Annotated in this window: 35 protein-coding genes and 1 pseudogene; 13 read left to right on the top strand and 23 right to left on the bottom strand. The window is 44.4% G+C overall.

The window, feature by feature from the left end; translation table 11 throughout:
• Positions 1-313: 313 nt before the first annotated feature.
• From WCK19_RS13410 to kaiC, 4 genes are read right to left on the bottom strand one after another with little or no spacing between them, the layout of a single operon-like run.
• Positions 314-1993, bottom strand: a complete 1680-nt coding sequence (locus WCK19_RS13410; RefSeq protein ID WP_342397894.1) for an ATP-binding protein — start codon at positions 1991-1993, stop codon at positions 314-316.
• A 7-nt stretch (positions 1994-2000) separates the two neighbouring features.
• Complete coding sequence (locus WCK19_RS13405; protein WP_342397893.1) at positions 2001-2378, bottom strand: circadian clock KaiB family protein; 378 nt, start codon at positions 2376-2378, stop codon at positions 2001-2003.
• Positions 2379-2415: 37 nt separating this feature from the next.
• A complete protein-coding gene (locus WCK19_RS13400; RefSeq protein WP_342397892.1) occupies positions 2416-2727 on the bottom strand; it encodes a circadian clock KaiB family protein in 312 nt (103 codons plus the stop codon).
• A gap of 22 nt (positions 2728-2749) precedes the next feature.
• Positions 2750-4462 (bottom strand): circadian clock protein KaiC, encoded by a 1713-nt coding sequence (gene kaiC / locus WCK19_RS13395; protein ID WP_342397891.1) that lies wholly within the window; start codon positions 4460-4462, stop codon positions 2750-2752.
• A gap of 219 nt (positions 4463-4681) precedes the next feature.
• Between kaiC and WCK19_RS13390 the strand changes: the two genes are divergently transcribed.
• Positions 4682-4816 carry a hypothetical protein gene (locus tag WCK19_RS13390; RefSeq protein ID WP_342397890.1) on the top strand — a complete coding sequence of 45 codons (135 nt, stop codon included), beginning with the start codon at positions 4682-4684 and terminating at the stop codon, positions 4814-4816.
• Between the two features lie 71 nt (positions 4817-4887).
• Here the strand turns inward: WCK19_RS13390 and WCK19_RS13385 are convergent, their stop codons facing one another.
• The gene (locus tag WCK19_RS13385) at positions 4888-5523 is read right to left on the bottom strand and encodes a sigma-70 family RNA polymerase sigma factor (RefSeq protein WP_342397889.1); all 636 of its coding nucleotides are present in this window, start codon (positions 5521-5523) and stop codon (positions 4888-4890) included.
• A gap of 268 nt (positions 5524-5791) precedes the next feature.
• On the opposite strand from WCK19_RS13385, the gene WCK19_RS13380 reads away from it, so the two are divergent.
• The 5 genes from WCK19_RS13380 to WCK19_RS13360 all read left to right on the top strand — a co-directional run bounded on the left by WCK19_RS13380 (position 5792) and on the right by WCK19_RS13360 (position 15198).
• Positions 5792-6415 carry a TetR/AcrR family transcriptional regulator gene (locus WCK19_RS13380; protein ID WP_342397888.1) on the top strand — a complete coding sequence of 208 codons (624 nt, stop codon included), beginning with the start codon at positions 5792-5794 and terminating at the stop codon, positions 6413-6415.
• 86 nt (positions 6416-6501) lie between these two features.
• Positions 6502-8103: a DHA2 family efflux MFS transporter permease subunit gene (locus WCK19_RS13375; protein WP_342397887.1), complete on the top strand. Its 1602-nt coding sequence runs from the start codon at positions 6502-6504 to the stop codon at positions 8101-8103.
• 110 nt (positions 8104-8213) lie between these two features.
• Positions 8214-8822, top strand: a complete 609-nt coding sequence (locus WCK19_RS13370) for a nitroreductase family protein (RefSeq protein ID WP_342397886.1) — start codon at positions 8214-8216, stop codon at positions 8820-8822.
• Positions 8823-9314: 492 nt separating this feature from the next.
• On the top strand, positions 9315-13337 hold the full coding sequence (locus tag WCK19_RS13365) for a flippase activity-associated protein Agl23 (protein ID WP_342397885.1): 4023 nt from the start codon (positions 9315-9317) through the stop codon (positions 13335-13337).
• Positions 13338-13425: 88 nt separating this feature from the next.
• Positions 13426-15198: a hypothetical protein gene (locus WCK19_RS13360; protein ID WP_342397884.1), complete on the top strand. Its 1773-nt coding sequence runs from the start codon at positions 13426-13428 to the stop codon at positions 15196-15198.
• Positions 15199-15291: 93 nt separating this feature from the next.
• Here WCK19_RS13360 and WCK19_RS13355 read toward each other — a convergent pair whose 3' ends face one another.
• Genes WCK19_RS13355 through WCK19_RS13325 form a run of 7 tightly spaced genes read right to left on the bottom strand, consistent with a single transcriptional unit; the run spans position 15292 to position 23810 of the window.
• Positions 15292-18432, bottom strand: coding sequence for a hypothetical protein (locus tag WCK19_RS13355; RefSeq protein WP_342397883.1), 3141 nt, complete (start codon positions 18430-18432; stop codon positions 15292-15294).
• Positions 18433-18459: 27 nt separating this feature from the next.
• A complete protein-coding gene (locus tag WCK19_RS13350; RefSeq protein ID WP_342397882.1) occupies positions 18460-19182 on the bottom strand; it encodes a class I SAM-dependent methyltransferase in 723 nt (240 codons plus the stop codon).
• Between the two features lie 27 nt (positions 19183-19209).
• Positions 19210-20124: a class I SAM-dependent methyltransferase gene (locus tag WCK19_RS13345; protein WP_342397881.1), complete on the bottom strand. Its 915-nt coding sequence runs from the start codon at positions 20122-20124 to the stop codon at positions 19210-19212.
• 5 nt (positions 20125-20129) lie between these two features.
• Positions 20130-21092 (bottom strand): glycosyltransferase family 2 protein, encoded by a 963-nt coding sequence (locus tag WCK19_RS13340; RefSeq protein ID WP_342397880.1) that lies wholly within the window; start codon positions 21090-21092, stop codon positions 20130-20132.
• The gene (locus tag WCK19_RS13335; RefSeq protein WP_342397879.1) at positions 21085-22023 is read right to left on the bottom strand and encodes a transketolase C-terminal domain-containing protein; all 939 of its coding nucleotides are present in this window, start codon (positions 22021-22023) and stop codon (positions 21085-21087) included. Before WCK19_RS13335 ends, WCK19_RS13340 begins: the two co-directional genes overlap by 8 nt.
• Complete coding sequence (locus tag WCK19_RS13330; RefSeq protein ID WP_342397878.1) at positions 22023-22811, bottom strand: transketolase; 789 nt, start codon at positions 22809-22811, stop codon at positions 22023-22025. Before WCK19_RS13330 ends, WCK19_RS13335 begins: the two co-directional genes overlap by 1 nt.
• A gap of 30 nt (positions 22812-22841) precedes the next feature.
• Positions 22842-23810 carry an NAD-dependent epimerase/dehydratase family protein gene (locus tag WCK19_RS13325; RefSeq protein ID WP_342397877.1) on the bottom strand — a complete coding sequence of 323 codons (969 nt, stop codon included), beginning with the start codon at positions 23808-23810 and terminating at the stop codon, positions 22842-22844.
• 495 nt (positions 23811-24305) lie between these two features.
• Between WCK19_RS13325 and WCK19_RS13320 the strand changes: the two genes are divergently transcribed.
• A complete protein-coding gene (locus WCK19_RS13320; protein WP_342397876.1) occupies positions 24306-24995 on the top strand; it encodes a PadR family transcriptional regulator in 690 nt (229 codons plus the stop codon).
• Positions 24996-25298: 303 nt separating this feature from the next.
• Positions 25299-26393: an RDD family protein gene (locus tag WCK19_RS13315; RefSeq protein WP_342397875.1), complete on the top strand. Its 1095-nt coding sequence runs from the start codon at positions 25299-25301 to the stop codon at positions 26391-26393.
• Positions 26394-26410: 17 nt separating this feature from the next.
• On the opposite strand, the gene folK is transcribed toward WCK19_RS13315, so the two are convergent.
• Both folK and WCK19_RS13305 read right to left on the bottom strand, forming a co-directional pair.
• The gene (gene folK / locus WCK19_RS13310; RefSeq protein WP_342397874.1) at positions 26411-27541 is read right to left on the bottom strand and encodes a 2-amino-4-hydroxy-6-hydroxymethyldihydropteridine diphosphokinase; all 1131 of its coding nucleotides are present in this window, start codon (positions 27539-27541) and stop codon (positions 26411-26413) included.
• Positions 27542-27547: 6 nt separating this feature from the next.
• Positions 27548-28753, bottom strand: a complete 1206-nt coding sequence (locus tag WCK19_RS13305; protein WP_342397873.1) for an acyl-CoA dehydrogenase — start codon at positions 28751-28753, stop codon at positions 27548-27550.
• A 309-nt stretch (positions 28754-29062) separates the two neighbouring features.
• On the opposite strand from WCK19_RS13305, the gene WCK19_RS13300 reads away from it, so the two are divergent.
• From WCK19_RS13300 to WCK19_RS13290, 3 genes are all read left to right on the top strand, one after another.
• Positions 29063-30397, top strand: coding sequence for a hypothetical protein (locus WCK19_RS13300; protein ID WP_342397872.1), 1335 nt, complete (start codon positions 29063-29065; stop codon positions 30395-30397).
• 288 nt (positions 30398-30685) lie between these two features.
• A complete protein-coding gene (locus WCK19_RS13295; protein WP_342397871.1) occupies positions 30686-31399 on the top strand; it encodes a response regulator transcription factor in 714 nt (237 codons plus the stop codon).
• A 5-nt stretch (positions 31400-31404) separates the two neighbouring features.
• Positions 31405-32658 carry a GAF domain-containing sensor histidine kinase gene (locus WCK19_RS13290; protein ID WP_342397870.1) on the top strand — a complete coding sequence of 418 codons (1254 nt, stop codon included), beginning with the start codon at positions 31405-31407 and terminating at the stop codon, positions 32656-32658.
• A 421-nt stretch (positions 32659-33079) separates the two neighbouring features.
• Here WCK19_RS13290 and WCK19_RS13285 read toward each other — a convergent pair whose 3' ends face one another.
• The 4 genes from WCK19_RS13285 to WCK19_RS13270 form a co-directional block, all read right to left on the bottom strand.
• Entirely contained in the window at positions 33080-34738 is a 1659-nt protein-coding gene (locus WCK19_RS13285; RefSeq protein ID WP_342397869.1) for a HAMP domain-containing sensor histidine kinase, read from the bottom strand.
• Positions 34716-35465, bottom strand: a complete 750-nt coding sequence (locus WCK19_RS13280; protein ID WP_342397868.1) for a response regulator transcription factor — start codon at positions 35463-35465, stop codon at positions 34716-34718. The genes WCK19_RS13285 and WCK19_RS13280 overlap by 23 nt, the downstream gene beginning before the upstream one ends.
• Positions 35466-35625: 160 nt before the next feature.
• The gene (locus WCK19_RS13275) at positions 35626-37230 is read right to left on the bottom strand and encodes a hypothetical protein (protein WP_342397867.1); all 1605 of its coding nucleotides are present in this window, start codon (positions 37228-37230) and stop codon (positions 35626-35628) included.
• A 297-nt stretch (positions 37231-37527) separates the two neighbouring features.
• The gene (locus WCK19_RS13270) at positions 37528-38385 is read right to left on the bottom strand and encodes a hypothetical protein (protein ID WP_342397866.1); all 858 of its coding nucleotides are present in this window, start codon (positions 38383-38385) and stop codon (positions 37528-37530) included.
• Between the two features lie 797 nt (positions 38386-39182).
• Here WCK19_RS13270 and WCK19_RS13265 point away from each other — a divergent pair.
• Positions 39183-40841: an Nramp family divalent metal transporter gene (locus WCK19_RS13265; protein WP_342397865.1), complete on the top strand. Its 1659-nt coding sequence runs from the start codon at positions 39183-39185 to the stop codon at positions 40839-40841.
• Between the two features lie 110 nt (positions 40842-40951).
• Here WCK19_RS13265 and WCK19_RS13260 read toward each other — a convergent pair whose 3' ends face one another.
• The 5 genes and pseudogenes from WCK19_RS13260 to WCK19_RS13240 form a co-directional block, all read right to left on the bottom strand.
• On the bottom strand, positions 40952-42907 hold the full coding sequence (locus tag WCK19_RS13260; RefSeq protein WP_342397864.1) for a nitrogenase component 1: 1956 nt from the start codon (positions 42905-42907) through the stop codon (positions 40952-40954).
• 69 nt (positions 42908-42976) lie between these two features.
• Complete coding sequence (locus tag WCK19_RS13255) at positions 42977-44344, bottom strand: nitrogenase component 1 (RefSeq protein ID WP_342397863.1); 1368 nt, start codon at positions 44342-44344, stop codon at positions 42977-42979.
• Positions 44334-45218: an ArsA-related P-loop ATPase gene (locus tag WCK19_RS13250; RefSeq protein ID WP_342397862.1), complete on the bottom strand. Its 885-nt coding sequence runs from the start codon at positions 45216-45218 to the stop codon at positions 44334-44336. The genes WCK19_RS13255 and WCK19_RS13250 overlap by 11 nt, the downstream gene beginning before the upstream one ends.
• Before the next feature lie 231 nt (positions 45219-45449).
• On the bottom strand, positions 45450-46193 hold the full coding sequence (locus WCK19_RS13245) for a hypothetical protein (RefSeq protein ID WP_342397861.1): 744 nt from the start codon (positions 46191-46193) through the stop codon (positions 45450-45452).
• Between the two features lie 228 nt (positions 46194-46421).
• Positions 46422-46630, bottom strand: a pseudogene (locus tag WCK19_RS13240) (transposase); the annotation flags it as partial.
• Between the two features lie 95 nt (positions 46631-46725).
• Here WCK19_RS13240 and WCK19_RS13235 point away from each other — a divergent pair.
• Entirely contained in the window at positions 46726-46941 is a 216-nt protein-coding gene (locus WCK19_RS13235) for an integrase core domain-containing protein (protein WP_342397860.1), read from the top strand.
• Positions 46942-47092 lie beyond the last annotated feature (151 nt).

The following is a 47092-nucleotide window of genomic DNA, read 5'->3' as shown; positions in this document are numbered from 1 at the left end:
ATTTTTCGCTAACTGCTTTGTTTCCCTCTCTTTTCCCTTAGCTTGATGCTTATGGCTTCTATTTTTTTTACTCCCTACCACGCTGTTGTGCTGGTCTAGCGGGGGTTGTACACCCCACGAAGGACGGTTTGTAATCGCACTAGAGAATTGAAAAAAGGGATAGCCCGTTAAGCACCCATCTAGCAATGGGTTGCTGGTCATTTAATGTGGAGTAGGCTCACCATCATTTTGATTATGCCTTTAGCAGGCAGTTGTTTCTTTTGGTCTTTCTTGCAACTGCTATGCTGTATATATTATGGTTCTTGCCTTTTCATTAAGAGGATATGCTGAGTCGTCTCATCGTTCTGGCAAGTTCTTCCATCCGAAAGGGTTTTACCAACACATCCCAAAAGCCATGCTCCCGGTAATTAGACATTACAGGGTCATTGGAATAGCCGCTACAAACTATCGCTTTTACTTGCGGGTCAAGTTCTAATAGCTTGCTCATTGCCTCCATGCCACCCATCCCGCCCGGTATGGTTAAGTCGAGAAATACTACATCGAAGGGCTGACCCGCTTTTAGCGCTGCTTCGTAATGCTGTAACGCTTCTGCCCCATCTTTGGCAAGTTTTGCCTTGTGTCCCATTCTAGGTAAGGTAAGATTAAACATATCCCGTATCTGTGGCTCATCCTCCATTATCAGCACTTGGTATTGATGAGCGGAAGGCATAGAAACAGGATTAGCCATAAACATGGTTTCCTGCATAGCCCTCTCGTTATCGGATAGCGGCAAGTATATACTGAAGGTAGAACCTTTTGTCGGTTCGCTTTCCACCGTGATATATCCATCGTGTTTTTTGATGATGGAATAGCATACTGCTAGTCCCAACCCGTGACCCTCCGTTTTAGTGGTGAAATAAGGGTCAAAGATTTTAGCTATATTCTCCGAAGATATGCCTAACCCGGTGTCTTTGATGGAAATCTTGACATATTTTCCCTTTGCCAAAATAGGTATTGCGCCTTCTGCTAAGTTAAGATTCTCCGCGCTAATGCTAACGTAGCCACCGCCCGGCATTGCCTGCGCCGCATTGAGCGTCAAATTCTGGATAACCTGAGACAGTTGCCCGGCATCTACCTCCACTGGACCTATTTCTTCTGGTAGGTTGAATACAGTTTCCACATTCCGTCCGTGCATCACAAAACTTGCTGCTTCTCGGATAAGTTGTATCAGTTTTACTGTTTTCCGAATAGGGTTGCCGCCTTTGGCAAAGGTTAAAAGTTGCATAGTCAAGTCTTTGGAACGTAAAGCGGCTTTCTCTGCTTCCCTAGTAAACTCGGCAATTTCGGCAATATCTATAGACTCTTTGTGGGCGAGATTAAGATTAGTAAGACCTAGATAGCCGATAATGCCAGTCAACAGGTTATTGAAATCGTGGGCGATACCGCCTGCCAACACCCCCAGCGACTCCAACCGCGAGGTTTTTTGCAATGCCTCCTCGACTCTTTTTTTCTCGGTCAAGTCCGTAGCTACTAGGCAAATTACCTTAAGCGCGTCAATTTGCATAGGGCTAAAAGCTAGATCGAAAGGTGTTTGCTTGCCAATGCTCGTACTGAGATTCATTTCATATCGGAAGTTTGCTTTATCGCCCTTTACCAGTGCATCTTCAAGAAGTGGTTTGTCTTCAACAGCAACGAACCGGTATAGATAAGAACCGATTATTTGCTCTATTGGCAATTCCATAAGCTCGGCGAAGCGTTGGTTGCAATAAAGTATGCTACCGGATAAATTCAGAGTAACAGCGCCCTGTGACATTTTTTCCACAAAAAGGCGATATGGCAGATCCGCCCCATTAATAGTGAATATCTGATCAGTACCATTCGGATTTTCCATAACCAGCGCGTCAATTTCGTTCCGTCGAATAGCGTCAAGGGTTTCCCTTGCTTCCGCTAGTTGTTCCTTTAACGACTCTATTTCCGCCATTAGGGCTTTTTCCGATTTAGCCTGACTGCTCATATTTTACTTAAACTCCTTTAGAAATGGCATCGTCCGATTTTTCCACATGCAAACCCAAGCTCGTTATTACGCGCTCCACATCAGATAAATTGCCTACTATTTTTCTCAAGGGAAATGGCAATTGCTTTATAAGAGTTGGAACTGCCACAATTTGGGCTTCTATGGCTTTCTCCGGCTGCTGGTATATATCAATTACTTCCAATCTATAACGTCCTTCAAGGAGTTCTTCGCAGATTTTCTGGATGTTTTGGATAGCTTGAGCAGATTTAGGAGTAGTTCCGGTTACGAACAGGCGCAGAACGTATTTCTCAAACTCTGCTGGATTCTGAGACTTTTCAAAAGTTTCACTGGCAATATCGGTATCCTCATTCTCTGAATCTTTCATACATCCCCCGCTTTGACTATTCTTGCTACTATCTTACCTAGATTTGGATCAAGTTCAGCCCTACCAGAACCCGCTCTGTATTGGAAAGGTCACCAATTATTTTACGTACCGGATCCGGCAATTTGCGTACAAGTGTAGGGGTTGCTACAATCTGATCCCCACTGGCAAGTTGGGGATTCTCCAGCAGGTCGATTATTTCCAGTTGGTACTTCCCCTCCAAATATTCTTCGCAAATCTTTTTCAGGTTGATACAGGCGCTTAATGACTTAGTAGTTTGCCCAGCTACATATAGCCGCAACTCCCATTTAGGACGATTTTCCCCTTCCGATTCGTTAGCTGCATCCACCATCCTACTCCTTTACATGCGCCTCTCAAGCTTTAACTTTACGGCTTATTTTCATGTTATTTCGTTCGATATTCATTTGCTCATCTATTGCCTTTGCCTGTTTCAGCAGGTTTAGGCTTTCGGCTTCTTCAACCTCAAATTCAGCTCGCATAATCGCAATTTGGTTTTCCAGCATCTGGCGTTTGCGTTCAAGGTTGAATTCGATTTGTATTGCTTCCTGCTCCCTTAGTTGTTCCTCCGCTCTCTCTTTAGCTTCTTGCACCAAGCGTGCCGAGCCTGTAAGCACTCCCGCTTGACCTAGATAAGCCTCTTTAAGCTCAATCCCTTTGCTGGACAGGAGGAACTCTCGAATTTGGTTGGAACTTGCCATACCACGTGATTTAAGCACGAACATTCCCCGATTGCGCTCCCCGTCAAGTTCGATATCGCGCAACAATAGCCAAGTGTCAATCAAGGAGGAAATATTGGTTAGTGTATGTTCCTCAAAATTCCCCGCAGAAGTCAAGCTAGTGAAAAAGGCGGTTATTTGTTGCGTTTTCAGAAAATCCAGCAGCCTAGTAATCATCGAACGTACTTCAAGATTGCTACCATTATTAAGGAAATTTGTTACCGGGTCAATAATCACCACCGAAGGTTGGAAACTTTTAACCAATTGATGTATCACCACCAAGTGCATTTCCAGACCGTACATAGTAGCGCGGGTGGTATGGAATTTCAGGAGATTAGCGTCTATCCACGGGGCTAGATTCAAACCGATGGAGCGCATATTGCGGACTATCTGTCCGGTAGATTCCTCGAAAGCTAGGTAAAGGCAGCGTTCCCCTCTTTGACAAACACTGCTGGCAAAACTGGATGCTATACTGGTTTTGCCGGTGCCTGCGGTACCTGAAATCAGCACCGAACTGCCGCGATAAAAGCCTTTCCCCTCTAGCATATCGTCTAGGCTTGGTATCCCGGTAGAGATTCGCTCGTTTGAAATCGTATAATCGAGACCGCTGGAGGTTATGGGCAGCACCGAAATGCCGGTTTCGTCAATCAGGAAGGGATATTCGTTAGTACCGTGTGCGGAACCGCGATATTTGATGACTTGCAAATGCCGGGTAGAGATAGAATCAACGGTGCGATGTGCCAGCACAATAACGCAGTCCGAAACATATTCTTCCAGCCCTTGCCGGGTTAGCATGCCATTTGAGCCACGCTCACCGGTGATAATAACCGTTACTCCTTTATCTTTCAGCCAGCGAAATAACCTGCGAAGCTCTGCCCGAAGGATTGCTTCATTGTCAAAACTGGAGAAAAGCGCTTCAAGCGTATCTAACGCCACCCGTTTAGCCCCGATGGAATCAATGGCATACGCTAGGCGAATGAATAACCCGTCTAGGTCAAAATCGCCGATTTCCTCGATTTCGGAGCGTTCAATATATATATGGTCTAACACCAATTTTTTCTGGGCAACCAATTCATTCAGGTTAAAGCCCAACGAAGTCACATTCTTGGTTATTTCTTCTGGGCTTTCCTCGAAAGTTACCAATACCCCCGGCTCATCAAATTTGAGCGCACCTTGTACCAAGAACTCCACCCCGAACAAAGTTTTTCCGCATCCAGCGCTACCGCACAGCAGTGTAGGGCGGCCTTTTGGCAACCCGCCCCCTGTCACAGCGTCCAACCCATCAATGCCGGTGGGACATTTGAGCAAAGTTTCCGGCGCAGTATGGTTTTCTATATGGTTTTTATTCATCCAATTTGCTCCTCCCAGTATCACTCTACTACTAAAATGGCATGAAATTGATTATAAGTAATAAATATTTGCGCCAATTTTATTACAAAAATTGCAAGGTACCCTAAGTTAGGGTTTTGCTCTATATGCAATTATAAGATACCAAACTAAATACTTTCTAAATTAACCATCTAATATTATAAATTTTAGCTAAATGTTTTGGGGATAAGAGGAACTGAAATGACCCAAAATTTTAAGACAAGCTATAGTGGAGCCAGAAATGCTACGTGGGTTATTTTGTTAAGACAAATTAATGCTGGTAACCTTGAAATAGAGTTGGGCTGGAATACAGGGATTGATGCTGCACAAGATTGATGAATCTGGGTGAGGGGGCGAGGATGCCAAAGCTACCCCGCTATCGGCAGTTGCCAAATTTGCCTCGCTAGTTAATAGCCAAAGGCAAGTTTCCCGGAGGATTTCAGGGCAGGTTGTGAGCCTGCCATTTGTTTTGCCAGAATTTCGCGCGCCCGGAACAACCTGATTTTTACGTTTGAGATTGATAAGCTGGTAGCTTTGGAAATTTCCTCATACGAGAAATCGTACCAATAGCGTAAAACTAATACCATGCGGTACTTGCCGGGCAATTTTTTCAATTGTTCGCGCACTTCCTCTCTTTCTTCGCCCGATACCGCCATATCTTCTGGGTCAGGGTCTTGGCTTGCCTTCCATGAAATTATTTCTTCAAGGTCGGAAACCGGACGCTTTCGCCGGATTAAGTCTATGGAATAGTGCGCTGCAATCGAAAGAATCCAAGTTGAGAATTTACGGTCAATATTATAGGTGTGAATTTGCTGGTACACTCGCAGGAAAACTTCCTGAGTAGCATCTTCTGCTTCTTGCTGATTATGCAACATTCGTCGGCACAAATTATATACACTCACCTGATAACGGGTTATTAATTGTGCCATAGCGTTATTATCGCTCTGCAAAATTAGCCTTACCAAATCATTATCATCTAAATCTATATTCTTTTCGTTTTCATCTGGAAATTCTATGGTAATATTTTTATCTAGTGGATTCATAATTGCCTCAATTTTAGCGAGTTATATAATTCTTTCGATTTTATATCTGAATTTATACTATTATTATATACTGCAAAGATTAGGTTTTTATTGGAAAGAGGTTAATTCTTTCTTAAATGTTATAAAATCATAACCGTTCACGAGTGGATTTGTAGATTTAAGCTAGGGCTAACTTGCTGAGATTTCAAGTTGGGACTTGACAGCATATCAAATAAGTGCTATTAACTTACGTGTTAGTTAGCTAAATTATTGGAGTTAGTCAGAACCTATGAAACCTGATTTGAGAACTACAGATACCAAAGAGCGGGTAATTGCTGAAGCATGGCGACTCTATCAGCTTGGCGGCTATAGTTATCTGAATATGGATCATATTGCCAAAACTCTTAAGATTACCCGCCCTGCCTTATATTTTCATTTTCCGGGTGGTAAAGATCAGCTTATAGTTGAGGTTATAAAATTTTGGAGCGCTGAAGTAATCAAGCAGTTGGAAAGCGCCGCCAGAGAAAACCAAGATGCCCGAACTCGGCTGAAACACATCATGTATGGGGTTACGCGACAACCACTGCCCGATGATAAAGAAATTGTTCTGTCGCAATTATGCCAACTTAGTAAGCAAGCGCAAAATGAGATGCACCAGCTAATTATAGCAATAAACCAAATTATCATTGGGGTAATCGAGGAAGGCATCCGTAACGGAGAGTTAAGGCAGGTTGACCCGAACATAGTGTTCATCAGTTTTACAGGTTTATGCCGTCAAGTTGAAAAATACCCGGTATTGCGCCAATTATTACCGCAGGATTTCGTCAATAAATTTCCTGATACCGTGGAAGAGATAGCCGATAAACTGCTGGAGCTTTGGTTCGAAGGCATTATTGCGACTTCCACTAACTGATTCTTTTTGGTCCTGTTACTGACTTAACTGTAAGTCAGTTAATATAGATAACCAGCTTCTCATTAATGTAGAAAGGAACATTTTAGATGACAAAAGGGAGAAAGTATGCCATAGCCCTAACTGCTGCTTTAGGCTTGATAATGGGCATACTCGATAATACCATTGTGAATATCGCGCTGGTGCCGATTTCTAAGGAGCTAAAGATTGACCTTAGCACTGTACAGTGGCTGGTGACAGGCTATTTTCTGTCGCAGGCGGCAGTGATACCGGTAGCTGGCTATTTGGGAAATCGCTTCGGCAGCAGACGTATATTCATGGGGTCTGTGGCGATATTCACAGTTGGTTCGCTGTTGTGTGGCGTTACGCAAGACCCTACCATGCTGATTACCTTCCGGGTGCTGCAAGGCATCGGCGCGGGGGCGCTCTTCCCGCTCGGTCAGGCTCTTGCGCTTGACCCTTTCGAGCCACACGAAAGACCTGCAGCAATGTCCTTGCTGGTAATTCCTATCTTGCTTGGACCAATTCTGGGACCAATTCTGGGGGGCTGGTTGAACGACAGCTTTGGCTGGCAATACCTGTTCCTGATTAATGTGCCAATCGGCTTTATAACCGTTTTCCTGACTTGGCGCATTATGCCCCATGACCATCATCGCACTCCTGAAGAATTGGCTACTAGCAGACAGTTCGACTATATAGGGCTGGTTCTTTCAACAATGGGTGTGTTGGGCATAGTATATGGCTTTTCGCTGGTAAATGAAGTTGACCCGGCTACTCGTACCCAACTCAATCCTAGCGGTATAGCTTATGGTTGGGGTTACTGGCTAGTGTGGACGCTGGTGGGTAGTGGAGTTGCGTTGGTTGCCGCTTTCTGTCTTTACGAGTTGCACCGTTCAGACCCCATGCTGGATTTAAGAATGTTTAAGAAATACAGTTTCACCATCGCTACAGTTGTTTCTTGCGTTATCAGCGGAACGGTGTTTGGGGCATTGCTGCTACTGCCTGTATTCCTGCAACAAATCCGCACGCCCCATCTTACAGCTTTAGATACCGGGTTGGCATTGATTCCGCAAGGGGTAGGCTCATTAATCGGCGCGGGGTTGGGTGGTCCCTTATTCAACAAACTAGGCGGTCGCTTAATAACCGGAACAGGCGCAATTTTTGTAATAATTGCGTTGTGGCAGTTCGGTAATCTAACACCTACCACCGATGGTTGGGCGATGTCTCCTTGGAACTTCTTACTTGGGATGGGTCTTGGTCTTACCTTTATTCCTTCGCAAACTTTGGCTTTCCTTTCGTTGCGAGGCACGGCTCTGACCAAAGCTAGTTCGCTGCTTAATGTCACCCGCCAAATAGCCGGTTCGGTGGCGACAGCGATTACAATTACTTTGTTGGGACAACAAACCACCTATCACTTTAATTTGTTGCAGGCTGACGCTATACGAAATCTACCGGCAGGCGCATCCGCTCCGAATCCGGCAGACCCACAGTATATTCAGGCGATGCAACAATTAGGCGCACAAGCGGGAACGGGCGGCATAAACGATGTCTTTATCTATCTGGCAATCGGTACGGTGCTGGTCCTGTTGCTTTCCTTTGCGCTTCCAAGCCGCAAAAATGTAATTGCGATGGAGGAAGAAGCCGAGCGATTACACGGTAGTCTGGAAGCTGTGCCGATTCATATGGGGTAATAACTCAAATTTGGGTTCAGTTCTAAGCTTGTTATTCTATGGAACAGCGCAGTTGGAAGAATGCAAGTTACGTGCTATAAATTTAGTTATCAACTAGAAAAGAGAAAAAAATGACCAAGCTTGCAGAAACAAGTTATGCAATTCACGAAATTCTGGCAAATCGCTGGAGTCCCCGCGCCTTTTCCAGTCAGCCTGTTGAGGAGGAAAAACTTCTGAGTCTCTTTGAAGCGGCGCGTTGGTCGCCCTCCGGCGGGAATAGCCAACCGTGGTCTTTCATTGTTGGTACTCAGAGCGACCCGGAAACTCATCAAAAGATTTTTGATGTTTTAGTTCCCGGAAATCAGGCTTGGAACAAAGACGTGCCAGTGTTAGTGTTATCAGTGGCAAAAGTAAGTCTTCAACCCGGAAAGCCCTATCGCTGGGCTTTGTACGATGTGGGGCAAGCGGTAGCACATCTGACAGTACAAGCAGGGGCTTTTGGTTTGTATGTTCACCAAATGGCTGGATTCGATTCTGAAAAAGCTCAGCAAGTATTCCAGATACCGGAAGGGTATGAGGTAGTAACGGCAATTGCTATCGGCTATCCCGGCGATGCCGACCAGTTGCCTGAACCTTTACGAGAGCGGGAACTTGCGCCTCGTACCCGCAAACCTCTTTCGGAGTTTGTATTTAAAGGAAGCTGGAATCAACCATTGAAGCTCCCAGCCTCTGAAATTTAGAGGGATTCTTTCAAGCTTTTCTATAATTAAAGGACTTTCGCTTGGAATAGGATTAATAAACCTAGATTAGAGACAATGGGCTTAAGCTTTTTGCCTGAAATCACCTCTAAAGCGAAAGTCCTTATCTCGTTTTATTTCAAAATCTCTGTACTAGAGTGGTGAAAAAGCTCAAAAAACGGGCTTAATCGCGCATATTATCCAGACCAGTGGCTACCTAATTATCCCTATGTTGAAATCAGGTGGGTTGTTACGGCACTTTCTTTAAATCCAACCTAACTTGTCGAAATAATAACACAGTAGCAAGTATGCTAGAATCCTCCCTCTGTGTGATCGGCAAATAAGCTAAACCTATCGAATTTATCCAAAACAGTGGTAAAAAATTGCTTTTTCCAACCAGTTTAGCTTAAAATAGCGCAACAACAAAACGTTTAGGGTTAGTGTGGTGTTTTAATTTTGAAATAACAAATTAGCAAAATATTAATATAACTTTCTGTGGAAACTCTGCAAGCCCAAAAAATTAAACAGGCAACCGCGAAACGCTTCCAAACCCGTAGTTGGATAGAAGCGGCATGGTTGAATCGGGAAGCTATCGCTTGGATTGTTCTCATTATTCTGGCAGTCCTTACCCGTCTTACTGACCTTGGACCTCGTGCATTGCATCAGGATGAGGCTACTCATGCCGGTTCTTTCACACGTGGCATGTATCTGAACGGTCAGTTCTATTCCTATGACCCAACCTTTCATGGACCGTTCCTGTATTACATGGTCAGCCTCAGCTTTTTCCTGTTCGGTGATTCTAACGATACCACTGCTCGAGTTGCGCCCGCTGTGTTCGGGATTGGCATTGTCGCTCTTTGCTGGTATCTGAGAACTCTAATCGGTAAAGCGGGCGCACTTTTTGCGGGTATTTTCATCCTAATTTCGCCTTCTATCCTCTACTATTCTCGTAACCTTCGCCATGATGCTTTCGCCGTTTTTGGCGAATTATTATTTGCTATTGGTGTTTTCCGTTTCTTCAGTTCCAGAAAAGCAAGTTGGCTATCCGCTGCTGGCATTGGCTTGGTAATAACCTATGCCAGCCACGAACTGGTATTCATGAATACCGCCATTTTGGTAGGGTGGTTGGTACTTATGTTTGCGGTTGAATTGGTGGGGTTGCCCGCTAAAATTGCCCGTCAGAAAAAGCCGAACGCTATAGTCGAAACGGAATTTTTGAGTAAGGAAGAAACTAACGAACCGGTAAGCGTAGATGATATAAGCTCGGAAAATCCCGATGAGGTAACAGAGGATGCAAAACCTGCATCCCGAATTTTTTCACCGCGCCTGTTGAGTAGCATAGGTTTGTTTCTGGTTTTTGCCGGCGCGTTGGCTTTTAATAGTAGTGATTTACTTAGTTCAACTGCTCCAAAGCTTTTTAGCTCTGATGCTAGTGGTGGAATTCCGGCAGGGATTATCATTATCCCCTTGCTGTTGGCTATTTCAGCTATAGCGGCTATCTTGCTGTCTCAGGCTTATGTCGGTATGTGGAGAAGGCTCGAACGTACGCCGCGCATAATCGCGCTGGTGGTTAGTTTATTAGCGTTTGGCGGGCTTGGGGCTTTCCAAGCTTACCGAACATTCTCTCCAGCTAAAGCAAAGGCGGACGCAACCACCGGATTGGCAACTGCTACCGCCACCACATCTGTATCTACAGCAGACAAAATAAGTAGCATAGCTCTTTCGTTGGTAATAATTTTGCTACTGGCGTTGTTTATCGGGTCATTAGTGGGTTGGATATGGCAACGCCGTTTTCTGGTGGCGAACCGAACCGGCATTATTGGATTTGCCATTGCTTTTGTTGGAACATGGTTAGTTGCGGCATTGGTAAGCCTGCGTTTTCTGGCGGTAGATCCCCTGAAAGGCGGAGTACGTCCGAAAGGGGGTCTTTTCCTAGTAGGTCCCGAAGTGGATAAGTGGGTAGCTTATATTTTCAACGGCTTTTTTGCTGCACTAGCCATTGGTATAGTAGCGGGTTGGCTGGTTTCGTTGGCTACCGATTTACCGGATGAAAAACTAAGAGGAAGTGCAGCATTGCGCGGTATTCTTGGTATCTTCCGCAATCCGCTGGCTTTAGCAGGATTTTTTGGCAGTTTCGCAATTATATACATCCTTCTATTTGGGAATTTTTTCTTCTATCCACAAGGACTGGCAGATGGTATATACAAGGGCGTAGAATACTGGGCTGGGGTGCATGATACCAGACGTATAGATCAGCCGTGGTTCTATTATCCCATGCTGATGTTGCTATACGAAATCTTGCCCTTAATTCTCTCTACCGTTGCCTTATTCGCCTTCCCAATTGGCTGGATTAGGCGCTCGTTGCGTAAAGGTCGCCCTATTTTTACAATGCGCGGTCTCTTTGCAGGTTATTGCGCTTGGTGGAGCGTACTGGCAATGATTACCTACTCCATAGCCGGAGAAAAAGTGCCTTGGTTGAATATGCAGGTAGCCTTGCCCGCCATCCTTACCTCTGCCGTGTTCTTCGATAATCAGGTGCGGCGCATTAGCTGGCAAAAATTGCTAAAGCCTAGTCAGGGGTTGCTTTTTGGCGGCATTGCATTTTTAATGTTTGTCGCCATCGCAATTTCAATCGGTTTCCTTTCTAACCTGACCGGGAATTTACCAGATACTACCAGCAATTTACCCGTATATGTGGCAACTACACCGGATAACTCAATCGTTGGAAGTCGTCTTGGAATTGCCGTAATAGCGATTTTGGTAGTATTAAGCTTTTTCGTCATAAGCCTTTGGTTATGGCGCAGTAAACGCATCTCCGGTAAAATTATGCGTGCTACGTTGGCGTTGCTTTTTAGCCTTGCATTGGGTATCTACGGTATCAAAGCCACTCTCATGCTCAATTACAACAACCCCGTCACCAATGTTGAGCCGATGATACAGGTGCAAACCACGCCGGAATTGATTAATTTTGTGGAACGGGTTGATAAGCTATCCAACGATCACAAAGAAAGCTGGAAAAGCGCGGCTACGGATAGCGCATCTCGTACCAAAGCGGTTGCAGACCCTGCCGGTAGCAAGGAAATGCCAATCTTGTTGGCGCAATCTGTCGCACCGCCTTTATCTTGGTATTTCCGTAAATATACTTATGTAAGCTACTTTACTCCTAACAACGATTCAAGCCAAAATTCGGATGCTGCCCCTCCTAAAGATAGCCGAGGCATTGCTTACGCCATTATCGCGCTTGACCGGAGCGAAGACCAATTCAAGCTACAAGAGCAAATGCGTGATAATTATACTCGCATGCTGTTTCGGCGCTATTGGTGGCTACCTGAAGATGATAACGGTTACTTGGGTATTGGCAAAGCACCTGCCGATAGCGCAAACTCGAATCTTGATAAAAAGAATATAAAATACACCGATTGGGGCAAGCTCTGGGATACTTTTACTAGACAGCCCAGCGCAAACTTGATGTGGCGCTATACCCTGTATCGAGAGTTGCAACAAGCCCTACCTTCCTACGACATGGTTGTTTATGTCCGCAATGACCTCGCGCCCGATTTTATGCTATTGGGCGGCTTAAATTATACCGGAGCAACTAAAACCAACGGCACAACTACCGATGAGTTTGCCTACAAACTTGGGGAAGCTACCCAACCGGGCTTGAAAAATGGTCAGTTTAAAGTGCCACGCGCTCTAACAATTGCGCCAAATGGTGATTTACTGGTACTGGATAGCGCCAATGGACGAGTGCAACGCTTCGATTCTGGGGGCAATTTCCTGTCCAAATTCGGCAAAATTGGCAACGGCGATGGTTTGTTCGGCATTATCCAGAATGACGGCGGCGCGGGCGGTATTGCGGTAGATGAACAAGGCAATATATATGTCTCGGATAGTTGGAATTATCGCATCGAAAAGTTCGATTCCAGCGGTAAATTCCTGATGAAATGGGGCGAAGGCTACGATAATAAAGGTGATTTAGAGCAAGCAAAAATACAGCCTATAGGCTTTTACGGACCGCGTGGTATTTTCTACGATACAACTCGTAAAGAGCTATATGTAGCCGATACCGGAAATCGGCGGGTGGCGGTTTTTGATGCCAATGGCATTTTCTTGCGACAATTCGGAGGGCGCGGAAGCGGGCAGGGGCAATTTGATGAGCCGGTGAGCGTAGCAGTATCACCGGACGGCAAAGTATATGTAACCGATATGCGGAATAAACGTCTTGAAATTTTAGATCGTGATGGCAAATTCTTAAGCGAGATAAAATTCCCCAATTGGCGCGACCAATACCTTAATGAGCCTTATGTTACGCTCGATAAAGTCGGAAATCTGTTTATTTCTGACCCAACGAACGCGCGTGTTTATAAATATTCCCCAGAGGGTAACTTGCTCCAGACTATCGAAAGCAGCGCAAGCCTGATATTGGAAAATCCGGTTGGGGTAGCGGTAGGGGCGGATGGCTCACTTTATATTGCTGATGCCAAGCGACACAATGTCTATAAAGTTAAACCCTCATAAATACAGCCTGTAAAGGTATTCTGAGTTGTTATAATAATTTTAACTATAGTTTTTTCTAAGGTAACAATTTATCTTTGGAGAATTATTAATGCAAGATTTGGAAAATAGCAAAACCTCAAGTAATTTTGAAAAACGCACTTACAAATATTACCTCTCATTTATTACAAAAACTATATATCCGTATATATATACAAAGCTCAGAAATTATAATTGGTTAATTACTTCCATACTTTGCCTAATTTTAGGCTATATGCTTGTCTGGCAAAGAGGGTTTTATTCAGACGATTATTTATTTAAGTTTATGCCGAGTGAAGTGAAATATAATCAGCCTCGTGCAGGCGCTTGGGCAATGGGTTATGCGTTTTACTTTTTCATTCCAGATTTCGAGATTATCCCAAGACTAATAGTCTGTTTGGCGATAGGAGTTACAGCTTTCTTACTTGGCTGGTTAATATACCAGATACTAGGCTCCAAGTTAGCTGCGGTTATTAGCGGGTGGATTTTATTGATGCCGTTTTATGCGTCTGAAGCTACCCTCTGGGCTTTTGTTTACATTATAATTTCAATGTTAGCCCTTATATTTCTGATTGCTTGCTGGAAAGCACTTGCCGAACCAAATCACCGCATTGTAAAAATAATAATTGGCACTTTAGCTTATGCCTTGATGCTTTATGTTGAGGAGCCACTTGCGCTAGTTATTCTCCTTGTTCCATTATTGGGACTTACGCAATTGGAATCTTTTACCCGTTTGTCAGCTTATTGGTCGTTTTTCAAGCGAATCACAATCATTTTAATCTGTCCAAGCCTTGTTGCCGTAGGGTTTTATTTAGTTTTTTACCGTAACTCCACGTTTATTGAAGGACGAGGAGGACTAGATACAAACATTGAAGCTATACTCCAACGTCCAGCCCAATACATGCAAAGGCTAGAAGGTATGACCATTAGTTCTGATTGGGGTCTGCCTTTGACCAAAGAAGTTTTCAATTTGGGTCTTTCAGTAATAGTTGGTAGTTGGAAGGGAATCACTCTTTTTCTTCTGTTAATAGTTGCTCTTATATGGACTGTTTTTAGCTGGAAACCTTCTACAAATGAATATAAGATGACTTACAAAACTGGAGTTATTGTTTTCCTGAGCGGTATTATATGGATTGCTTTGCTATTATTTATTCCCGGAATTCTGATAAAGGGACAGATTTTAGAGTATAGAATGCTCTATTTTCCTTATGCGGGTCTTGGTATAGCTTTAGGGTCATTATTCTGGATAATTAATAAAAAGTTTCAATATATATTTGTTAGCAAGATTTGGATTGTACTCGTCGGTGCTTTACTGCTGTTCAGCTCTATTTGTACCACAGGCTTTGCTGAATCCTTTGCAATTCGTTATGACCTTGACCAAAAAGAAGTGAATGCTATAACTAAAGCATTGCCATCTCAAGCATTGCCTGAAAAAACTATTTTAGTTCCGGTGGCTACAGTTGAAACCTATCCTGCTAAATATGTGCATGCTGTGTCTCTGTTATTCGGAGTTCTTGAAACAAACTGGTCTTTATCAGCATCTATACAAAATTCTTACCAACGTAAAGATTTGTATGCGGTTACAGGTAATAAATGGGCGCCGATTCAACTAAGTAGTACAGCAACACCAAATCTTCTTAGGGTGGGGAATTCTGAGCTTCAAATTGACCATCTTTTATTATTCTCATATCGTTGGGGTACTGTTTATGTAATAAAAGATTTGCGTATTATTGATGAAAATAATGCGCTGCTGCAAACGATCGAGTTTCCAATTGCAGCAAATCTTTCACAGAATGGAGTGCCAATTATAAATCTTCAAATTCACGATGGCGCACTCATTTTCTGAGCTCAGTTTTTAGCGGCTAATTGTCAATCAAATAGTTTCTCGCTGTGGTTATTTTACCTCTATCTAATCTTTTTGCTCTTACCCTGCCCAGTTCTACGGGTTTATAATATCATACCAGCTAAGTTCCCAATTCTCATTTTTAAACACCTTAGTTGGTTTGTGGGTATATTGAATCTCGTCTATTATCCATTTCAAAGTTGGGTCATTCTCTATCGGTCTAAGGAGCCAACCGCTTAATTTAAGATGAGCTATATATCTTTGAATATATATTTCACCGCGCTCCTTAGATATTGGAATAAAAAGATTCCCCATTGGAGCAGTAGGGAGCCACGTTTTTGTAAACATGACACGGTCATCTGGATTGTTTTTTTGCCAAGCTGGAAGTAAGGTCATCCCAGCGTAGATGAAGGGATCCTCCTCTTTTACTTGGGCTTGCTGTAATAAGGCGGATAACGACTGGTCTATTGCAGGGAGTTGCTTTTCAAGGTTCAGCGTATAGTCTTTATGAAAAGGACCTATATAATTCATAAGAGCGGGCTGATTACCAAAAGCAATGGTCAAAACAACTACTAAAATAGGTAAAAAACCTGCTTTAATAAGCTCTGACCACCTGCCTACTTTTTTGTAGTGGGTAATAAGATAAAGTATCAAGATACTAGCGCAAATCCAGATGGTGCTTAGATTAATCACGTTATTGGGGTGGCTGCGTCCTATAAAATAGCTGGAAGTTGCCCAAACTGCCCCGAAAATACCTAAAACGAGACTCAAACTGGGATGTAAGAAACTATCTTTAATAAAATAAATAGCGGTAACTGCTATTAAGCAAAGCACAATAAACAAAATCCACACTGGTCCGCCAATATCCATTGGATAGGATCCAAAGCCTCCCTGAAAGGCTAAAGCATAATCAAAATAAACATGCCAATCTGGACCTTGACCTAAAATTAGACTATAGTAGCCGGCAAAACAGGCTAAAATTGCTAGAATTAGACCAAGTGGCAGTAATAGCCAGCCGATAGCCGGATAAATTTTTACCCGCCAGCCTCGCTGATCCGTAACAGTTTGCCGAAGTATTATAAAGATATAGGCAGGCAACCATATTGCTGCACAATATATCGCGCTTTCTGCCGACCAAAGAGAACCGATAAGCCAAGCGATAAGACCAATTAAAGGAACCTTGCGATAGACTTTTGGTTGTTGTTCAAACCTAATTCCTAGCCAAAGAATTCCTAGCAGTACGTAGCACCAAATAAAACGTAATGGTCCGACACTTGGGTATGGATGTGGTCCTGTAATGGAAGAAGCATACCCGGGAACTAAGAAGACGGCTGAAAGTGTCAAAAAAAGAGCGAGTAGTAAATTACCAAAGCCTTTTCCTAGAGTGCGAATTAGAAAGAAAAGAAAGCATGCAGTAGCAAAAAGCAATATTGCATTCACTACAAAAAGAGAAACCCATGCACTTTTAATAGGTAGCCAAGCTATAATTAGTATGTTTAGAAAACCATATTGAGAGGGAACATCCCAAAGCAACCAGCCTCCTTGACGTACCATTTGAGCAGAGCTAACAAAAACACCCCAATGCAAGAATGATGCTCCCCCCCCAAATAGCTCTTGGGTACGCAAACTAGCTAAACCAAATATTACCACCGCAATCAGATTACCCCCAAGGTGTAGCCTACTAGAAGCAATTTTATTCAAAAGCCACTTCCAAGCATTAACATTGGCTGGAAGTTGCAAACTGGGGTAATCTTTGGTTTTTGAAGCCTTTCGGGTGTAAATATTTAGTGTAATAAGTAACAATGCGAAGATAAAAATAACAAAGCTATATACTGAAGTGGACAGCCAACTTTCGAGTCGAACCCAATAAATCAATTCTATAACTGCAACCCACGAAATACAAAGCACATAAAGATTGAATAGTTTAAAATCACTTAATTTCCACATTAGGCTTATGGAAAGTTTTGTGTTTTCTCCGGAAATCTTGATATGCGATTGGAAAATCTTAGGGATACTCCAATGTGCTAAGCCTAGAATTAGACCAAAAATGCTGTTATGACCTATTAATAAGAAAAAAGTAAATATTAGGCAATACACTGCCAACAAAATTTTAAGTAGCTGTATGAAAAATAATCCGGCACGCCAAAAAGTTTCTAAAAAAGATACCAAAATTAGGAGGCTAGGAAAAAGAGTGCCTAGTATTATATAATAGACCCACGCTGTGGTTGAGCTAGTTAAGCCAAACCAGTTATCAATCCCCAACCCAAAAGGCAGTAGAGCTAAGCCTATTATCCAAAATGGTTCTAATTCAAGCCTTAAAGCCGAATACAAATTTGATGGATTAAAAGCTGCCAAGAAAATAACCTTCAAAGCCGAATAAATTCCCAATGAATTAAGAATTGCTATCAAGAAAATAACGGCAAAGAATAAAAGACTACCAACCCATAAATAATAAGTATTTAGATTTATAGCATCGGGTGTCTGTACCTGCAACATCATTACTAGGGCAAAGCAGCTAAGTAAGAATCCCGCAATGTAAATTGCAAATGATAGGTTGCCCAACAGCTTTGTATTATAATTCTTACGTAACAATGTTAGTATAGTAGCAACTATCAAAAGCAGGGGTGCAAATATTAGTATCAATGGATGCCGAATTAAAACATTCCAACTTTCGTTACCATTGATTGAAATGTTCTTCGCCATGAACCCTAAACTGCGCGTGTCATTGGGAGGATTAAAGGCTGTTGTAATTAATTCTATCTTTAAGGTATCTTTATTATTTTCCTGTATTATTTTCGGAGCATTGCTAGTAATTGTGAATGTTTGAAATTCAAGCTTATTTGTAGAGGGTTGCAGTTGGGTAATTTCAACGCCATTTACTTTCAAAAGAATTTTATCGCCCGGACCACCCGCAACCGAGGAGCTTCTTAAATCTAGGGTTATCTCAAAAGGGTCTCTAACCGCTAGATAAAAATAGAGTACGACTTTATCTTTACTCCACACATAGGAATTGCCTAAATTATCCACTTGAACTGGATAAAAACCGCCTATTGTCCCTTCTCTTACAACTTTAGAGGCAAGGGTGTCGGGGGTTAGAACTATGTGGAATTTAGGTTTTTCGATGATTTGTAGAAGAATAGCAAGTAAAAGGCTTAAGGTAATAGTTGCCAGCAAAAAAATATTGAAAAACCGTGTTTTTTCTGTTCTGGAAAAAGGCTCAATGATTTTAGCTAACATAAAAAAAGTAGATGCTCCAAATCAAATTTAATTGCGTTCAGCTACTAAAACATAGATAGCACAGCCCAGAGTATTGATTAAAGGCAGACGCTCTATAAGAGGCTCAATCATTTTTGTGGTTTTCGCTATTCTGTCCGAACAAAACATGGGCACAAATCCAGCAAAGCGTTTATAAACTACCTTTCCGCCAGTTTGATTTATCCAACCTATCATTTGGCGGGTACTATAGGATTTTTCATGGTGTTCTCGGTGATACCGGGAGAGTTTCTCGATAATTTTAAGCCCGAAATTATTACCATTAGGTTCATGAATTAAAACTAACGGCGCTAACCGAAAAGCCTCTCGTATTATATCCGCCGGGTTATCATCATGATGTAGAATGCTTTGCAACATAACTAAGTCGAAGCTGTTATCGGGGTAAGGCAAATTATGCACATCTCCAACTTCAAATGCAATTTGCCGGTCTCCCTTGTTTGAATTAGCTACATCAATAGCAGCTTTTGCTCCATCTACCCCGTATAATTTACTAGGATGCCCAAGATCATAGAAACGGGTTGTATAAAAACCGTCTCCACAGCCCATATCTAAAACGGTTCGCCCCGTGAAGTATTTAGTTTCCAATATACAATCAGTAGTACGCTGCGTTGCTAAGTTGCTGCTAAGTCTATTGGTAGCAGTATATATATAGCCTTCATTGGCTTGTGCATCTTGGTTAAAGATTTCAACATTTTTATTAAAATAATCTGGCAATGAACACCTACTCTCCTTAAATATATTTTACTGGGGCTTTTGTCCTACTACATATAGATTACCCAAAGGTAATGAGAGCTTTATCCGACCTACCGAACTATGTTGTAGCATTGATAATAGTCGAGGCTTAATAAACTTGGGCAACGGTATTAAGTGGGTTAAATACTTAAGGGTATAATTATTATAGACCTTACCTGACGTTTTTACCTTAAAGCCATGCAGAGAAATAAGCTTGTCTAGTGTAGTTGGACTATACAGGTAGGTGTGTTCAATATCTACAACAGGGCTGCGCTCTCCAAGCACCTTAGCTGAAACTGCTGCTACATTGTGATTTAGAAAGAGTATTAATCCCCCGGGTTTTAGCACCCGATAGCATTCTTTAATGAGAGAAACAGGGTCAGGTAAATGGTCAAACACCTGAAATAGGCAAATCACATCAAACATATCCGGCTCGAATAGATTAGGACGCATAATATCACAAACAATATTTGAGCGAACATGGGGAGCAGCTCGTTCTATCGCTTCCTTACTTGGCTCTACACCGTGTACACTAAGATACCCTTGCGAAATAGCCTCTTCAAGAAAAAAACCGTTTCCACAGCCTATTTCAAGTAAAGTCCCTTTAACAGCGCCACATCCAACCAATTTTGCTAGGTAATGCCCGTAAGTGGCTTTAAGATTAGCTACTTCTGAACTGTAAGTAAAGGTACTCAAAGCATAAAGCTGGGAAAGGAATTCCGGGTCAACGATTGGATCAGAGCGAACTAGACCACATCGTTTACACTTTACCAGCCGGTAATGAATTCGGTCAGGCAAACGCCGAGCCGAAAAGATTGTTGGGTTGAAAGCTTGCAAGTCAAAATTAGCTGGATAGAGTTCGGTGGCATTATCTTCGGTGTTACAAATTGCACAACGTGTAGGAAGTAATTCAACTTCGGGCATTGCCTTTACTTGCTCTCCTTATTTTCAGAACTCTCTGGGGAGTTAAGAATGCTTTTAACTATAAACGTAGGACGACGTTTTACCTCATCATAAATATGTTCAATATAAGAGCCAATAATATTGAAACACAAAAGCTGAATGCTTCCTAAAAACAGAATCAAGGAAATAATAGTCGTAAATCCAGAAGGTACTAATTTTGGCTTGACAATACGCAAAATAACTTGAGCTATAATTGCTATAAAAGAAAACATTGCCATAAACAATGAAATGAAAGAAATAATTTCAAGCGGCGCATAGGAAAAAGAAAATATACCTTTACGCGCCCAAGCTATGTTTTTCCATAAGGAATTGGTGGTACGACCAAACATGCGCTCTGGGCGAACATAAGCTACACCAACCTGTTTAAAACCGACCCATGCTCGCAAGCCACGTAGAAACCGATTATTTTCTGGTAGCTTATTCATGGCATTTATCACGCTTCGGTCTAGCAAAGAAAAATCACCAGCATCAAGCGGCATAGGTATGTAAGAGGCGGCGCGGAAAAGCCTGTAAAATAATTTGTAGGCTACTTGCAAAAAGAGGGTGGCTTCCCGTTTTACACGAACGCCATATACAACATTGTACCCTTCTCGCCATTTCAGATAGAATTCTTCAATTAACTCTGGTGGGTCTTGTAAATCCCCATCCAGCAAAACTACGGCATCTCCTGTGGCAAGTTTCATTCCGCTGGTAAAAGCATTCTGGGAACCAAAATTACGTGAGTGGTTAATTACCACTACTTTTTTATCGCGAGAAGCCAGTTCAGCCAGCACTTCTTCTGCATTGTCGGGACTAGCATCATTAACAAAGATTATTTCAAAATCCACATCAATTTTTTGAAATACAGCTGTCAAACGTTGGTACATAATCGGAACAGCTTGGGCATCTCGATAGCATGCAATAATAGCACTAATTTTTTTCTTACCCATTGACTTCTCTATCCTTGCTTAAAGCTCTCAGAGTTGTTTCAAATAAAGCTTGCTTGGAAAGACCGTGCTTTTGATATAAATAGCTCTGGCTACCGGTTAATCCATCAGGGCTATTCCTTATTCCACAACGCACAACCCGGCAGTTTAGCCCGTGTTCTGCAACTATTTCAGATACTAGCGAGCCAACGCCGCCTGTAATATAGTGAGCTTCGATAGTAATGGCTACCTTAAAACCTGCAAGGGTGGCTAATAGGTCGTCAGTTGGGTCAGGGTTGAAACTTGAGACAACTAATATAGTAGCTTCAATCCCTTCCAATGCAAGCAAATCAGCCAACACAACCACATCGGCAGTTATATTACCCATACTAATTAATAATACATCTTTACCTTGACGAATATTCTGGGTATGACCTAGCTTGAAGCTACCGTTTAAATGAGGTACGGTAGTTTTATCATCCTTGCCTAGACGATAGTAGATAGGACCGGGCAGATTCCATGTTGCTTGAAAGGCAGAGCGTGCTTGCTGGTGGTCTGCTGGAGCTACGACAGTAAGACCGGGTTGCAAGCGAGTGACTCCTACATCTTCAAGCCCATGATGAGTAGGTCCTGCAGTTCCATATTCGTAGCCGCCCCCAACTCCCACTATTCGCACGGGTAATTTGTGTAGCACGGGTCCATTACGGATGAACTCATAGGGGCGTAGAGTGGCAAAAGTGACAATCGAATAGATGAAAGGCAACAAGCCTGCTTCTGCCATGCCAGTAGCTATACCAACCATGTTTTGTTCAGCCACTCCAACGTTTATAAATCGCTCGGGCCAGCGTTGGCTGAAAGGCTCTAACGCCATATAACCCAAATCTCCAGTTAGCATTACAATTCTGGAGTCATTCTCAGCTAAATCTGCTAGGGTTTGTGCAAAAGCCGCTCTCATTAGCTTCCTCGTATTTCATTTAGCGCTTGCTGATATTCTTCATCTGACATTGGGTAGTAATGCCATTTGATTTGCCGTTCCATAAAAGACACCCCTTTCCCAAAGGTTGTTTTCGCAATCAGGACGTGGGGTAAATCATCAACTGTATTGAGACCTTCTACAATATTAATAATTTGGCTGGAATTGTGACCATCTACCTCATGCACATCCCAACCAAAGGCTTTCCAACGCTCAGACATAGGAGAAAGAGAAAGTACCTGCTCTGTATAACCTATAGCTTGCTGACCATTTAGATCTATAATTACAATCAAATTGGCAAGCTTATGATGGGCAGCAAACATAACTGCTTCCCAAGTAGAACCTTCATTACATTCTGCATCACTAATCACGGCAAACACCCGCCTTTGGGAGCCTTGATAACGTGCTGCTAGGGCTGCCCCAGTTGCCATTGAAAGTCCCTGCCCTAGAGACCCAGTTGAAAAGTCAACCCCTTTCAACTTATGCTCAGGATGTACTCCTAGCAGGCTATCCTCTCCGCAATAGGTGTTTAGCTCCTCTTTGGTTAGCCAACCTTTCAAATAAAGAGACGCATAAAGCGCCAATGAAGCGTGTCCTTTGGAAAGGATAAAACGATCGCGCTCTGGGTCATCGGGGTCAGAAATCTGCAAAATCGAAGTGTAAAGGGAAGTTACGATATCTGCAATAGATAAGTTTGACCCTATATGCCCTACATTAGCTCTTTTAGATTGCTCTAGAATAATTTGTTTGACCTCTTGCGCTAAAGTCATTCTACTTCCTCTTATGTGCTATCATATTTCTTATTTTGGAAATTCGCGGTGGTCGTAATAATACTGCAATAATTTCGGATTGTCTTTAAACCATTCTATATTTTTGTTAAAGCCTTGCTCAAAAGTCAGGCGAGGTTTCCAGCCCAATTCTTTTTCTATTTTCCTGTTATCGGAAACCCATACATCGCTATCCCATTGGCGGTTTGCCATAGAACCCCATTGAGGCTCAGCCCGAATATCTAAGGAGCGCCTAGCAAACTCCACCACCTGTGCCAGCGAAGTTTGCTGCCCACAACCGACATTATAGATTGCCCCTGCTTCTGGCATGACTTTGCCAGCAGCTAACAGATACGCTTCGCATACATCATCCACATGAACATAATCACGCGCAATAGCAGGATTAACCAGCGGCGGCAATTCCCCTTGTAGCCCTTGTGTAATCAGCGTTGGAATCAATCGAGTAGGTTCTTCATAAGGACCATAGACGGAGTACAAGCGAAGTGTAGGTATGTGGACTTGGTAACGCTGGGCGCTGTAGCGACAATACATGGTGGCAGCAGCTTTTGTTACAGCATAATAGCTATTGGGTTCTAACAAGGTATTTTCTGCGGGGGGGAAATTCTTAAGTCCGTATTCAGACGATGAGCCTGTATTCACAAAAGCCTCAAAACCGCACTTCAAACAGGCTTCGACTAGATTAACCGTTCCCAAAAAGTTGGAGTACACCGCTTTCAGCGCTTCTCCCTGAGAGGAATATGCTCCATAGGTTGCGAGATGGAAAATCCAATCAGGTCGAATCTGAGCTATTGTATGAACAACACGCTGAGCATCCTCAAAAGCGATTTCATGAAAATGCAGATGGCTCTTAATATCTTCGATACGCCAAAGTTGGTAGCCGTGGCGGACTAAAAGATGAATTTCATGACCCTCTAATAACAACTGACGGGTCAAATTAGCCCCGACAAAACCGGTAGCCCCTGTGATAATCACCCGTTTCATTTCTTCACCATTCGAGTTTTCTAGCTAAACTAGATTTTTCTATTGCTAGTACCTAGTCCGCAATGCTTTGATAATCAATTTTCAGCTTTTCAATCTTGCTGATGGTTAACAAACAAATCAAGACTAGGTATTAGTCTATTTAAATTAAAGTAATGGTTGATTCAGAGTAGGGGCATTAGAGATGTCATCTATTTTCAAACTCATAAGCCTTATTAGTTTATCTACCAAAATAGAAAATTGAAGTAAAACTGAAATGAGTGATTTCCTTCTTCGCTATCATGCCATAAAAAAGCAACTTCTGCAACCTCACCCCTTAGGGCGTTTCAGTGTTTAACAATGTGAGCTTACTATCACTTCTGAAATTTTACAGGTTGCCAATATGTTGAGTTCGGCAATTGTAAAATATTATTTTCTGAATCGCCCTGATTGCTACACCTTGACGACTTTACTTTTTCAGGATACTATTCAATAAATTAATATTGGAGTGATTGAACAATGGCTATCTCTGAAAAAATCTGGATGCCCACCGAATACGCTGTGCTTGGCTTGTTGATGGACGGCTCAAAGCATGGTTACGAATTAGCTCGCCGCTTTGCTCCAGAAACTGCATTAGGCACGATTTGTCACCTTGAAATGAGTATGCTCTATGCCAATCTCAAAAAGTTGCAAAAGATGGACTACATAGAGGCTGAAATGGAGATTCAGGGAAACCGTCCGCCCAAACGTGTTTTCAACCTGACCGGCACCGGGCGGGCTGCTTTTATCGAGTGGGTACGTTCGCCTGTAGCGCGTCTGCGCGAAATCCAACCCGATTTTCTTATCAAACTCTACTTTGCTCGCCAGCTTGGTACCGATGATGTGGGTGCGCTCATCGGCAGGCAAATCGAACTATGTAGGCAAGCGCTTGAACGGTTGAGGCAGGGACATACCCTGAACGAAGAAGTGGAGAATTTACTAGACATCCGCGCAGGGAATTATAGCGGGCTGAATCTAGGCGAAGAAGAAGACTTCAGCCCAAAGGGCAAACGCAGCCACCCCAAACCAAGTGAACATGAGTTAGCCCGCGACCCAACTCCTGAAGAACAGGAATACGTGGAATTGGTCACCACCCTCCGCATTCGCCAAAACGAAGCAGTGATTGAGTGGCTAAACGAGGCGAGGCGCAAACTGGCAAGTGGCTATTAAATATTCAGACCACTCAACTACTGACAGTATTACACCCTGTGCTAACGCTAGTTAACACGGCGGGATGCTTAAATATAAAGCCGCGTTTCCCATAAGAGCGAGTCAAACCAACTCGTTTTTATGGGAACGGGGTGAGCAATAAAATGATACAAACTCCGACACCACCCTTTTCCGAGCCAAAACCCCATCCCTACAAAAATATAAATACGCTATTTTTTTAGATTTAGAGTTGCCCTAGAATAATAGTGACAGTATTTTGCAATGTCTTAATCAACCGTCTATTAATTTGAAGGATGAAACAAAATGCTTTGTCCAAAATGCCAATTTGAAAATTTAGCAGACTCTACCAAATGCCTTGCTTGTAATTTTCCCTTAACCCCTTCGGAAAGTTCCAATTCTGTAAACGCCAATGTGTATGATGGGTTCGTACCTTCGTGGATGAAACCGATACAAACGAATGTAACTGCTGGAAATACAATAGCCAGCACATCCGCTAATTCAACTTTATCAATTGAAGATTTGTTGCAAAAAACTCTCCCGGCAGACAAAAGCGAAACGGATAACCCGCCAGTTTGGCAACAGCTTAAACCATCACCGGCAACAGAAGCAGTAAAACCTCCGCCTACACCACCCTTTTCTGAGCCAAAAGTGCCACCCTCACCAAAGGTTGAAACCGGTGTTTACAAAGGTTGCTATTATTTTACGGGAGAAGATGGCGAAACCGTCATAATGCGGTTAGCTGGATTAATGGGGCGGTTCTGGGGTGCAGTAATCGACTCGATTATCACCTATCTTTTATCGTCTTTATTCTACTTCATCTTTTTTATCTTTATCGGTATCGCCAGCGTAACTATGCCCGATAGCTCTAGCCAAAAATCAAATTATAATAGCCCTTCAACCAGCATTTCCAGCAACTCCAATTTTTTTGATTGGATATTCTCGAATTTACTCAATATAATTATGGTTAGTACGATTCCGTTTCTCTATCATGTGATAACAGTATTTATGGGAGGACAAACTATTGGGCATCGTATCAACCATATTAAAGTTATACGCAGTGGCGGTAGCCCCTTAACTTTGGGTTCAGCCGTTTTAAGAGCATTATGGGGAATCCTCTATAGTTTTATGTTGGTGACGGTAGCCGGAATTACAGTCAATTTATTAATGCCGTTGCTAATAAATGATAATATCCTAAGCCAGTCAAACTCTGATATAGCGGGGCAATTTTTAGGTGCATTGTTTACCATCTTTATAGTAGTTTTGGCAATATACATAGTCGGTTATATTGTAGTGCTGTATGTAATGCTGGCGGATAAGGGGAAACAGGGAATGCATGACAAAATGGCGGGTACTTATGTAGTTGAGGCTGTGCCACTATCCGAAGCAAGAGGAACATAAAGGATTGGAAGATAACGTCATAGCTCCAGTTCTCGGTCTTGATGATAGGGTAAGCCTAAGCGGATGCTAATTGCGGCTTTGTAAAATTCGCGCCCTAAATAAAAGGCGTGGGAAGCATTATCAATTCCAAATTGGCGAAATAGGGCTCGGAGTTCCTTATCATCAATGCCGCTTGACACAAACAATTGGTCATTAAAGACGTGGATACGCTTGCCATCGGTGAAAATCCTGATATTTGAATCGGTCAGACGCGCTTGCATCTCCCGCAACTGTTCCTCATTATAGTAATGATGAAAAATAGGCAAGTTATTAGTTTGGCGTATTTGTAGTTCCAGCCATCTTTCCAATTCCGGCAAATCGGTAGGTCCCAGCGCCGCCCTTATACCAATGGCTTTTTCAAGAGAAGCAATGTCACCTTTAGCCCAACCGGGAATAACCAGCAAATCGTAAATACCTGATTCTTCCTTTGGAAGCTTTAGATGGTCGGCAATATAGCGTACGCTCATAAAAGCGGCAACATCCATATTCAGTGTAGCTATCCCGTAAGTAAAGTTAAGCTTTGCGCTCAAGGTTTGCAAATAATCTTCCAGTATAGATGCAGCTAATTTGCCCGTCACAAAAAGAAACCGGGGGAAGGGAGGTTGCAGACGTGGTTCGGCGCTATAACGAAATACGCCTTCCTTTTCGAGGTCGTATGGAGACAGCAATTCTTTTATACTCTTCTGAAGTAGCGGGTGGTTAATATTTGGCGCAAGTTCGCCAAGCGGCGCAAGTACAAAGGCGCGTTCTTGCAAGCGTGGATGCGGAATCTGAAGGACAACATCATTAACCAATTGGTCGCCATAAAAAAGTATGTCGAGGTCAAGCGGGCGGGGGTAGTTACGAGGAACAGAAAAATCCCGTCCTGCCAAACGCTCAATTTGTTGCAGACGTTCCAGCAATTCAAGCGGAGGCAGTTCGGTTTCGCCTTCCAACGCCATATTCAGGAAATCGGGCTGATTGGTGTAGCCTACCGGGCGGGTTTCGTATAAGTCGGAAACCGCACTAACTCTAAACTTGCCGCCTAGCCGGAGACGTTCCAGCGCAGCGGCAAGATTAGCTCTTCTATCTCCGAGGTTTGCACCTAACGCGAGATAAACAGTAGCCACAGATAATTAACGCTTTACCAGATTTTTCAACGTTTGGCGAGCCACTACCAGACGTTGCACTTGCTGTGTTCCCTCGTAAATCTGGGTGATTTTTGCATCGCGCATATGGCGTTCAGCAGGGTACTCTTTAATGTAACCGTAACCGCCAAAGATTTGAAGCGCATCGGTGGCTACTTTCATTGCGGTATCTCCTGCAAACAGCTTTGCCATACTGCTTTCGCGAGCGCAGGGAATACCCTTCTCGCGCAGGTAGGCAGCGCGTAGAGTCAATAGGCGAGCCGCATCAATCGCAGTTGCCATATCTGCCAGCATAAATTGGATGCCTTCAAACTCGGTGACAGGTGTATTGAATTGCTTGCGTTGCGTGGCATATTCGATACAATCTTCAAGGGCAGAACGGGCGATACCGATTGCTTGAGCCGCTACCCCTACCCGCCCTCCATCGAGGGTATCCATCGTAATTTTGAAGCCATCGCCTTCCTGACCGAGCAAATTTGAAGCGGGTACACGCACATCATCAAAAAATACTTCAGTAGTCATGCTGGCGGTAATGCCCATCTTGTGCATTGGCTGGCCAAAGCTCAAGCCGGGAGTGCCTTTTTCCACCACGAAATCGCTGATGTGGCGATGCTTCGCCCGTAGTTCTGGGTCGGTAACGGCAGTAACTACATAGGTTTCGGCTACACTGCCAAGTGTAATGAAAGTTTTGGAGCCATTGATAATATAGCTATCGCCATCGCGCACCGCACGGGTTTTGATACCGGCGGCATCGCTGCCTGCGCCCGGCTCGGTCATAGCCAACGCGCCCAATTTCTTGCCGCTTGCCATACCCGGCAACCATTTCATTTTTTGCTCTTCATTTCCGAAAAATAGAATTGGCTCTGCTCCAAGGCTCATATTTACATCAAATACCAGACCTGTAGAGGCGCAAGCAGCGCACAATTCTTCGACTGCCAGCGCAAAAAGAATATAACTTTGCCCTGCTCCGCCGTATTCCTCTGGGAACGATAGCCCCATAATGCCTAATTCGGACATCTGCTTTACGAGGTCGGTAGGATATTCGGCTTTAGCGTCATTTTCGGCGGCGCGAGGCTTTACTTCATTCCGGGCAAAGTCGCGTACCATGTTAAGTATTTCGCGTTCATCCTCGTTCAACTCTAGGCTAAAATCATCTTTGCCGTACATTTTGTAGGTATCTTTAGCAGTTGACATCTTTGTACCCTTCCTCTGTTTGCTCGCCAGTTTGTAATCAGCTAATACTTCATAATTTTAACAGAAACAAGCCGTTTCTACCAAATTTTACAAGTGAAATTTTGCCCATAAAGCCCATAGTATTTTTATTTCGATGCTTGCTGTGACTGTTAAGCCCGATATACGTTATAAAGATAAGGGGTCGTTGCAGTTCGGCTTTCCCGGTGCAATCCGTTATAGCAAGCGTGATATAATTAATCATGGTCTATTTACTGATAATTAGCAAAATCTAATAAACAAAAGGCATGGTGTGCGGTGAAAGGAATAGCGATGAACAAAATTGTAAGAAAATTAACCATAATGCTGATTTTGCTTCTCTTTGCCGGGTTGTTGATTGCCTGCGGGGACAGCACACCTACCAGCAAACCTGCCACCCCAATCCCTGTTACAGCCACCGCCGTATCGGTTACTTCTGCCATACCAACCACTACCGCTGCTATTGAAGTGCCAACAGTTACGCCAACCACTGTTACAACGACTACCCTTGCCACTACGACTAGCTCTACCACAACTCTAGCTCCAACTCGCAGTACCCTGTTGGCATATGTAGAAAACGGCAATGTTTATACGCTCGATACCGATACCAAAGAGAAGAAGCAGTTAGTGGACAGCACGAAACTAGGCGCATCCGGCGATATTGCACTATCGGCGCAAGGAGATATGCTGGCTACCAGTTTGCGAGGGCAAAACGGGGCTTATTCACTTTACCTTTCAAACCTGAAAGATGCTCCTACAAAATTGATTCCCGAACAACTCTCTGCCGTCAGCGACACAGAACCAGAATTTTCACCCGATGGTAAGTTCATAATATTTACCCGTATTCTGGATAGCAATAAAGACGGGAAGTACGATTTCAAGGATAAACACGAACTCTGGATTACCGAATTGGGCAGCATAAGCCCGCGTAAACTCGCCGATGGGCAGCAAGGCTCATGGGCTTCCGATAGCAAGCGTATCGTCTTTGTAACAGATGGGCGTATCCCTACCGATTATAATTACGCGATAGAAAATGCGGTGCGTCTGATTAATTTTGAAGGGAAGAACGAATGGGAGGCGATTAATACTAAAAAATTTCCCTCCGATTGGAGTCAATATGGCTTCCCCTTCCAAGTATTCCCCGAATTTATTAACTCTCCAGCGTTCGTGGATGGCGGCAAGCAAATTGCTTTTACTACGCTAGGGCATAGCGGGTTGCTGTTCAGCTTGAATACCACCGATGGCAAGGATATAAAGCTGTGGGGTACAAATTACGAGGGCGGTTTCAACCGCGTATTGGGTGCGCCGGGCAGCAGCCTGATGGTGGTCGAAGGTTTACCCGCTACCGGAGTGATGGATTTGGATATTTTCGATGCCTCGAAAGCTCAACCAAAACTGGATGCTATCACTGAAACCAAAATTGGAGGAGTACGCGCCGGGTTTGGCGCAACCAAACCGACATGGTCTCCAGATGGCAAGAAACTGGCTTATATCAAAACCGGAACTTCCAGCCCCGCGACTGGGGCAGTACGCGGTACGCTGGTGGTTGTAACCCTTAGTGGGCAGAACGTGGCAAGTTCGGTGGAACTTGGCAGCGGCACATACAGCTCGTTGGTGTGGGCGAAATAGCCCTTTATTTGCCTCTAGTAACAGACAAGGGGGGTTTAAACCCCTTGCCTGATTCATATTTTATCTTGCAGGCTTAATTACCACTTTTACCCAGACCTATGGCTAACTATTACCTCTATGCTAAAAGCAGGGGGTGTTAAGGCACTTTCTTTAGTCAAATTTATAACTTATACGTCAAATACCTTAATATGGCTAAATAACTATAGGTAATTGTGCGCTGTTAGGTGTTATAATTTGAGCTATAATTTTATTAATTAGTGTACTGGTTATCCAGAAACGTGCGAGAGAATGTCAAATATCAATCAGGATACGAGAATAAAAGTGCTGTTGGTGGAAGACCATGCGGTGGTGCGTGAGGGTACTGCCGAATTGCTCAACCGCCAACCAGATATGACCGTTGTAGGTGAAGCGGGTGATGGGCAAACCGCCGTTGAAATGGCTTTGCGCCTTTTACCCAATGTGGTATTGATGGATGTTGGTTTGCCTGTGCTAGATGGAATCGCCGCTACTCGCCAAATCAAGGCGCAACGTCCCACAATTGCTATTCTAGCTCTTACCGCACACGATGAAGACCAATATGTATTTGCCCTTCTGGAAGCGGGCGCGGCAGGCTACTTGCTCAAGACAGTACGCAGCCATGAACTGGTGGAAGCAGTTAGGGCTGTGAGTAGGGGCGAGGCGGTTTTGCATCCTACGGTGGCGAAAAAAGTATTGGGACGCTTTGCAATCAAAAACCAACCGGGTTCAATTGGCAAATCCGAACCCAACCAACCAACCGAGCATTTGACTGACCGTGAACTGGAAGTTTTAAAGCTGGCGGGGCGGGGCTTGTCCAATAAAGAAATAGCCGATAAATTGGTTTTAAGTCCGCGTACAGTTCAGGCGCATTTCGCCAATATTTTCGATAAGCTTGAAGTTGGTTCACGTACCGAGGCAGTTTTACAAGGTTTGAAAAGGCGCATCTTGAGCCTGTCCGACCTTGATTTGGATGAGGGAGAGTAATACCTATGTTGAGTATAGAGCGGGATAATCGAGATCGCAAAGCAGCCCAATTACGAGCGGTTATGCAAGTCAGCCGGAAAATTAATACCACCCTCGACCTTGAACAACTGCTGATAGAAACGGTTGATTTAATAAAAAAGACCTTTGGCTTCGATGTAGTGTCGGTATATTTGCTAGATCAGTACGACCGTAACTACATTTTTCATACCGCTTGCTCTGAGGCAGACCGAGCTAATAATAACATTTGCCTACATGCCAAGCGAATGCATATTAGCCAAGGCATGGTTGGTTGGGTGGTACGCAATGAGCAGACCCGTCTGGCGAATGATGTGAGCCGCGACCCCTATTATATCCATTGCATAGATACTCAGGCTGAACTGGATATGCCTCTCAAGGTGAATGAACGCTGTATCGGGGTTTTGAATATCGAACAACCTCATATTGATGCATTTGACCCGGAAGATGTGCCTGTGCTGGAAATTCTAGCGGAGCAAATTGCTACCGCCATTGATAACGCACGTCTGCACGCTCGCGCCCGCGAGGCAGCGGTAGCTGAGGAGCGCAATCGCCTAGCCCGTGAACTGCACGATGATACGGTACAGGGCTTGATAGGGCTTGGGCGACAGATTGACCTGTTACGCTGTGACCTGACCGATACTCTGAAACCTGTTTCAGGCAGCCCTGAAGCGGTTGAGGAAAACCCCCTTCCTTCTAATATTGAGAAACGCCTTAATCGTTTGCAGGATAGTTTGGAAGCCACTATCAGCAATTTGCGCTTGTTGAGTCGCGACCTGCAACCGAAGATATTGAGTGATTTGGGCTTGATTGCTGCTTTAGAGGGTTTGGCAGGGGACATATCACGCCATTCTGGGGTAAAGGTAAAAACTACTCTAAACGAAGATGTTGCAGGTTTACTTAATCCACCGCAAGAATTAAATCTTTATCGGGTAGCGCAAGAAGCGCTTTACAATATTGTGAAGCATTCAAAAGCGCAAAACGCTTGCATAAAACTTACTTTGCTAGAAGATTCTATCCGACTGGTAATTTCTGATGATGGCTGTGGTTTCGCAATTCCAGAAGATATAAACCGACTGGCAATCGGTGGAGGATTAGGAGTTATCAATATGCGGCAACGCGCCCGTGAATCCGGCGGTTATCTCAAGATTGAGAGCAAACCGGGACAGGGTACTGTACTTGATTTGCAAATTTCGCTGAGCAATTCCCGAAATAAAGATAACGTATCCTTCTCTAAGGATTAGAAAGAAGGGAATGAAAGTCAGACCAACTATTCTGAGAGGCAAGCCCCCAAGAGTTACCCAACCGGAAGCCATTGAGACGTTGGGCTTGTAAGAAAACAGCCACCTTACCAAAAGGAGAGGCTTGCCTGAAGTTACGCTTTAATTAGCGGTAACAATTCAGTTTCGCACGTTTTCACGTTTCAGGGCTGCTACTGTTGGTGAACTAAAAGAAGAAAGGTTTGCTAGAATTAGGAGAAGCGAAAAAAAAGACAGAAGTAAAAGAGAGAAGTAAGTAAGGAGTAAAGGGAGCCTCCAGCCAGAAAAAATAGCGACCGTGCCAGAAGAAACAGCGACCAGAATGCGGCGACTTTATCCACTTTTAAGATTTCACTTGGGTCGCACCTTCCTTACAACTACCTTTGCATCCTAACTTGTGATATTCCTAACTAACGACTTTTCCTGTCCGACTCGTGTTCCTACCCGACTTTGAATCGTGGGCGTGATTTACCAAAGCATTTGGAAAGCTCGTTTCGGCTACACTGAAAGGAAAACTGAGCGTGAAACACGTGCCTTGCCCCACCTCGCTAGTTACCTTTATAGACCCATCATGCGCTTCTACAATAGATTTAACGATGGAAAGACCGAGACCAGCGTTACCAGTCTGGCGACTGCGTGAAGGGTCTGCCCGATAAAAGCGGTCAAAGATACGAGATAATTGCTCTGCTGGAATACCACAACCGTTATCGGCGAGGGAAATTTCAATCAAATGCCCTTTTTCGGCTATTGCAGTTGATATTTTTAGCAGTCCATCATTATCGGTATAGCGAATTGCATTATCAAGAATATTCACAAACACACGGTGAAGCTGATCATTATCACCTGTCAGGCAGGCTTGCTCGGTTTCGGGAGAAAGTTGTAGCTCTATTTTTCTTTCTCCTGCTATCACTCTCATAGCCTCAACCGCACTATGCAATAGGTCTGCTACCCGTAAGGTTTCAACTCGTAGGTTGCTTGCTCCATTCGCATCCAACCTAGTTAGTGTCAGCAAATCTACCACCAGACGGCTCATTCTATCAACTTCACGGCGCATAGATTGTAAAACTCGCATCGCCCTCACTGGGTCATCCTTAGCGCCCATCAATAAAACGTCAAGATAACCACCCAACACCGTAAGCGGCGAGCGCAGTTCGTGAGAAGCATCCGCCGCAAACTGGCGGGTGCGAATTTCGCTTTGCTGCTGCTTTTGAAAAGATTGTTCAATTTTATCCAGCATAAGGTTAAAAGCCTGCGCCAATTGCTGCACTTCATCATTTGGCGCGATAGCCTGAGAGATAGGCAAATCAACTCGCTGGCTCAAGTCTCCTTTGCCAATACGAGCGGCAGTTCGTGACATCTTCTTTAACGGCGCAAGCCCAAGACGCGCCAAAGGCAAGCCTAACAACAACGCCAGAATTAGCGCACCGAATAAGGCGATTAGCAAGATAAACCGCAATTGTCCTAAAACCACATCCGATTGGTTGATAGAGGCTGCCAGCAAAATATAACCGGCAATATCTAAGGCTTGCCCATTCGAGCTAATGCCAGAGACCGGAATTAAATAGGCAAGTCCGCGCTCACGGCTCACTTGCCCAATGCTAGAACTTGAAGTAGTTAGGGTTATAATGAATTGTGCTGAACCATTTTGCCGAGAACGGAGTAGCTCATCAGAAGAAGGTGAATTGGGTACAAATGGCGGTAGTATCGAAACGGGGTGTTCCACCGTTACTACTTGACCGCGTAAATCCAATAACGCAGCATACATATCAGTCGAATTGCCGTCAGCAGCAATACGGTCTGCTAATCTTGGTAATGTATCCGGTTGCCCGGATCTTCTTTGGTTGGTACCGGGAGAAGAATCCAATTTTCCACTTATCAGCGTAGCGGTTCTATCTTTCAGGCGGGTAGAAACACTATCAATCATGAAATTTTCTAGCTGAAAATATACAAATAACCCAATAGCCAGCAGCAAAATAGCCAATAGCCCGGTATAAAACAAAGTTAACCGCCAGCGAAGGGTATTTAGCTGAGCCAGCAAGGTTTTAATCTGGCTCCTCCTCTTCATGGCGCAATTTCATTAGATACCCTATCCCTCTGATGGTAGTAATCGGATTGGGCTTGCCAAGTTTCTGGCGCAAATAGCGCACATACACCTCTATAATATTAGCGTCCCCGCCAAAATCATAGCCCCATACCTTGTCCAAAATTGTATCGCGCGGTAACACTTGGTTGGGATGTCGCATCATTAGTTCCAACAATTCATATTCGCGTAAGCTCAATTCAATACGGGTTGAACCGCGCCGCACCTCGCGCAAGGCAGGGTCAAGCGTAATATCCTGCACTTGAATCAGCTTAGCGCCTTTTTCTGTACTATCTTCCGGGCTATTATTGCCGCGCCGCAACACCGCCCTAATGCGGGCAGCCAATTCTTTGAACTGGAAAGGTTTAGTTAAATAATCATCTGCGCCTAAGTCAAGACCGCGCACCCGGTCATTTAGTTCATCACGTGCCGTCAACATAATTACCGGAACCTTTGAGGTCTGGCGAAGTTTCTGGCATAGCTCAAAACCATCAATTCCCGGCAACATCAAATCCAGAATAATCAGGTCGGGAACTTCTGATAAAGCAAGTTGCAAGCCGGTTTTGCCATCTGAAGCGGTTAAAACTTCATAGCCCTCGTAACCCAAACCCAACTCGATGAAATCAACAATACCCGGCTCATCATCAATCACCAAGATTCGAGTGCTAGTATTAGGTTTTCCCGACTGTAGGTTGTTGCGGGGTTGTGCCATATATTGCCTTTCTCTAACCTTACCTGAATTTCAGGTTAACACAGCCCTTGATTTAATGAGTTAAATATATCTTAAATAATGCTGAGAGTTAGCTGAGAATTGGTATTTGCAAAGCTATAGTGAAAAGCACAAAAACTCTTTTGGTTTCTTCAAATTAAATTTACTGGCTTCGGTTAATTTCAGCTTGCCGCGCTATCGGGCTAGAGAGGGGCTGACTCCTTAATGCCGTTTCTTCCTCGCGTAAACTCTCGGCAATTGTATCGGAGGCACGCCGTTGCCATTTATAGAAAGTATCCTCCTCTATATCGCTGAGCCATTCTAGCGCCTTTTCCATTTCATTTTTCTCAGACACGCCGCTTTTTCTACGCTCATCCGACAATCGGCGAGCCTCTGCAAAAGCCTGCTTCTTGGAAATTTCGCGCACATACGGAAAAAACAGCACATTAAAAAAGCGCCATGTATCGGTTGTGCCATAAGTGACATTCCCGACAGGACGCAAACGCTCTATCATCTCGGTCAGAATACTTTTCAGAACTATCGCACGATTAAGACGATTATCTGCCAAGCTATCCCGTTTTAGCCTGTTCTCAACCTGCGCCAAACTCAGCAAGGGACTTTTAACCAGTTGAGGGGGGCTTTTCAAAGCAGTTATAGCACGCCGTACCATATTATTAAAACTTTTAACGCTGCCAAACTCCCCTATTTCCTCATCACTATTATTTTCCGAATTGGTTTCCGTTACGGCTATGTTATTACCAAGAAGTCTCATCTCTTCGGTTGCAACTGGTTGTGTAATAAGAAAGGTAGCGTAATCGCGGGCTTCTTTGCGAGCATCTTGCTCTATTTTGGTAAAAAACAAACGATCCATTAGACTACGCCCGAAATCAAAAATGGTATGTGTAGTAGTTACAATCCCAATCAGAACCACTAAGATAATCGGAGAGCTAACGCCAAGCAATACTAGCGGAATAGTATAGAGCAGATTTATCAGAAATATACCGCTAAAGCTGTAAATAAAATCTCGCTGAGCGTGTTTTCCGGCAACCAGCATTTCAAAATTAATAACCGAATAACTGCATAAACCCAAACCTAACACCAGCGCAAGATAACCGGGATAGCTAGGGGCATCAAAATTAAATTTAAATCTGAGAGCAAGGAATAGACCACCAACAAAAAACATAAATGCGCCAGATGCCAGTAAACTGATATGAATTTTTAAGGAAAGCAGAAATGGGTCAGGGCTTTTACGTATCCTTAAATAATAGCCTATAAAATTTAGAAAAGCGCCACCGCCAGCCAATAACACAAAGAGTAGATATATTTCATAATAGGAGCCAACGCCTACAAATATTCTCCCATCACTGAAAACTACCGGTTTGGAAAGTTCCAATAGAAGCTCGGTAAATGAACCGAGCAGAGAAATTATGATGCCTATTAGATATATTGCAATTACGGCAGGGGTAAAGAGGGTTCGTTTTGGACCGCGCCTTACTACGAGGCTGCTAATATGAAACCAGAAAACCAGTGGAATAACATTACTCCACCAACCTGTCCGATGAACGAACACTCCTATATCACGCCCTCCTGAGACAAAATTTACTAGGATAGTTTGAACAAAAAAATATGCTTGCGTTAGTATCCCGAAAAAGCAAGTGAGGGTGAGGTTGGTGCGTCCTGAGATGCGGGAAATCATATATAAGCCCATCCACAGGAATGAGCCAAAACCTACAAGGGAGAAAATCAGTTGTAAGTCAAAATTGAGCATAGCAAATCAGGATGAGTTGAGAAAGCCTGAATATCAAAAAAGATTTACTGCGAAATAAATTATACAGTATCTATAATAAAGGTGGAGGGAAATTGCGAGGTGTGCGTCAAATTTCCACAAGAGATATTGCCAAGTATGAAGGAGAGAAGTAAGCTATCGGTTGTTGCACTTCTCCGGGTATTTAGGCGAGCGGGCGCTTGAGGGTGGTTTTAGAAGAGTCATGGCTATTTTGCCCAGTAACCCGCTCGACTAGCGGTGCCTTCTGTTTCCAGAAAAATACAGGGTTGTGGTTCTAAATTACAACAACCGATCAGGAACTTCAGACAGACGATTCGCTACCACCGGACTCATATTAGTGAAGATTTCCAAACGGTCTTCTTCTTTTAGCAATTGAAGAATATCTACAGCGCAATCGGGTCTTATATTTTCTAGCACTGCCGCCGCTACCTTCGGGCTTAAATCCTCAACGATTTCGGTGCCAAGTTCTGGAGGTAATTCCTCTAATAGAGGCACCAGATAAGCCACGCTCAACCCTTCTAGGTGTTCGTGTTGAATGTCCAGATGCGCTTCGGGTGCGCTGCTGGTCAAATATTCCACCTCAGACCAATCCAACATTTCGTCATCCAACACCAATATCCCACCTTTCTTTGAAAGGAAAGGGATAAGTCGGAGTAGTCGCGCTTGCAATGATACATCTACTGCGATTAGCCAGATAACAGGTTGGTTGCCCACAATATTCAGAACAAGGTCATTAGCCCGAACAACTCTGCGCCTTTGCAAATCAACCAACGGGTTATCAAGTATATCTTCCTTTAGCAAAGCTTCGCCGGGGAAACGCTCAAACTTAACAATCTCTTTGACGGAGACAGATAATTTTATTTCTTTTTCACCAAATGATTGGACTTGCCGAAGCGGAATCCACCATTCCTCCTCCTCATTCTCGGCTACCAGACCGGTCAAGTGAGGATGGGGTTCTTTGAATTGGTTATTCTTTCCCGCCGGATTTAAACAAACCGAAAGGTCTTTCAGGGCGGCTATTTCTTTTCCCGAATTATCTAGAACTGGAGTATTGATAAGATAGCTTAGCAAGACTAATGGCATATACTGGTTAGCTGACCGGAACAAGCCAGCAAAAGTAAGGGTACTCGTAATCATTGTATGTTTGAAAATGTAACTAAGTCAAGAGATTAATAATATTCTAATATTAGCATAGATTATATGCTACTACCCTATAGAATGGAGGCTTAGAATCATAGATAGCACGGGCTAATTAGTAGTGTTAGAGTTGATTAATAGTCGTTTTTATTCACACAATGGTATTAAACCCATTACTATAATTTAATTGTGAAATTAACCACAAATGGTTGACTAATACCATCAAAAGTGTTATAAAATAAGTTGAAAGGTAATTATTTTACTGGTTGTTACTAACGCACTTATTAATTGCTCCCACCTTGCTTTCGGGAACAATTGTAACTACCAGATTAGTGAAAGGAGTCATCCTTTTATGGATGCAGACCGTAGTAACTTGGAAGACTTTGGGAAAACCCAAGGTAAGGAGGTAAGGGTAGATTAACCTTTATAATTATTGGTTTCACCTTCTTTTATCTCTTCTGCGCTATTAGCGCACATGCCTTTCATTATTTTCCGCATTTTCTTCCACATGCTACTTAGTTTTTCAGCCTGCACCCTCTTGGTTCAATACTCAACATTGCAGTACAACGGGTTTTACAGGTAAAAATAGCTCTAGCTTTCTAGCCCTTTTTTGGATGTAGCCGATTTCTAGTGCATTGGCGCACTGAAAGCCACCGCGCTATTTTGTGTTGCCTAGCGGCTTTCCTGAAAAAGCTTATCAAAAAGATGGTGGGCAAATCGTTTTGATTAGGTAGCAATGTAAGATGGAAAAAATGAATTTATTATCTGAATTTCAATCCGAAGGAAGAGGTGAAACCATGACTATAAATGAAAACGTCTCGTTAATTGAGCCGAACGTTGCAGTCGCTCGGAGCGCAGTGCTGGATGAGGCACATCTGGGCGACATCAAAGGCGCGTTGGGTACCATCCGGGTGAACGATACCACCCCGCGCCGTTCCTTGAAACAGAAAATTTTAACCATGCTGGCAATCATGGGTCCCGGGCTTATCGCGATGGTAGGTGACAACGATGCCGGTGGGGTTGCAACCTATTCTCAAGCCGGGCAAAACTATGGAACCAGCCTTTTGTGGGTGATTGTTTTACTCATCCCCGTTTTGATAGTAAATCAGGAAATGGTTGTTCGCCTAGGTGCGGTCACTGGGGTAGGACACGCTCGCTTGATTCTCGAACGCTTTGGTAAATTCTGGGCGGCTTTCTCGATTGGAGACCTGTTCCTACTGAACTTCCTAACCATTGTAACTGAATTTATCGGTATTGCCATGGCGTTGAGCTTTTTTGGAGTTGAGCAAGCTATTTCGGTTCCGGTTTCAGCCGCTTTACTGATTATTATGGTGATAACCGGCAGTTTCCGCCGTTGGGAACGTTTTATGTATCTCTTTATCGCACTTAACCTGATTTTAGTTCCGCTCTTGATAATTTTCTGCAATCCTTCAGCCGGACAGATTATGCGTGATACATTCATTCCGGGTCTTGAAGGTAAATTCGATTCAAAAGCTCTATTGCTGATTATCGGAATCGTAGGAACAACGGTTGCGCCTTGGCAACTATTCTTCCAGCAATCCAATGTAATTGACAAACGGATTACCCCACGCTGGATTAAGTACGAACAAATGGATACGTATATCGGCGCTTTCATTACAGCTTTTGGAGCCGCCGCCCTGATTATTGCGGCTGCCTTTGCCTTTAACGGAACTTCTTTTCACGGACAGTTCAGTGATGCCGGAGCAGTAGCTAAGGGCTTTGCCGATGTATCCGGTTTCTGGATGGGTGCTATGTTCTCAATCTTTTTGCTTAACGCATCTATAATCGGAGCCGCCGCCGTTTCGCTGTCCACCGCTTACGCCTTTGGCGATACCTTTGGTATTAAACATTCGCTGCATCGCAATTTCAAGGATGCCCGGCTGTTCTATGTGCTTTATGCCGGGTTGGTATTAGTAGCGGCAGCAATAGTGCTAATTCCTAATGCCCCGCTTGGGCTGATTACTATGGGTGTACAGGCTTTAGCCGGATTGCTATTGCCTAGCGCAACGGTCTTTCTACTGCTATTGTGCAATGATAAACATGTGCTGGGACCATGGACTAACCCAACTTGGTTAAACGTTATTGGCACAGTTATAATCGGGGTATTGATGATGTTATCATTTGTGATGGCAATAACCACAGTTTTCCCAGAAATTGATGTAACCATTCTCTCGCTCATTCTGGCGACAATTCTCACCTTTGGGTTGCTAATCACTGGAGTGATCGCCTTCATTAGTCGGCAGAAAAAGAATGAGGTTATGGTTAGAGAGCCAAAGCTGGATAAAAATAGCTGGCGGATGAGTCCCTTGAATAGCTTGCCTAAACCGATCTGGTCAACAACCAAGAATCTTGCAATGCTTTGCATGTGGGGTTATTTGGGAATGACTGCGATTGTGCTGGTTATCAAGGTAGTCAATATGGCTATTGGCACTTAAAATAATTGATTTATTCAGGGGGGGGGCGAGTTACCAAACTTCGCTCCCTTTTAATATGACCTGAAAACAAAAAAAGGACGCAGTTACCCACGTCCTTTATAAAGCTACCCTTATCTCATAACTTGCGGTAACGCTTTCATCACCATCTCTACTGTAACTTCCTCAAGGTTTGCGGCACGCGCTTCAGATACGGCAGCTTGCCTTAACTTATCGCTGGCAGAAATACGCGCTACCCATGGTACTTTCTCAAGTAGTTGGTCGAATATTGTCTTTGCCTCATCGCGCCACTTCAACTCGCTGAGTTCATCCAGTTTCGCAGAATGCTTTTCACTTTGTGCAGGCGGGGCGGCATTTGCGGTTGGGCGCATCCCGCCGGGTCCTGCCGGTAATCCGGTAGCATCCCGCCGTTCGCGCGGTAAAATATCGAACAGCACGTCAAAGATTGCATTTGTGACAAGCTGGATTACATACACCGCCCCCATATAACCCATATAGGGCGTACCAACCGAGCGATTGACAAACGGTACGGGCAATGCCGCCGGGATAAAACGGGCGGTCAATCCTGCTTCCGCCATATAAATTCGCTCGTTCATGCTTCCCATCACTACAGTTGGGCGCTCTGCCTGTAAGCGATTGCGGAGCATATAATTATTCGTATCGTTGGATTTCTGGCGATTGATGACCGTGCCGATTTCCATGCCAAGCTCATCGCCCAAAAACCGCTTCAAGCCAAGCGCGTAACTTTCGTTGGCGATAATGGCAAGCTTGGTGGTATTGTAAAAGTCTTGCGGTGCTCCAAGCCAAATGTCCCAGATGGGCAGCAGCGTTTCGCGCTTTTCTTTTGCTACAAAGGCTTTTGCCTGTTCTTCGGTGCCGAGCAATTTGCCGAGTTGCAAAACAAATTCGGTAGTTTCTTGCATCCCGAACGGCGCAAATAGGTAGGGTTTGCCTAATTCTTTTGCCAGCGAATCGCCAAACTCGCGGTACATGACCACATTTACCGCCGACTCATCCAGCCTGTCCATATCGGCGAACTTCGCGCCAAAGGGGAAGGAATAATAAAGGTCGCCGCCCGCGCCACGCACCAGCCTTTCCAATTCATGCAAATCGGCATAGCTGTTAAAGCAACTGTAAGTTGAGCTAATGATATTCACGCGGTGCGTAGGGGTACTGGCAAAATCGGCGGGTGGGGATTTTTCTACCAATCCGGCAGCAATCCGGCGTTTGCGCTCCTGATAAAGCCACAGCAACGAAACATCCCGCGCCTTCCATTCGTCCAGTTCAAAAGCGCGGCTAGAAAAATAAATGACATCAGGATGTTTGCGCTGCAAGCTCATAACGTGGTCAGACCCGATAAGCTCGCTTTCCTGACTACTTACCACGATGAGATGCTTCTTTTGCCTGGCGCGTTCCTCGCGCTCTTTGACACGACGCACCGCGTCCATAACCCTACGGGTAGTGCCATCTAGCGTTACCTCAACTTCGGTGATGTTACTGCTGGCGAGGTTGCCGATTTCGGGCAGCGCATCTGTATAGTTAATGGTTGCCGTTGCGGGTAGGCTGTAACAACCTACCGGGGCATCCACCACCACCTCTACATCGCTCATACAGGTAAAAGTAAACATCGCGCCCCAATAACCGTTGGAAACAGGCGTATCCAGCGGGATATTGGGCGTTTTTTTGCCTTCTTCCTCGCCAAAAATGCGGCTGGCGCTGGCGCGGATATGCTCACGCTGGCTTTCTTCACCTTTCGAGACTTTGCGGCGGGTAAAATTATGTTCCTCAGCGTCTTCGTAGCCGAGATTTTTATCAAGTTTCTCAGGTTGGGCGGGTGTTGCCGATTTTTTGGTTGTCCAGAAATTGCTGACTCCGGTTTTGTCAGGAGTGAATCCTATTTCAGCCTCGCCAATATCCTCCTGTTCCATAGGGTCGCCGGAAACTTTAGTAACTGCTTTAGGTTTAACGCCATTGGCGACAGGGGTTTTTGTTGTTACCGCTTGGGTTATACCCAAAGCATCTTCATCCATTGAATCAAAATCAACAGAAAATGAGTCTTTATTCGGCACGAGTGAATTGCCTTTCTTACTAGTTGCGATGGTAATTGGTACAAGGGCGCAATTTAACGCCCTCTGCCTTTATTGCTTCAGCGAAATCGGCTCACGTACGCCCACTTCAATAGCGGCATCCGCGAAGAAATCGCGCATAGCGGTGTAGCGATTAGTTTGGCTGAGTATTAACTTCATCTGTTCCACTAATGGGCGTACTCCGCTAGATAATAGCAAAGGTCGCGCCGACACAATGTTTGTAAAATAGACTGAAGGGATACCGCGCCGTTTGGCATGCGCCTCAAGGTTGCTAGAACCGATACACAAGTCGGGCGGGTTATTGAGCAATTCTTCAATATCATCTTCATGCCGCTTGCGGAAAATGACTTTTACGCCCCGCTCTGCCAGCCATTCCGCGTCTTCTTTAGTTCCCGCGCCTGCTCTTACGCTGGTTGATACGAAGGTGACGGTTGCGCCTGCTTCAATCATTAGTCGGGCAAAAAGCAATTCGCCTCCCTCATATCCGGCAATCATAATGCGCGTGCCGTCCAATCGACTTTTCTCAAGCTCGTCTGCCACTTTGTTTGCTTCATCGTTGGCAATATCGCGCACTTCATGGGCGGGAAGCTCCAGCAAGCGACCCAAATTCATGAACCAACTAAAAGTGCCTTCTGCTCCTACCGGAGCGCTGTGCAAAATCTTCAAGCCCTGCTCGCGCAACTCGCGGGCGGTACGGTCATAGAAGGGGTGTAACAACGCCCCGATTTTAGCTTTTGGCGCATCGTAGTAGGTGGAAATTTCCTTGCTTGGCAGGGCAGCTTGCATTTTAATACCGAGGCGGCTTATTGCAATCTGCAATTGCACCGGGTCGGTGGGAAACACTTCCCCGATAGAAACTAACCCATCTTGAGCCGATGCCACCCCTGCTGCCGCGTTGTTCTCGCCAATGCGCTTGAGTATCTGACTGATTGCCACGTCCTTAGCTTCGGCGTGAGTCGGCACACTATAAGCGGGAACGCGCATCGGTATAATTTCGGTTTGCCCAATGCGGCGCGGAATAAGCTCAAGATGCAAGCCGGAAGTTTCAGGAGTACACAAGGACATTACTGCAATCATGCGCGGGTTTTCGTGTTCTACCACCTCTTTTACAATATCAAGCACTTTGTCGGTCAGGTCGCTTTGCACTAATTCACGAGGGGTAAGTGAAGGAGACACGATGGGCTTGTTGGCAGCGTAGAAGTGAGAGACAAAATCCAGCCCGTATAGGCAACCCACCGCCCCTACCAGCACAGGCACAAGCCCCTCGATACGCATGGTCACGCGCAATGCGCCGAAAGCCGGACACATGGTGGCGCTGTGCATGCTGCAATCGCTTTTGCCGTTTTGAGCAGCTTCACCCTTTGCAGCAAGATTGATACTACGCCCAGCTTTAAGTTCGTCTAGCGGCTTATCGGACATACAGCAACTCCTTCCCGGCAGACGCGCGGTTTACCAATTCATCCGGGTGGGCGCTGCGTAGCTTGCCGCGCGTTTTCTGACGGAACATTTTATAAAATTCTTCAAATTCCAGCGGCTTGGGGATTACTGCTTCATGAACATTGATACTTTCTATAAGTTGGTCAACCGCGTCACGCATTGCAGGGATTTCCATCACATCGAAAGCATCTTTTGTCGTTACCGCTTCCGGGATAAACGGCATATTCGCCAGAACCGGCACGCCGATACGCTCGGCAAATTCCTGCGCTATTCCTGTACCATCATCCTTGTTGATAATAATACCCAGCACACGGCTTTCGCTACCTGCTTCAGCGTAGTGCGCTACGGCGCGGCTGACATTATTTGCCACATAAAGCGATTGCTGGTCGTTGCCTGCTACAATGATAATTTCGCGGGCGATGCTACGCGCAAAACTCATGCCAAAACCGCCGCATACCACGTCACCGAGGAAATCCAGCAGCGCAACATCAAAATCCCATTCAAAAAGCCCCAGCTTTGCCAGCGTATCAAAGCCAAGCACAATGCCTTTTCCGCCGCAACCGCGCCCGGTTTCAGGTCCGCCCAGTTCCGCCGCATAAACGCCGTTCCGCTCGAAAATTACATCTCCTGCGCTCAGGCTTTCATCATCGCCATTTTCGTGGAACTCGCGCCAAACTTCCAGAATGGTGGGGAGTAGTACACCTTTGAAAAGGGTAGCAGTGGAATCGTGTTTGGGGTCGCAACCGATTTGCAGCACACGAGTATTGCGTTGCACCAACCGTACACTTATACATGAGGAGAGGAAGCTCTTGCCGGAACCGCCCTTACCGTAAACTGCTATTACTCTTTGCAACATCAGAGTTAGCCTTTCTATATATATTATAGCGAGCAAATAATTAATACTACTCGCGTAAAATCGCTCCCTTAGCAGGGCAAAGTTAATCAACAGGCTGGTACCCCTGAGCCAGCCAAACAAGAAAAATTTACAGTTTTTTATTTAATGGGGTTAATCTGGTTAGTAGGTTAACATATACGAGCTAATATATGAGTATTACAAACTACAGAAAATAGGGCGATTTGAGGTAGTTCAGACTGTGAAGTACCGATATTCAGAAGTAGATTGGGCTTCTGCAACGGCTGCTCTTATCTCATCTTCGGTCATAGTTAGAGCGTAACCACGCGCATTTAAGTCGTAAGGTGACTGGATTCTATCAAAGGAACTTTGCCGATAGATTAAACCAAGTTTTGAGAGAGCCGCCAAACAACGATCGGCATGGGCAGGCGCAATGCTGTAGCGACGACGCAAGAGCGAATATAGCTCAAGCGTACTGAGATTGCCATATTTATTCAAAAGATTTAGGGCTTCAGCGTAAATAGGAACTAAGATGCCGCAATAACTCTGGCGTGCGTTAGGAACTAGCGCAGCACAATTATAAGCTTTGGATTTGCTTTTCTCGAATATTCGCTCGAAAGCCCATTGCAAGTCGTCAGCAAGCCAATGCTCGTCTCCAACCAAATAAACCAGCCTTTTTTCTGCGCCAAATTCTCCGGCTAATACTCTTCCCAGCAATTGGGGACCAAGGTATTCCCAAGTGGAGGCTTCCATGTTGGCAATGCCTTTCAAATCGAGGGCAATAAGGGTACGATAGGGCATTCTTGCGATGGTTTTTTCGAGGATACTGCAAATCTTCTGAGCTTGAATACCTGATACGCTTGCCCCAAAAAAAGAAGGGTTTGTATCAGTATTGATTAGTTCAAGTAGCGGAATACAGGCTATACTCCAACCGGGCAAGCTAGGATGCCGTGCGATGATATTATGCAAGGCAACCATAAGGTTCCTCCAGACTACAACAATTCAACTACGTTCGATGCGATAATAGTGGTACAAAGCCATTTATCGCCTTACTAATAATAGGATACCCCTTATTCACATTGAGTACCAGTGTATCTTATGGGAAATAAGTAGTAGGCACACGTAGGTAGAAGTCCTACGTACTACCACACCCTTACCTACGCCCTAATTATTCGGGCAGGGCTGATACTGTTGGCGAACTAGGGTTCATGAGGCGGCAGGTTTAAGAGCAGCAAAGCGACTGACCCTGGTTGTGGCTCTGGGCACGTCTTCAAGCAGTCATTCAGCCGAACTAAATTGAGAGCAACCGCTGAAGCAACCTGTTGCAAATGAGTTTTAGCTAAACCCAGATACCGGCATTCTCTTAAATCAGCTACCCGCACCCCTTGAGAGATAGTACCTTCTACCCCGGTTCTTAAATCTAGCAACTCCTTGTATTCTCAACAGCGATCAGGGCAGTCATTTCACCAGTCCGAAATATATTGGCTTAGTCGAGGGAGCGGGTGTGCGGGTGAGCATGGATGGACGAGGTCGAGCTTTCGACAACATTTTCACCGAGCGTTTGTGGCGGACGATTAAATATGAGTGTGTGTTCTTAAATGAATTTGAAAGTCCCAAAGAGGCGCGTCAAGTTATCGGGGAATACATCCGATTCTATAACGAGCAGCGACCGCATCAATCACTCTCTTATCGCACTCCGAGTGAAGTCCATTTTGAAAAATGCTGAAAATCGGCTATTTAATAATATGTTAATGTGCTTTTCAGAAAGGAGCATGCCACCTTATTTCCCCTAAATCGGTGTCTTGACAACTGGGTCCACCATACTATCCACCACATACACCGCTTCAAAGCGTTGCAATAACTCCAAAGCCACTGGT

Origin of the sequence: Candidatus Chlorohelix sp., from assembly GCF_037138995.1 — a bacterium.
GTDB lineage: Bacteria > Chloroflexota > Chloroflexia > Chloroheliales > Chloroheliaceae > Chlorohelix.
The sequence above is the reverse complement of the archived record's forward strand: the minus strand, read 5'-3'. Positions and strand labels throughout refer to the sequence as shown.

Coding starts and splice junctions, on each gene's coding strand:
- WCK19_RS13300 (WP_342397872.1), top strand. CDS start 29,063: ATGAACAAAATTGTAAGAAAATTAACCATAATGCTGATTTTGCTTCTC.
- WCK19_RS13275 (WP_342397867.1), bottom strand. CDS start 37,230: ATGCTCAATTTTGACTTACAACTGATTTTCTCCCTTGTAGGTTTTGGC.
- WCK19_RS13380 (WP_342397888.1), top strand. CDS start 5,792: ATGAAACCTGATTTGAGAACTACAGATACCAAAGAGCGGGTAATTGCT.
- WCK19_RS13290 (WP_342397870.1), top strand. CDS start 31,405: ATGTTGAGTATAGAGCGGGATAATCGAGATCGCAAAGCAGCCCAATTA.
- WCK19_RS13340 (WP_342397880.1), bottom strand. CDS start 21,092: ATGGGTAAGAAAAAAATTAGTGCTATTATTGCATGCTATCGAGATGCC.
- WCK19_RS13345 (WP_342397881.1), bottom strand. CDS start 20,124: ATGCCCGAAGTTGAATTACTTCCTACACGTTGTGCAATTTGTAACACC.
- WCK19_RS13280 (WP_342397868.1), bottom strand. CDS start 35,465: ATGGCACAACCCCGCAACAACCTACAGTCGGGAAAACCTAATACTAGC.
- WCK19_RS13405 (WP_342397893.1), bottom strand. CDS start 2,378: ATGAAAGATTCAGAGAATGAGGATACCGATATTGCCAGTGAAACTTTT.
- WCK19_RS13315 (WP_342397875.1), top strand. CDS start 25,299: ATGCTTTGTCCAAAATGCCAATTTGAAAATTTAGCAGACTCTACCAAA.
- WCK19_RS13390 (WP_342397890.1), top strand. CDS start 4,682: ATGACCCAAAATTTTAAGACAAGCTATAGTGGAGCCAGAAATGCTACG.
- WCK19_RS13385 (WP_342397889.1), bottom strand. CDS start 5,523: ATGAATCCACTAGATAAAAATATTACCATAGAATTTCCAGATGAAAAC.
- WCK19_RS13335 (WP_342397879.1), bottom strand. CDS start 22,023: ATGAGAGCGGCTTTTGCACAAACCCTAGCAGATTTAGCTGAGAATGAC.
- WCK19_RS13330 (WP_342397878.1), bottom strand. CDS start 22,811: ATGACTTTAGCGCAAGAGGTCAAACAAATTATTCTAGAGCAATCTAAA.
- WCK19_RS13400 (WP_342397892.1), bottom strand. CDS start 2,727: ATGGTGGATGCAGCTAACGAATCGGAAGGGGAAAATCGTCCTAAATGG.
- WCK19_RS13265 (WP_342397865.1), top strand. CDS start 39,183: ATGACTATAAATGAAAACGTCTCGTTAATTGAGCCGAACGTTGCAGTC.
- kaiC (WP_342397891.1), bottom strand. CDS start 4,462: ATGAATAAAAACCATATAGAAAACCATACTGCGCCGGAAACTTTGCTC.
- WCK19_RS13375 (WP_342397887.1), top strand. CDS start 6,502: ATGACAAAAGGGAGAAAGTATGCCATAGCCCTAACTGCTGCTTTAGGC.
- WCK19_RS13295 (WP_342397871.1), top strand. CDS start 30,686: ATGTCAAATATCAATCAGGATACGAGAATAAAAGTGCTGTTGGTGGAA.
- WCK19_RS13255 (WP_342397863.1), bottom strand. CDS start 44,344: ATGTCCGATAAGCCGCTAGACGAACTTAAAGCTGGGCGTAGTATCAAT.
- WCK19_RS13285 (WP_342397869.1), bottom strand. CDS start 34,738: ATGAAGAGGAGGAGCCAGATTAAAACCTTGCTGGCTCAGCTAAATACC.
- WCK19_RS13355 (WP_342397883.1), bottom strand. CDS start 18,432: ATGTTAGCTAAAATCATTGAGCCTTTTTCCAGAACAGAAAAAACACGG.
- WCK19_RS13370 (WP_342397886.1), top strand. CDS start 8,214: ATGACCAAGCTTGCAGAAACAAGTTATGCAATTCACGAAATTCTGGCA.
- WCK19_RS13305 (WP_342397873.1), bottom strand. CDS start 28,753: ATGTCAACTGCTAAAGATACCTACAAAATGTACGGCAAAGATGATTTT.
- WCK19_RS13410 (WP_342397894.1), bottom strand. CDS start 1,993: ATGAGCAGTCAGGCTAAATCGGAAAAAGCCCTAATGGCGGAAATAGAG.
- WCK19_RS13245 (WP_342397861.1), bottom strand. CDS start 46,193: ATGGTTGCCTTGCATAATATCATCGCACGGCATCCTAGCTTGCCCGGT.
- WCK19_RS13325 (WP_342397877.1), bottom strand. CDS start 23,810: ATGAAACGGGTGATTATCACAGGGGCTACCGGTTTTGTCGGGGCTAAT.
- WCK19_RS13270 (WP_342397866.1), bottom strand. CDS start 38,385: ATGATTACGAGTACCCTTACTTTTGCTGGCTTGTTCCGGTCAGCTAAC.
- WCK19_RS13360 (WP_342397884.1), top strand. CDS start 13,426: ATGCAAGATTTGGAAAATAGCAAAACCTCAAGTAATTTTGAAAAACGC.
- WCK19_RS13320 (WP_342397876.1), top strand. CDS start 24,306: ATGGCTATCTCTGAAAAAATCTGGATGCCCACCGAATACGCTGTGCTT.
- WCK19_RS13250 (WP_342397862.1), bottom strand. CDS start 45,218: ATGTTGCAAAGAGTAATAGCAGTTTACGGTAAGGGCGGTTCCGGCAAG.